The sequence below is a fragment of the Bacillus sp. LNXM65 genome (assembly GCF_002998575.1).
In the GTDB taxonomy this organism is placed as follows: domain Bacteria; phylum Bacillota; class Bacilli; order Bacillales; family Bacillaceae; genus Bacillus.
The window spans coordinates 1-52,146 of the sequence record NZ_PVRB01000013.1 but is presented as its reverse complement, the minus strand read 5'-3'; the positions used below and the strand labels follow the sequence as shown (position 1 = coordinate 52,146).

At 39.4% G+C, this 52,146-nt stretch carries 69 protein-coding genes; 8 read left to right on the top strand and 61 right to left on the bottom strand.

Going from position 1 to position 52,146, the window contains the following annotated elements; genetic code table 11:
- Positions 1-47 precede the first annotated feature (47 nt).
- Positions 48-1,550 carry a recombinase family protein gene (locus tag C6Y03_RS18820; protein ID WP_106039794.1) on the bottom strand — a complete coding sequence of 501 codons (1,503 nt, stop codon included), beginning with the start codon at positions 1,548-1,550 and terminating at the stop codon, positions 48-50.
- Between the two features lie 348 nt (positions 1,551-1,898).
- Here C6Y03_RS18820 and C6Y03_RS18815 point away from each other — a divergent pair, with 348 nt between their 5' ends.
- The gene (locus C6Y03_RS18815; RefSeq protein WP_106032740.1) at positions 1,899-2,630 is read left to right on the top strand and encodes an excisionase family DNA-binding protein; all 732 of its coding nucleotides are present in this window, start codon (positions 1,899-1,901) and stop codon (positions 2,628-2,630) included.
- 127 nt (positions 2,631-2,757) lie between these two features.
- Here C6Y03_RS18815 and C6Y03_RS18810 read toward each other — a convergent pair whose 3' ends face one another.
- From C6Y03_RS18810 to C6Y03_RS18720, 20 genes are all read right to left on the bottom strand, one after another.
- On the bottom strand, positions 2,758-3,516 hold the full coding sequence (locus C6Y03_RS18810; RefSeq protein ID WP_106039793.1) for an HNH endonuclease: 759 nt from the start codon (positions 3,514-3,516) through the stop codon (positions 2,758-2,760).
- Between the two features lie 82 nt (positions 3,517-3,598).
- A complete protein-coding gene (locus C6Y03_RS18805; protein ID WP_106039792.1) occupies positions 3,599-4,450 on the bottom strand; it encodes an SMI1/KNR4 family protein in 852 nt (283 codons plus the stop codon).
- A 534-nt stretch (positions 4,451-4,984) separates the two neighbouring features.
- Positions 4,985-5,536 (bottom strand): hypothetical protein, encoded by a 552-nt coding sequence (locus C6Y03_RS18800; protein ID WP_106039791.1) that lies wholly within the window; start codon positions 5,534-5,536, stop codon positions 4,985-4,987.
- Positions 5,537-5,672: 136 nt separating this feature from the next.
- Positions 5,673-5,852 carry a hypothetical protein gene (locus C6Y03_RS18795; RefSeq protein ID WP_106039790.1) on the bottom strand — a complete coding sequence of 60 codons (180 nt, stop codon included), beginning with the start codon at positions 5,850-5,852 and terminating at the stop codon, positions 5,673-5,675.
- Positions 5,853-5,961: 109 nt separating this feature from the next.
- A complete protein-coding gene (locus C6Y03_RS18790; RefSeq protein WP_106039789.1) occupies positions 5,962-6,774 on the bottom strand; it encodes a peptidoglycan recognition protein family protein in 813 nt (270 codons plus the stop codon).
- A 56-nt stretch (positions 6,775-6,830) separates the two neighbouring features.
- A complete protein-coding gene (locus C6Y03_RS18785) occupies positions 6,831-7,094 on the bottom strand; it encodes a phage holin (RefSeq protein ID WP_106039788.1) in 264 nt (87 codons plus the stop codon).
- Between the two features lie 12 nt (positions 7,095-7,106).
- On the bottom strand, positions 7,107-7,319 hold the full coding sequence (locus tag C6Y03_RS18780; protein WP_025092921.1) for a BhlA/UviB family holin-like peptide: 213 nt from the start codon (positions 7,317-7,319) through the stop codon (positions 7,107-7,109).
- A gap of 63 nt (positions 7,320-7,382) precedes the next feature.
- Positions 7,383-7,571 (bottom strand): XkdX family protein, encoded by a 189-nt coding sequence (locus C6Y03_RS18775; protein ID WP_106039787.1) that lies wholly within the window; start codon positions 7,569-7,571, stop codon positions 7,383-7,385.
- The gene (locus C6Y03_RS18770) at positions 7,561-7,908 is read right to left on the bottom strand and encodes an XkdW family protein (RefSeq protein ID WP_106039786.1); all 348 of its coding nucleotides are present in this window, start codon (positions 7,906-7,908) and stop codon (positions 7,561-7,563) included. Before C6Y03_RS18770 ends, C6Y03_RS18775 begins: the two co-directional genes overlap by 11 nt.
- 10 nt (positions 7,909-7,918) lie before the next feature.
- Entirely contained in the window at positions 7,919-9,106 is a 1,188-nt protein-coding gene (locus C6Y03_RS18765; protein ID WP_106039785.1) for a hypothetical protein, read from the bottom strand.
- 17 nt (positions 9,107-9,123) lie between these two features.
- The gene (locus tag C6Y03_RS18760) at positions 9,124-9,507 is read right to left on the bottom strand and encodes a phage tail-collar fiber domain-containing protein (protein ID WP_106039784.1); all 384 of its coding nucleotides are present in this window, start codon (positions 9,505-9,507) and stop codon (positions 9,124-9,126) included.
- A 12-nt stretch (positions 9,508-9,519) separates the two neighbouring features.
- A complete protein-coding gene (locus tag C6Y03_RS19685; RefSeq protein WP_106039783.1) occupies positions 9,520-10,443 on the bottom strand; it encodes a YmfQ family protein in 924 nt (307 codons plus the stop codon).
- Entirely contained in the window at positions 10,430-11,473 is a 1,044-nt protein-coding gene (locus C6Y03_RS18750) for a baseplate J/gp47 family protein (protein WP_106039782.1), read from the bottom strand. Before C6Y03_RS18750 ends, C6Y03_RS19685 begins: the two co-directional genes overlap by 14 nt.
- Positions 11,466-11,894 carry a DUF2634 domain-containing protein gene (locus C6Y03_RS18745; protein WP_106039781.1) on the bottom strand — a complete coding sequence of 143 codons (429 nt, stop codon included), beginning with the start codon at positions 11,892-11,894 and terminating at the stop codon, positions 11,466-11,468. Before C6Y03_RS18745 ends, C6Y03_RS18750 begins: the two co-directional genes overlap by 8 nt.
- Positions 11,894-12,175: a DUF2577 family protein gene (locus C6Y03_RS18740; RefSeq protein ID WP_106039780.1), complete on the bottom strand. Its 282-nt coding sequence runs from the start codon at positions 12,173-12,175 to the stop codon at positions 11,894-11,896. The genes C6Y03_RS18745 and C6Y03_RS18740 overlap by 1 nt, the downstream gene beginning before the upstream one ends.
- The gene (locus C6Y03_RS18735; protein ID WP_106039779.1) at positions 12,172-13,263 is read right to left on the bottom strand and encodes an XkdQ/YqbQ family protein; all 1,092 of its coding nucleotides are present in this window, start codon (positions 13,261-13,263) and stop codon (positions 12,172-12,174) included. Before C6Y03_RS18735 ends, C6Y03_RS18740 begins: the two co-directional genes overlap by 4 nt.
- An 11-nt stretch (positions 13,264-13,274) precedes the next feature.
- Positions 13,275-13,937 carry a LysM peptidoglycan-binding domain-containing protein gene (locus C6Y03_RS18730; RefSeq protein ID WP_106039778.1) on the bottom strand — a complete coding sequence of 221 codons (663 nt, stop codon included), beginning with the start codon at positions 13,935-13,937 and terminating at the stop codon, positions 13,275-13,277.
- The gene (locus C6Y03_RS18725; RefSeq protein ID WP_189318336.1) at positions 13,930-18,897 is read right to left on the bottom strand and encodes a transglycosylase SLT domain-containing protein; all 4,968 of its coding nucleotides are present in this window, start codon (positions 18,895-18,897) and stop codon (positions 13,930-13,932) included. Before C6Y03_RS18725 ends, C6Y03_RS18730 begins: the two co-directional genes overlap by 8 nt.
- Positions 18,898-18,900: 3 nt before the next feature.
- Complete coding sequence (locus C6Y03_RS19445) at positions 18,901-19,053, bottom strand: hypothetical protein (protein WP_223260782.1); 153 nt, start codon at positions 19,051-19,053, stop codon at positions 18,901-18,903.
- A gap of 23 nt (positions 19,054-19,076) precedes the next feature.
- On the bottom strand, positions 19,077-19,526 hold the full coding sequence (locus tag C6Y03_RS18720; RefSeq protein ID WP_106039777.1) for a phage tail assembly chaperone: 450 nt from the start codon (positions 19,524-19,526) through the stop codon (positions 19,077-19,079).
- Positions 19,527-19,677: 151 nt separating this feature from the next.
- Between C6Y03_RS18720 and C6Y03_RS19535 the strand changes: the two genes are divergently transcribed.
- Complete coding sequence (locus C6Y03_RS19535; protein ID WP_074041930.1) at positions 19,678-19,767, top strand: putative holin-like toxin; 90 nt, start codon at positions 19,678-19,680, stop codon at positions 19,765-19,767.
- 260 nt (positions 19,768-20,027) lie between these two features.
- Here the strand turns inward: C6Y03_RS19535 and C6Y03_RS18710 are convergent, their stop codons facing one another.
- From C6Y03_RS18710 to C6Y03_RS18595, 23 genes are all read right to left on the bottom strand, one after another.
- Positions 20,028-20,471 (bottom strand): phage tail tube protein, encoded by a 444-nt coding sequence (locus tag C6Y03_RS18710; RefSeq protein WP_106039776.1) that lies wholly within the window; start codon positions 20,469-20,471, stop codon positions 20,028-20,030.
- A 1-nt stretch (position 20,472) separates the two neighbouring features.
- Positions 20,473-21,819 carry a phage tail sheath family protein gene (locus C6Y03_RS18705; protein ID WP_106039775.1) on the bottom strand — a complete coding sequence of 449 codons (1,347 nt, stop codon included), beginning with the start codon at positions 21,817-21,819 and terminating at the stop codon, positions 20,473-20,475.
- 2 nt (positions 21,820-21,821) lie between these two features.
- Complete coding sequence (locus tag C6Y03_RS18700) at positions 21,822-22,046, bottom strand: YqzN/YkzM domain-containing protein (protein ID WP_061409322.1); 225 nt, start codon at positions 22,044-22,046, stop codon at positions 21,822-21,824.
- On the bottom strand, positions 22,033-22,488 hold the full coding sequence (locus tag C6Y03_RS18695) for a phage tail terminator family protein (RefSeq protein ID WP_106039774.1): 456 nt from the start codon (positions 22,486-22,488) through the stop codon (positions 22,033-22,035). Before C6Y03_RS18695 ends, C6Y03_RS18700 begins: the two co-directional genes overlap by 14 nt.
- A 4-nt stretch (positions 22,489-22,492) precedes the next feature.
- Positions 22,493-22,999 (bottom strand): HK97 gp10 family phage protein, encoded by a 507-nt coding sequence (locus C6Y03_RS18690; protein ID WP_106039773.1) that lies wholly within the window; start codon positions 22,997-22,999, stop codon positions 22,493-22,495.
- On the bottom strand, positions 22,996-23,352 hold the full coding sequence (locus tag C6Y03_RS18685) for a DUF3599 family protein (protein WP_106039772.1): 357 nt from the start codon (positions 23,350-23,352) through the stop codon (positions 22,996-22,998). Before C6Y03_RS18685 ends, C6Y03_RS18690 begins: the two co-directional genes overlap by 4 nt.
- Entirely contained in the window at positions 23,349-23,741 is a 393-nt protein-coding gene (gene yqbG, locus C6Y03_RS18680; protein ID WP_106039797.1) for a protein YqbG, read from the bottom strand. Before yqbG ends, C6Y03_RS18685 begins: the two co-directional genes overlap by 4 nt.
- Positions 23,742-23,746: 5 nt before the next feature.
- On the bottom strand, positions 23,747-23,998 hold the full coding sequence (locus C6Y03_RS18675) for a YqbF domain-containing protein (protein ID WP_106039771.1): 252 nt from the start codon (positions 23,996-23,998) through the stop codon (positions 23,747-23,749).
- A gap of 5 nt (positions 23,999-24,003) precedes the next feature.
- Complete coding sequence (locus C6Y03_RS18670; RefSeq protein WP_106039770.1) at positions 24,004-24,933, bottom strand: phage major capsid protein; 930 nt, start codon at positions 24,931-24,933, stop codon at positions 24,004-24,006.
- A 23-nt stretch (positions 24,934-24,956) separates the two neighbouring features.
- Positions 24,957-26,114: an XkdF-like putative serine protease domain-containing protein gene (locus C6Y03_RS18665; RefSeq protein ID WP_106039769.1), complete on the bottom strand. Its 1,158-nt coding sequence runs from the start codon at positions 26,112-26,114 to the stop codon at positions 24,957-24,959.
- A 51-nt stretch (positions 26,115-26,165) separates the two neighbouring features.
- Entirely contained in the window at positions 26,166-27,056 is an 891-nt protein-coding gene (locus C6Y03_RS18660) for a hypothetical protein (RefSeq protein ID WP_106039768.1), read from the bottom strand.
- 53 nt (positions 27,057-27,109) lie between these two features.
- On the bottom strand, positions 27,110-28,033 hold the full coding sequence (locus tag C6Y03_RS18655; RefSeq protein WP_106039767.1) for a phage minor head protein: 924 nt from the start codon (positions 28,031-28,033) through the stop codon (positions 27,110-27,112).
- Positions 28,030-29,550 carry a phage portal protein gene (locus tag C6Y03_RS18650; protein ID WP_106039766.1) on the bottom strand — a complete coding sequence of 507 codons (1,521 nt, stop codon included), beginning with the start codon at positions 29,548-29,550 and terminating at the stop codon, positions 28,030-28,032. Before C6Y03_RS18650 ends, C6Y03_RS18655 begins: the two co-directional genes overlap by 4 nt.
- A complete protein-coding gene (locus tag C6Y03_RS18645) occupies positions 29,550-30,845 on the bottom strand; it encodes a PBSX family phage terminase large subunit (RefSeq protein WP_106039796.1) in 1,296 nt (431 codons plus the stop codon). Before C6Y03_RS18645 ends, C6Y03_RS18650 begins: the two co-directional genes overlap by 1 nt.
- A gap of 8 nt (positions 30,846-30,853) precedes the next feature.
- Complete coding sequence (gene terS, locus C6Y03_RS18640) at positions 30,854-31,741, bottom strand: phage terminase small subunit (RefSeq protein WP_106039765.1); 888 nt, start codon at positions 31,739-31,741, stop codon at positions 30,854-30,856.
- A 446-nt stretch (positions 31,742-32,187) separates the two neighbouring features.
- Entirely contained in the window at positions 32,188-32,433 is a 246-nt protein-coding gene (locus C6Y03_RS18630) for a hypothetical protein (RefSeq protein ID WP_106039764.1), read from the bottom strand.
- Positions 32,434-32,568: 135 nt separating this feature from the next.
- Entirely contained in the window at positions 32,569-33,591 is a 1,023-nt protein-coding gene (locus C6Y03_RS18625; RefSeq protein WP_106039763.1) for a DNA cytosine methyltransferase, read from the bottom strand.
- A gap of 8 nt (positions 33,592-33,599) precedes the next feature.
- Positions 33,600-34,118, bottom strand: coding sequence for a ParB N-terminal domain-containing protein (locus C6Y03_RS18620; RefSeq protein ID WP_106039762.1), 519 nt, complete (start codon positions 34,116-34,118; stop codon positions 33,600-33,602).
- Between the two features lie 54 nt (positions 34,119-34,172).
- Complete coding sequence (locus C6Y03_RS18615) at positions 34,173-34,517, bottom strand: structural protein (protein ID WP_099726276.1); 345 nt, start codon at positions 34,515-34,517, stop codon at positions 34,173-34,175.
- Between the two features lie 91 nt (positions 34,518-34,608).
- On the bottom strand, positions 34,609-34,791 hold the full coding sequence (locus C6Y03_RS18610; RefSeq protein ID WP_106039761.1) for a hypothetical protein: 183 nt from the start codon (positions 34,789-34,791) through the stop codon (positions 34,609-34,611).
- 465 nt (positions 34,792-35,256) lie between these two features.
- Complete coding sequence (locus C6Y03_RS18605; RefSeq protein ID WP_106039760.1) at positions 35,257-35,661, bottom strand: hypothetical protein; 405 nt, start codon at positions 35,659-35,661, stop codon at positions 35,257-35,259.
- Positions 35,662-35,734: 73 nt separating this feature from the next.
- On the bottom strand, positions 35,735-36,118 hold the full coding sequence (locus C6Y03_RS18600) for an immunity 22 family protein (RefSeq protein ID WP_106039759.1): 384 nt from the start codon (positions 36,116-36,118) through the stop codon (positions 35,735-35,737).
- Between the two features lie 4 nt (positions 36,119-36,122).
- The gene (locus C6Y03_RS18595; protein ID WP_411266093.1) at positions 36,123-37,745 is read right to left on the bottom strand and encodes a ribonuclease YeeF family protein; all 1,623 of its coding nucleotides are present in this window, start codon (positions 37,743-37,745) and stop codon (positions 36,123-36,125) included.
- Between the two features lie 346 nt (positions 37,746-38,091).
- Here C6Y03_RS18595 and C6Y03_RS18590 point away from each other — a divergent pair, with 346 nt between their 5' ends.
- On the top strand, positions 38,092-39,072 hold the full coding sequence (locus C6Y03_RS18590; protein ID WP_223260781.1) for a hypothetical protein: 981 nt from the start codon (positions 38,092-38,094) through the stop codon (positions 39,070-39,072).
- 24 nt (positions 39,073-39,096) lie between these two features.
- On the opposite strand, the gene C6Y03_RS18585 is transcribed toward C6Y03_RS18590, so the two are convergent.
- From C6Y03_RS18585 to C6Y03_RS18510, 17 genes are all read right to left on the bottom strand, one after another.
- Complete coding sequence (locus tag C6Y03_RS18585; RefSeq protein ID WP_106039795.1) at positions 39,097-39,624, bottom strand: SMI1/KNR4 family protein; 528 nt, start codon at positions 39,622-39,624, stop codon at positions 39,097-39,099.
- Positions 39,625-39,726: 102 nt separating this feature from the next.
- Entirely contained in the window at positions 39,727-40,110 is a 384-nt protein-coding gene (locus C6Y03_RS18580; protein ID WP_106039758.1) for an ArpU family phage packaging/lysis transcriptional regulator, read from the bottom strand.
- A 44-nt stretch (positions 40,111-40,154) separates the two neighbouring features.
- Complete coding sequence (locus C6Y03_RS18575; RefSeq protein WP_106039757.1) at positions 40,155-41,009, bottom strand: hypothetical protein; 855 nt, start codon at positions 41,007-41,009, stop codon at positions 40,155-40,157.
- An 80-nt stretch (positions 41,010-41,089) separates the two neighbouring features.
- The gene (locus C6Y03_RS18570) at positions 41,090-41,296 is read right to left on the bottom strand and encodes an XtrA/YqaO family protein (RefSeq protein WP_106039756.1); all 207 of its coding nucleotides are present in this window, start codon (positions 41,294-41,296) and stop codon (positions 41,090-41,092) included.
- A gap of 71 nt (positions 41,297-41,367) precedes the next feature.
- Positions 41,368-41,652: a hypothetical protein gene (locus C6Y03_RS18565; protein ID WP_106039755.1), complete on the bottom strand. Its 285-nt coding sequence runs from the start codon at positions 41,650-41,652 to the stop codon at positions 41,368-41,370.
- A 132-nt stretch (positions 41,653-41,784) separates the two neighbouring features.
- Positions 41,785-42,225 (bottom strand): RusA family crossover junction endodeoxyribonuclease, encoded by a 441-nt coding sequence (locus C6Y03_RS18560; protein ID WP_106039754.1) that lies wholly within the window; start codon positions 42,223-42,225, stop codon positions 41,785-41,787.
- A 378-nt stretch (positions 42,226-42,603) separates the two neighbouring features.
- Positions 42,604-43,407: an ATP-binding protein gene (locus C6Y03_RS18550; protein ID WP_189293841.1), complete on the bottom strand. Its 804-nt coding sequence runs from the start codon at positions 43,405-43,407 to the stop codon at positions 42,604-42,606.
- Positions 43,397-44,344 (bottom strand): hypothetical protein, encoded by a 948-nt coding sequence (locus C6Y03_RS19240; protein ID WP_189293842.1) that lies wholly within the window; start codon positions 44,342-44,344, stop codon positions 43,397-43,399. The genes C6Y03_RS18550 and C6Y03_RS19240 overlap by 11 nt, the downstream gene beginning before the upstream one ends.
- A 213-nt stretch (positions 44,345-44,557) precedes the next feature.
- Positions 44,558-45,358, bottom strand: coding sequence for a PD-(D/E)XK nuclease-like domain-containing protein (locus tag C6Y03_RS18540; RefSeq protein ID WP_106039752.1), 801 nt, complete (start codon positions 45,356-45,358; stop codon positions 44,558-44,560).
- Entirely contained in the window at positions 45,318-46,238 is a 921-nt protein-coding gene (locus C6Y03_RS18535; RefSeq protein WP_106039751.1) for a hypothetical protein, read from the bottom strand. Before C6Y03_RS18535 ends, C6Y03_RS18540 begins: the two co-directional genes overlap by 41 nt.
- Before the next feature lie 110 nt (positions 46,239-46,348).
- On the bottom strand, positions 46,349-46,570 hold the full coding sequence (locus C6Y03_RS18530; protein WP_061419716.1) for a YqaI family protein: 222 nt from the start codon (positions 46,568-46,570) through the stop codon (positions 46,349-46,351).
- 32 nt (positions 46,571-46,602) lie between these two features.
- The gene (locus C6Y03_RS18525; protein WP_106039750.1) at positions 46,603-46,794 is read right to left on the bottom strand and encodes a hypothetical protein; all 192 of its coding nucleotides are present in this window, start codon (positions 46,792-46,794) and stop codon (positions 46,603-46,605) included.
- Between the two features lie 189 nt (positions 46,795-46,983).
- Positions 46,984-47,154 carry a hypothetical protein gene (locus C6Y03_RS19235; protein WP_161565241.1) on the bottom strand — a complete coding sequence of 57 codons (171 nt, stop codon included), beginning with the start codon at positions 47,152-47,154 and terminating at the stop codon, positions 46,984-46,986.
- Positions 47,155-47,424 carry a hypothetical protein gene (locus tag C6Y03_RS18520; RefSeq protein WP_106039749.1) on the bottom strand — a complete coding sequence of 90 codons (270 nt, stop codon included), beginning with the start codon at positions 47,422-47,424 and terminating at the stop codon, positions 47,155-47,157.
- Between the two features lie 2 nt (positions 47,425-47,426).
- Positions 47,427-47,693 (bottom strand): helix-turn-helix domain-containing protein, encoded by a 267-nt coding sequence (locus C6Y03_RS18515; RefSeq protein WP_223254150.1) that lies wholly within the window; start codon positions 47,691-47,693, stop codon positions 47,427-47,429.
- 63 nt (positions 47,694-47,756) lie between these two features.
- Positions 47,757-47,906 (bottom strand): hypothetical protein, encoded by a 150-nt coding sequence (locus tag C6Y03_RS19230; protein WP_162835671.1) that lies wholly within the window; start codon positions 47,904-47,906, stop codon positions 47,757-47,759.
- A 5-nt stretch (positions 47,907-47,911) separates the two neighbouring features.
- On the bottom strand, positions 47,912-48,148 hold the full coding sequence (locus C6Y03_RS18510; protein ID WP_106039748.1) for a helix-turn-helix transcriptional regulator: 237 nt from the start codon (positions 48,146-48,148) through the stop codon (positions 47,912-47,914).
- 141 nt (positions 48,149-48,289) lie between these two features.
- Here C6Y03_RS18510 and C6Y03_RS18505 point away from each other — a divergent pair, with 141 nt between their 5' ends.
- The 5 genes from C6Y03_RS18505 to C6Y03_RS18485 all read left to right on the top strand — a co-directional run bounded on the left by C6Y03_RS18505 (position 48,290) and on the right by C6Y03_RS18485 (position 52,134).
- Entirely contained in the window at positions 48,290-48,655 is a 366-nt protein-coding gene (locus C6Y03_RS18505) for a helix-turn-helix domain-containing protein (protein WP_223260780.1), read from the top strand.
- A 97-nt stretch (positions 48,656-48,752) separates the two neighbouring features.
- Positions 48,753-49,223, top strand: a complete 471-nt coding sequence (locus tag C6Y03_RS18500; protein WP_061419722.1) for an ImmA/IrrE family metallo-endopeptidase — start codon at positions 48,753-48,755, stop codon at positions 49,221-49,223.
- Between the two features lie 104 nt (positions 49,224-49,327).
- Positions 49,328-50,005 carry a hypothetical protein gene (locus C6Y03_RS18495; RefSeq protein WP_142393306.1) on the top strand — a complete coding sequence of 226 codons (678 nt, stop codon included), beginning with the start codon at positions 49,328-49,330 and terminating at the stop codon, positions 50,003-50,005.
- Between the two features lies 1 nt (position 50,006).
- On the top strand, positions 50,007-50,981 hold the full coding sequence (locus C6Y03_RS18490; RefSeq protein ID WP_061419729.1) for a PD-(D/E)XK nuclease domain-containing protein: 975 nt from the start codon (positions 50,007-50,009) through the stop codon (positions 50,979-50,981).
- A gap of 4 nt (positions 50,982-50,985) precedes the next feature.
- On the top strand, positions 50,986-52,134 hold the full coding sequence (locus C6Y03_RS18485; RefSeq protein WP_061419731.1) for a hypothetical protein: 1,149 nt from the start codon (positions 50,986-50,988) through the stop codon (positions 52,132-52,134).
- Positions 52,135-52,146: the final 12 nt, after the last annotated feature.

The window sequence follows — 52,146 nt, the reverse complement described above, 5'->3', positions numbered from 1 at the left end:
GAGATATTAATGACAAAAGGGGGGTGCGTATAAACGCACCTCCCCTTTTAATGAGTTCTTATATGGATGGTCTCTGAATCAACAATCAATACTTCTTCAACAATAAAGTTAATAATTGCTTTTTTATCTTCCAGCTTCAAATTATCCGCATTGACTGAACTTAAATAATCAAGTGCCCTTTTCATAGCATTTTCTCCTGCTGCCGATCCTTCTGATTCCTTAATCTCTTTTTCAATTTTATCATGTTGGATCATAAGGTGATTTTGTTTCTTCTGTAGCTCAACAATCTGTGTTTTCACTTCTTCAATATCCAAGTCGTCCTCTTCACTAAGACTAATTAAAGTTATTAAACGCTGCCGGCCTTTTTTCGCCTTCTCAATCTCTTTTTGAATCAGCTCAAGCTCATCTGCTTTATGCGTGGCCTTTTCCTCTTCTTTATAGACTTTATACTTCTCTGGATTTGTGATGAATTTGTATATCTCATCCCATACGATTCTGTTCAATTTATTTTCTGACATAGATTTACCGCAACCTCTATTTTTGGCCCCAGCATAATTCTTCCTACATTCATACACATAGAAATCATTCCCATGTGATTTTTTCTTTTTACCAGTCATCGTATTTCCACAGTTTCCGCAGCGCACTAGACCAGAAAGTAAATATTGATGAGTGCCATATTGCAATTGCTTCCTTCTGCTTTTATCAAGTAGCTCTTGAGCATATTCCCATTGTTCGTCAGAAACAACTGAAGGAACTTCAATAACATAGCGTTCCTCTTCAGGTCTAAGTTTTACTATTGCAGTGCCACCTGCTTGTTTAGATACATAGCTACCTTCCGTATCATACTTATATTGCTCATGTTTTCCTTTATAAGTTGGATTCATGAGGATCTGCCTCACCACTTGTCTATGCCAAACTTTTGCTCCTTTTTTTGTTGGAATGCCCAGCTTGGTTAAATGTAGCGCAATTCCGTTCACTCGGTTGAAGAAGTGACTTGAATGATTCGTAAATAAATCAAAGATCATTCTAACAACTTTTGCTTCTTTTTCAATTATCTCAAGGGTTCTTTTCTCTTTATTCATCCTGTATCCTAATAAGTTAGAGTCTTTAATTACCATCCCTTTTTTGATTTTTTGAAGTCTACCTGCAGAAGTTCTCTCTTTAATTTTGGCCTTTTCAAATTCAGAGATGGCTCCTCTCATTGAAAAGAACAGCTGCCCTTCAGGTGAATCTGCATACTCCCCATTTACGAAGGTTAAGACTATCCCTTTTTTCCGTAATTCATCATCTATAATTAATTGATTCATTAGCTTCCGCGACAGACGATCAGGGTCATAACAAATCAATTCAGTAATTAATCCCTTACGTGCATCCTCTCTCAGACGGTTTAAAGCTGGCCTTTCTAATAATTCACCTGAGAAGCCTTCATCTGCATATTTCAGGACATTTGTGGTCCCTGCTTTCTTCACACATGCTTCAATCTGGCTGTCTATGCTCGACCCTTTTATCGCTTGCTCCTCGGTCGATACCCTCACGTAAATTGCTTTCACAATTAATCTCCTTCCTCCACCACTTAATCAAATAGTGATAACAATCATTAATACGTGCGTCAACATTCTGTCCTTCAATGATTTTGACCTTCATCTTAGATCACCTCATGACAGGTTATGCCGACATGGATTGTCCCTATTTCATAAAGAAAACGAGTTTACCAGTATATAAAAAAGACCTGACTGAGTGTCAGCCAGGTTCATGAAGGGGTCAATCTTATTATTATTATAACGAAAACAAAACAGTTAATCAAACATTTGTTCTCATTTACTCTTTCGAAATTTTCCAAAATAAAGTAAAGTATATTTATAGATATTTGATTTAATTAAATCAAAAGGAGGCATCAGATGAACACAGGGTTATTTGAAAGTTTTATTAGGAACATGCTTAAAGAAGAACTTGATAAGATACTTCACATATCACTCATCAAGGGAGAATCTGTAGCAAAAAAAACCTATCTTACTATGAATGAAATAACTGAACGGACAAAACTTACAACATATACAATAGGTGATTTAATTCGAAGAAGAGCCATGCCCCATCTAAGAGTTAAAAGCAGAATTATCTTTATTGAAGAAGAAATTCTCCCCACTATTAATCATTATAAAAAGCATGGCTGGACTGATCCAGATGATTTTTGGAGTGTTAGCAACGTTATAAAAGAAGTAGAAGATCTTCGAAATGATGAGGAGGAACCTGAATTGATTGAAGAAGCAATTAGAAAAATTATCTCTGATGAATTAGAGGTTTTTTCAGATGAAATTAAAAATTTGATTAATAAGAACAACAACAAAGGACATACTCTTTTGACAGTTAAGGAAGCTGCAAATTATTTCAGAGTTAGCACTTCAACGATTTTCAGCTTAATTCATGAAGATGAGATGCCACACATGAAAATGGGGAGTAAATTCATAATAGTGCTCGAAGAAGCTGAAGCATTTCTTTGGAGAGAAACTGCAAAAAAATATGCAGACACAGGTAATATTTATTGGACCAGAATTTTAGAACGAATTGACTATGAAGAGAAAAAAAGAAAAGCAGCTTTTGATAAAGCAATGGAGCGTATAGGGAACTTCTAATCTAATGAAAACGATAGTAATGATTAGGCCCTATCTATCTTGTCTATACGTTTTAAGGTGTTGTATTTCCAGTTAACTGATGCTATTGAAAAAAGCCGTCCCTTTGGACGGCAAACTGATATTCATTTTATTTCATGCTACCCCAGATAGATCTTCCACCAGTATGGCCTGTTTTTGCATGCTCCCATGTGTTAACTAATTGCATCTTACCTACATGTTGATGGTGATGCCAAGTATAGCCGGTCGGTGTAACACCTTTTTCAATCTGATCAAGTTGCTTTTTATTAAATTGTTTCATCTTTGTGATATCTTTAAATACATCTTTCTTCAATTGAACATTTGCTGTTTTAAACTGTGTAGCATTCGATGATTTCAATTGACTTAATGGAAGGGTCATCTCAGATTTAAATTTAAACTTTGGAAAACCCTGCCTATCAAACTTAACACCTGTCACAGGATGACTCTTACCAGCTAAATGTCCATTTCTAACATAAACTGAACGAATTTTTTTAGGTGTATGCTTTTGAACAAATCTTTTTGTTTTTGTCTTACCTCCTACCTTAACTGTTTTTTGTGTTACAGTAGGCTTCGACAATAGTTTTAATGCCATGGTAAGGCCTCTGACTACCATTGCTTGAGCCTTATCTTTACTAGAAAGTGTCCCATCTTCGTAAACTGTAGGTAGGGATTGAAACTCTTCCAAAGGTATTTCTTCTAAATCTTCATCCGCAATTAAATCATCTTCCGTTTGACCAGGAATATATTGTTTCATACCTGGTTCAACCGCAGCTTTAGCCTTAGGATTTTCCGCTGCATTCAAAAAATCCATCGGAATGTTTGATACAAGTAACGTGATTGCAAATAATAAAAATAAAAACTTCTTCAAAATAACATTTCTCCTTATAAATAGTATTTTTGTCACATACTAATTATAAGTCCAATTTCTTAATTTTTTTCTTAAAATTACCTTAATTTATATTCCTTATCTTAAAAGCAATATGTTCACCTAAATTCACTATGAGCGAATCTTCATTTCTTTCTAAGAATTTAGCAATTTGTTGAACAAGGTCTTTAATGTTACTGTTAGTTGGCATCTTTTGATTTATTAAAAGAAGTGAGTTAACAGTTGAAGCTATCTCATAAAGAACATCTTCATCTTTCACATTCTCAATGTAATTTTTTATCGTATCGAAAAACCATTCAATTTCTTCTATTTCCTTCATTGGATAGTATTGAATTTTATATATATCATCTGTATCTGGGTTCTCCATCTTTAATATAGACTGAAGTTCTTCTTTACTTAAATACTCATTTGGAATCTCATACTCAATTTCTGCTTCTTCGTCTGCTTCTTCATCGACAATATACTCAACTGTATAAAGTCCCTTGATAAGTTCATCAAAAGAATCTGCTAATTTGAAATCTTCTTCCATCTCTAAATCAAAGTAATGTATTGGAGGATTCTCTTTTGTCTTTCGATAATCCATTGCAACCCATGTGTGGCCATCACCATTGATTAAAATTAATCCTTTTGGCAACTCCCACTCTTCTATTAAATATTCACTCTCCATAATACCATCATCTTCTGCAATTCCTCTTAGATGTGTAAATTGGATATGATCCTCAGACCACGAATTTGGTTGGGTTGTAGGAAATGCATTGTGAACAATATACCCACCATTCTGTTCTAGAATGAGCTTTTTGTATGTATCGGGTAAAGTCACTCCAAGTTTCTTTTCTGCCTCAGCAATTTCCTTTTCATTTATCTTTTCTAGTGTGTAGTAGTTTTCTTCTTCGTCAATTTCCCAAAATTGTTTCAAGGTTTGTACCCCCTAGTATAATATGCACATAAGTATACCATTTTTAATGGTTTTGTTTAACAAGTTTTCATTTTGATAACTGCTTTGAAAAATTGATTTATTTATTGACGGAAAGTATAAAAAATTCAAGTGGCTTGTAAGGAATTGATGTGGGATAAAGAGAAAAGAGAATGGCGGTTTTAATATCAGCTTACCAACCTTTCTTTATTCGAATGTCTAATGCACTAAAAAGAGCAACTTCCAAGTGAGAAGATTGCCCCTTTATCGTGATCTTTAGGATCCTCAAAGATGCCTAGAATTTCCTTGACGTCTATTTGATAAAGCTCTTACAGACGGTCTTCCGTCACCTCATCATCATCTAATATTCTTGATAAGGTAATTTTAAGATTTTATTGTAATGTAATAGAATTATTGGATTTTGAACTTTTTAATAGCAGTATTTAATCCATTGAGGAGACATCATGAAATAACAACTGAGGGATACTAATACTAAACGTAAAAAACACCCTATCCGGTTAGGGACGGGGCGTTTCGTTACTGATTAAACGTATATTCGCGCGCAAATGAAGTCGAGTTAGATATATCTTTTCCGGTCATTTCGTAAATAGCCCACGATAAGCTAACGCTAGTTACTTCGTTTGGTGACGTATTCGACATAGGCCATACGTAAAAGAAGTCGAGTCTAGCGCCTTTGTTTTTCAGCTCATTCGTACCTTCTTCCGACACTTTAATTAATTCTTCCGGGCCGAGTTCCTCTCCGGTGTTTAGCTTAATGGTTTCGGACGCCGGATAAGTTTCGAAAGATGAATGCCCGATATTTTCTATCGAACCTTTTATCGCAATGTGGGCGCTTGATGGCGAAATAAGAATTCGATCAACTTTTATATTCAGTCCGTCGATACTATCCTCGTCATTTATTTCCGAGCTATAAGCCCATAAATCGCTGTCCTCACGTAAGTTTTCGTTTGCATTGGTTTCTTTCGCTTGGACCTCTTCGCCTTTACTGATCGGCTGGGCATTCGATGAACACCCCGCAATTATCAGCAAGGATATTACTATAGAAATAAGTAGTCTAGCGCGCTTCATTTAATCACGACCTTTTTCTTTTAATTATACGTTAACGGTATGTATAACAGCTACCTACGTTTTTAAACGTAAGTAACCGAAAAGGTTTCGCTTATTTTTTCCGATCTATTCTAACAAAAAATGCCCTAGCCTATATTTAATTAGGCGTTTTTTGCTCTTTTAATTTTTTGAAAATCACAAATTGATATACTCCAAATAATACGGTTAGGATGATGATTGCAGTAAATATTTGATCGACTGGAAGCAAGAAATATACGACAATAAAAGATAAAAGCAAAACAAAATAACCTATATTGAACGCTTTTTTAAATGTCATCATATTACCTCCTTTTTACAATCATATCACGTTTCACCTAACCTTATAACCAAATTTCCCCTAATTAAAACACAAAAAATCCCCCTCCAACAAAGGACAGTGGATTTACTTAATTCAATGCTTTTTGAAGAGCTGCTTTTGTCTTAGGACCATAAATGCCATCAGCAGCAAGACCATGCATAAGCTGGAATCGTTTGACCGCATTCGCTGTCTTAGGACCATAGTAGCCGTCAATTCCGTTATTTTTAGCTCCCTTTTCAGGATAGAAATACACTGCAGCCAGAGCTTCCTGCAATGCTTTTACTGCAGCGCCCTTTGTAAGAGGCTTGGTCACTTTAATGATGCCTGATGGTAAGTTAAATGATTTTTTAGACGTGCTTTTCTTTGGCTTAGATGACGGATTTTTGACAGGTGTCGCTTTCACAGGCTTTGCTGTTGCCTTTTTACCTGTATGAGCGGTGGCAATACCTGCCTTGAAGCTGTCCCAGCGATTAAGCAGCTTTCGTGGACATTCTTTGCCGCTCCAGCGCTTATGCGGTACAACGTTGGCCAATGGAATGCCTTGCTCTGTCATCAGCTGACGGATTAGCCATTGAGCGTTTTCAACTGCCTTTTCAAAATTGCCATCACTGTTCTCACAAATTTCAATGCCGATCGACTTCATGTTTCCGGTTCCTCTGCCATCTCCCGCATGCCACCCGTTTTCGTTTAACGGCAGATGTTGATAAATGACTTTATCATCCACTGTAAAGTGCCAGCTTACACCCGTGCTAGATCGCTTAACAAAACTAGCGTGATTAGCTGCGTCTGCTCCTTTTTTAGTATTAGCAGTATTGTGGACCGTAATATATAAAGGCTTCATCCTATTTCCTGGTCTGTTGCGGTTACTCTTTGGAATAAAATCTTTAATGATTTTTACCACGTTCATCGTCTCCTTTGATCAATTTAATATAAAAAGAGCCACCTCGTGGCAGCTCCTTACTTCGTTAATCCCTTTTGTTTCAGAATTTCTTTCTGTTGTTTTCCTTTTTCGGTAACATAGTTATTTTTGAACCACGCTAAAAGGGTTGTTACGATTGTAAAGATCATTGAGCCAGCAAGGTACAATGTCTCAGCCAACGAAGTGACTTGATCCTCGCTGATCGGCAAGATTGGCTTGCCAAATAGAATTAACACTTGGTTGATCAATGCCATAAATAGAAGCACCGTGCGGATCACAGTGCCTTTGTCGAAGTTTTTCATAAATGTTCCCCCCTATTTCAAATTCCGTTCAATTTTATCGAGCTTGTCGATCACGACATCATACTTTTCACTAAACTTTGCTAACACTTCATTTTGCGCTTCGATTTGTTCATTGAGCTTGTTTTCTCTTTCCTTTGTTGTGTTTAATACGTAAAACAGTACCCAACAAAAAAGAACCGCAAAGGGTCCTTGTGTCATCAAATATTGCGCCAAATCCATTTCCACCATACTCACCTACTCCTTCACACTTTGTCCACCTCCTTAAAGAAGGCAAAATAAAAAGCCTTTCTACTCGGCTTCTGGCGTTTTATATACTTCACCGGTTATTTCTTTGTATTGATCATGTGTAACATATTCCACTTGAACGCCCTCTTCTAGATCTTCAATTGAACAATCCTTAAACGACATTGCTTGTTTAACCATTTCAGTAGTGGCCCATTTATAAAATAACGCTAACACCCAGAAATTAAGATTCATCTGTAAACCCTCCCTTTAATTTAAGGATTTCTATTCGCATTTCTGCCAGTTCTTGCCCCAACGTTGCATTTACTCTTTCTGACTGTTGACGCGCTATTTTTTCTAGTGCCAGTTGTTCTCCAAGTAGCAGCAGTTGCCTTTCAACGTTTGATAAGGGCTTCTCATCATTCTTGGCTAGATAGTCATTCCATGCGACTTCTAACACTTCATCTGAAGGTATAGGATCGTCTAGTGACCACTTGTCTATGAACTGACCTTCTCCGTCATCCCGAACTGAGTAATCCTGACCTAGTTCAGCATTTGGATATAGATATTTAATGGCTAGTGCCTTATTCATTTTTTCCCTCCTATCTCAATTGAGACATGGTAACGTAAGCTGTGTTTATTGCTATTGTTTTGTTGGTGCCTTTTGGTGTTATATAGAAAGTTACCCTATCTCCAGCTTTAAATTTCTGTACTAAATAAAGCACGCACGTACTTGATGATGTTGCTGGATTCCAGTTTCCAAACCTTTGATACTCTGACCCATTTACATAACAGGCTAAAATATTATCTGATCCGACTGTGATGTTAGTGCTAGTGATATAAAGCCTGATCAAATAAAGACCACTATTTTTCAGTGTGATTTCTGCGCGAGAGCGGTTATACTCTGATAAATCATCCGCTCTTGTCACCCCAAAAACAAGTTTTGTTGCAACATTTTCAGCGGCGGAAATAGATGAATTATCTTGATCATAGGTATCAACAAAAGTACTGTTTGCCACATCTTCTGCCGTTAGTATTCGTTTCCATCCTTTGAAATCCCCGTTAGTATGAACAGTTCCATACCACATCGTATTCTTGTAGCTCGCTACAGCTATAATCATTTTCCGTCCCGATCCACTTTCAGAAACATCATAATTAAACCACCCAGTATCAGATGGATCAGGATTATTTAAAAGTCTGTTGTTAATTCCATAATAAAACCCAGGTGATAAAGTGAGTAAATCTGTTCCATCAGCTATAAATTTACGAGTACCTGAATCTTGCGTCAGTTGATACAGTTGGCCACTGTTCCATTTATCTTTTTCATCTGCTGTCGGCAGCTGCGTCCAAGTGATAGATATATGGCTAGAATTATAGTAGAAGTAATAGGCATTACCTGACGTGTCTACCGCAAATCCGGTTCCGATGTTGTTTTGTCCCACCGTTTGTATGCCTCTTAAATAGGCGTTACTAGGCGCAGGGGAATCTTCTACACCTGGAGAAGCGATAAAAGTACAGGTTCCCTTGTCCTTGATCGCATCAAAAATATTTTTGTCAGCAGGAACAGAAATCAAGTATTTGCCGTCATCAGCTGTGATCTTATAAAGCTGCGATTCATTCCATTTCTTCTTCTCTGCTGCAGATGCATGTGGCTTGGTATCATCAATATGGCCACCGAGTTGATCTAACAGTCCAGTATCATTTTCAAGTAATGCCTTCACCATGTCATTGAACAAATCTGCATGAGCCTTGTCACTTGTTTCAAACACTTTAGGAGATTTAATGTCCATCGATGAGCACTCCTTTCTTAATAGATGTCATCAATCTCAAAGACGAATTCAATGTCACCATCTTTTTGCTTGTCTGTCATGGTGCGGATCGCCGTAAACTTTCCATCTTCATCAACAAGAGCTAGTTCATTGATGACTTCTCCAGCAAGCTCCCCTTCAGCGATGGTGCACGTGTACCGGATCTTCGCCGGCTCCATGAATTCATATGAATCAATTTCTTTTTGAACAAGCTCACTCTCTAATTCTTGTTCTGTTCCATCCAGGGAGATTGGCTTGCCATCTTTCGTCCCACCATTCCCAAAAGCCATCTTAACCACTTTCGTGAGCTTCGTTCCTTCTGCTCTAGCCTTTGCCATTTGTTGCCGAGCATAAAGCGTTGTTACGGTTAATTGATCAGCCATTATGATCCTCCTTTATAAATCTATTTGTTTGGACGTGGCAGCTAGATATTTTGAACCGTCTAGTGGTACCGATCCATCAAGCGTCCAATATTTCTGTTTGATAATGACACTTCCACTCTGGTTATTTGATACATGAGCAGCCATCCGGAATGTCATTTTCTTTTTTTCTTTCCTAACATGATTGAAGCGAGATCGAAGTGTGAGAGCTGCTTGTTGATTCGTTTCGTGTCTTGCTCCTACCATGACATATCTTGTACGGCCAGAAACTTTCATTTCTCTTTTGAGTTTCATGGCCATTTTTAAAGACTGCCTAAACCGAACAGGGATGTCAGTTGAATTGCGCGATCCGCTAAGATAAAATGTACCATTTAATAAAAATTCACCATTGAGTAAAATGGGGATGTGATCAAAAAAGCCCACTCTGCTGCGCAGTGTGAGCCGGTTATGATAGTCTTTAATTTCATGAACATCTGTATGATGAACGCTTGTGAATTTGTAAGCCAAGTGAGCCGGTTTGAGGTTTTCCAGTGTTTCAACGATGTATCTTGTGTTTTGCAGATCATCTAGATTCACCCGTAACGAGAAATGATAGCGGCCTGTCGTTAGACGAACTACTGCGCTAGGGTTCTTCAGAAAGCGATTCACAGCCCTTTCTAAAGAAGCATAAGTGATCGGTGGAATGTTTGACATGAGATTCAAAATACGTGCCCTTCTCAATTCAATCGAGTCACCTGATTCACGCTGCACCTTCAACATTCTTTCCCATCGATTCAGACCCCATGTGGCAGTGATCGGAAAAAGCTGATCAGTCATATCAAAAATAGAATCGTCTATCCTTTCCATCTCAGGAGCTTCGGATTTCATGAGCTCATCAAAATCTGTGATCTCTGTGAGATAAGCAGGAAGGTAAGCTTTCATTTCATCAAGCTTGCTCAATAACGTTCACCTGCCCTAGACGTGGAATCTCAATGTCCTGAAGCGGCAAGTTTTTGGCTTCACCGTTGATCAAGACATCCGCATAATCAGAGACACTATCCGCATGATACAAAATATCATTGATCGCTGACATTCTGATCACATTTTCTTCAAAGGCAAGTGATTTTAGGAGAGCCTTGATCTTCTCCTCTATTTCTTGTTGAGCATCTTCAAGTGAATAGTCCATTTTAAGCTCCACAGATACAGACACCTCAACATCTTTCCACTTGGCACTTTCAACAGTGGCGGTGGCTCCAATCGGTGCTTGGCCTTCCCCTTCGCCCGGAACCGGATCAATGTACTCCTGCACCTTATTGACAAGCAGATCCGTCGCAACATCAAAATTCCCATCTGTGATGACAATTTTGACCGTCCCTTCTCCGTTCCAAAGAGGAAAAACCTTTGCCCTGCCAACTCCTTCTACTTCTTCAGCCCACTTTTTATAGTGAGCTTTGTTGGCACTTACAGCCTCCCGCCTTGCCCTCATCAAGTACCGTTCATACAGTGCTTCATCGTCTTCTTCCTCTTGCCCTGGTATCTTCAATTCTTCAAAGATGACAGACTCTAGCCCTGGTATGTTATCGAGCGATAGGAGCGGCAACTCTACAAAATTCCCATTGCCTACAGCACCAGTCGTTTCACACTTCAGCGTGCCGTCTTGATATTGAAAGTACAGATTGTCGATATAGAATCTTGATCCCGTTGGTATTCTGATACCTTCAGGCGAGACTTCAACGGACCATACAGCACTTGTGGCCGCTTTACGAGTGATTCCAACTTCAGCAGCTCGTCTATCTAAAAATTCCCCTTGAGCTGTATCTGCAAAGACAAGATCGAATACCTGGTCTAGCCATATATAAGATTGAGCAAGTTCCGCAGCTGCAGGGGCCAACGCATTCCATATAACGCTGTTTTCACGTTTATCAATATCATCCGGTATACGTTCCAACATGCGTTCCATGATGGCTTCATAAGACTGTTCTTCAAACATCTTCGCCAATCACCTCCTCGATCTCCAAGGTTCCTTCATCTGTCACCACGTCAAATACCACCTTAAAGACTGCACCCTCTTTAGTGATCTCAAAATCTTGCACACTTTCAATTCTTTCATCCACTAAAAGAGCCTCTTCAATGAGCCGCGGAATCTCCATCTCCTTGTATTCGTCCGTTGATTCTTCATCAGACACAGCTTCTTGAACCTCACATCCTACGTCATGGCTATAAACAGCATGCGAATATCGTTCAGTTCTTAGGGCCATATAGACAAATTGACGAATAGCATCAAGACCATTAATCTTTTCATTGGTTAGACGGCCAGTTTCAAAGTCGATTCGGTAGGTGGTCGAAGGTTCAACAATATCCTCTTCATCCTCCTCAAAATCTTCAATTTCTTCTTCTGGAGAGAGTGCCATCATGAACCACCTCCTACTACTTTATCTAAGATGTAAAACGTTTGGCCGCCTGACATCGCAAGAACCATGACACTATCGCCTTCTTCTAGCTCATCATCTTCTCCCTCATCTAGGCGGGCTGGCCAGATAAGAAGTTCTTCAGGAATGATGAGTTTGTCATTTTCGTTGAGCCTAACACTAAGAGGAGAAACAGACACCACGTCACCAAGTATCAAGTCAGTTGGCGATTGTGCATCAACCGCATTGACGGCCAATCGCTTAATTGCCTCACTTAGTTTCATGACTGGTTCCCCGTTGGGATTGTATTCTTTTCAACGACATCAATCGTCATGGTGTGTTTGGTTCCTTTGAATTCATGGCTGTCCTGGTCGATCCAGTACGTTTTTTTAATGCCAATATCCGGAATGATGATCCGCACAGGCATGCCGCTTTGTAATCTAGGAATACCTAGAGCTTGAATACTTTTGAGTTCTTTTTTCACGCCCTTTTTCTGTGAGAGACGAACATCAGCCCTCTTTTGCAGCTGTGCTTGGTTGATCTCCCCTGACACTCTTTCGACGTGCTGCAGGATGCCGTATTTGCTTCTAGCAGCACTATCATTCGCCACAGCCAGCATCTCAATCTCTTTCTTTTGCGTGACCATCTTTGGCTTTGTTGGTTTGGCCGTTTTCTTATCTTTCTCTTTGTCTGTAGACTTTGATTTCTTTTTTTCCTTCTTTAAGACTTTGATTTTTTCAACACGCGTGGCCCTCATCTTCACACGAGTTGCCGTTTCTTCTATGGAAGTACTGTACTGATAATCAATGAGATTGACACCCGCCTCAATGACCCAAACTTCGGACGGATCAGGCCAGGCTCTCAGTCCCATTTTCCCTTTAGAAGAATAAATCTGATAGTTACGTCCTGTTTGTTTCTTTGTTTCCCTTAGAGCCTGCAAGATGATGTCATAAAGGCTTGTATCGTTTTTGAATACAAGCGATTTAATGACATGGCCAGTATTCGCAATCGAAGTCATTGGGATCTGAAAATCTTGACCAAGCCGCTTCATTATCTGATCAGCCCGCTTGTTTGCAAAGACATAGACATCCTGGTTCTTCACCAAATACTGAAGCATGTCATAAGCAGTAAAAGTGAGCTTTTCATCTTTGGGCGTTCTTGCAAACACTGTTCCACGAAAGAGTTCTTTTCCTTTCCACTTGAAAAGAACCGTGTCACCCTCTTTGATGCTGTAATACTTTTGACTTCCTTGTTTTGTAACGATTGTTGCTTGTATTGAGCGGGGAGCCTGATACCTTTGCCCCCGAAGTGTCACACTCTCTGTCACAAGCTCATACATGGTGCCGCTTCTGATGGCAAAAAGCTCAATCAATGTCAGCCCCCCTATTGTGGTATTTTCAATTTTTGACCCGGGAAAATCCAATGCCCTGGTTGTCTAATATTGCGTCTACTTCGTTTGATCATCGCAGCTTTATTTGCATTCCAAATGCGCCGCCATTTTGTGCTGTCACCATAGAAGCGACCAGAAATATCCCACAATGTATCACCCTTTTTAACGGTGTACACTTTTGGTGCGCCTTTTGAGCTGCGTTTTTTGCTGCTCTTTTTGGCTTTCCGTTTAATTTTTCTAGGTGATGCGGTTTTGTATTCTTTCAGCTGCAGCGTGAATTCTCGATCACCAACATCATAAGTACCTTCATTGTGATTGAAGCTTTCTATGCTGCATTGCATATTTATTTTGGTCCCTGTGACAATAAAGCGTACAGGCTTTTTTGACTTCATGAATCGCTCTATTTTGGCGATCGCATTCTCTGGTGAGGGAATGCTTTTATATTCAGCGATTGGCGTATACTTTCTAGGAAAGAAAGTTGTAAATGAAATTTGACGAGCCCCTGGTACATCTAAGAATGTGAGTTCGCCAAATTTTGATACTTTGATAGATTCATTTTGTACGTTGTTATTGAGTTCTAATTTCTCAGGAAGAACAGGGAATCGCAGTTTGTCCTTCCCTTGCGAAATCCACAATTGATATTTTGATTTAGCCATCGATCACGACTCCCTTCGTTCCTGTGTTGATCTCGACTTCTAGTTCTTCAGCTATTGATCGTTTGATCTTTTCAACAAGTGAATCTTCATCTTGGCCGTTATGGAAGTGCTGATCACCATTAAAGTTAATGATGACCTGTTTTGATCCACTAGAAGCAGACGGTCCATTCGTTGTGCCAGCTGTTACTGTTTGCACCTGCCCTTGTGAAAGCTCAGATGATGTAGCGGTGGCCGGATCGTATACGTCCATTCCTAAAGCCTGTGCAGCTTGCGCCAACAAGTAGCGTCCACGTATGCCGCGTTCTTCCGGTATGATCCATTCACGCTTGTTTCCTTCACCAACTCTGGCAATTTGTTCTTGCGTGATTAGACCACCGTTTGCATAACCCTTATATGGTCCACCGTTTCTGATACTTCTCAACCCAGGCGTATTATAGACACTTCCATATCTGCCTTTGATGTAATTGATAGCAGCTGCAGCATTATGGATCGGGTTCCAGATGTCGTTCATACCACTTGCCTTGTTTGAATTAAAGGTCGGATCAATGGTCTGCATCAATCCTTTAGACGGCGTTCCTCTTTTGGCGTTTGAATCCCATAGGTTGATCGCTTTCGGGTTTCCACGTGACTCATTCTGCGCGATCGTCATCAAACCAGGTAACCAGCTCATAGATGTACCGGTTGCCATCAGAGCTGCCATAAGCCATTGCTGAACACTCAGGTTAGATGCACCCATGCCACTAAATGCAGCAATTAAGGAACCAGCTTGATTCTCTGCGAATTTCTTCACGTCAACTGAATCAAGACCTTTGACGACTCCGATCGATGCAAATTTTCCAAGACTCATCATGACACGTGAAGGAGAATGAATGTCCAATTCTTCGCGGAAGGCTTGCTCCACTTTCTTCGCCATGTCCTTGGCTGCTTGTGTCACTTCGCTTCCTTTTGACCTCATACCGCTGTTAAATGCGTCAATAAGTCCAACGCCCCAGCTAGGTGATTCTTGTCGAGCAGATAAGAAAGGTTGTCTTACATTTTGATCTAAGAATTGACTTGTGCCAGTTGGTGTCATGTTTTGACCTGCAGCAAAGCCAGTGACAGTTTGCACACCATAAAGCGGTGTTGATGCTTGAATTTGAGTAAATGGTTGCTTGATATTAGCTTGTTTCCACTGTTCAAGTGAAACGACTTTGCTGTTTAACCCTTTTTCAAAGTCAGTGCTAAACTGTTCCCCGTATTTTGATGCATTGCCGGTCTCCCCAATTGATACTGATCCACTTGCAGATGTGGAAACTGATGAAGCGGCTGCCGGTCTCATTGGAGACGATGAGCTTGCTGGAGAGGTTGGTGAAGCACCGCTTGGCATAACAGACATTCCAAGATGTGAAGCAGCTTGTGCTAGAAGCATCTTCCCTCGTCCTTTATTGTTTTCAGTCGGGATGACAAACTCTTTCCCCGCTTCTCCGATCCATGAAAGAGTTGGCTTTGTGATATAACCACCGGTGGCGTTTCTTTCTTCTTTCTTCCCTTTAGGTTTCCAACCTGTCTTTTCTTCACCTTTACTTTCAAAGAATTTAAATGCCTTCCCACTAACTTCTTTAATTTTACCGACTACATTACCCACAACACCAAAGATGCCATCCCATGTCTCTTTTAAAGTTGCTGCAAAATTTTGCAACGGGGAAAACACAAGTTTTTCAAACCATCCACTAACTCCATCCCAAATTCCCTTGATCGTTTGCCATGCTTCATCAAATTTTGTTGACACGAATACAATCGCTGGCTCTGCGTACTTTTTATATGGCTGCCACACATACTCATCAAACCAAGTTGCGAGCACCACCCATGATGTTTTAATCCAGTTCCATGTGCTTTTAAATAGGTTCCAGATAAACATGATGGCTGGCAGACCAACGTTAATAAAAGGTTGCCAAACGAAAGTATCAAACCATACCGCAAACGTGCCCCATACGAATTGAACCCAATTCCAGAACTCGGTTAATTTATTCCACACCCCTACAATGGCTTCAATCGCCACTGATCCAAATGGTTCCCATACATAAGTCATGAACCATGCTGAGAAAACGGACCAGGTGATTTGTATCCAGTTCCACAATTCAACGATCTTGTTCCAGACAAGGGTGATCGCAGCGACCGCCACTTGTCCGTACGGAGTCCATACATTGTCATTGAACCAAGTTGATGCAGCTCCCCAGACGGTACTAATCAATTCCCATCCCACGACAAAAACACCAACCACAAAGTTGATGATTGGAACTGCAAAGTTATAAATCGGTAGCCAGACATTATTCATAAACCATGAAGAAAGCTGACCCCATTTCTCTGTGATCCAGGTCCATGTGTCACTGAAGAATGTCGTAATAGGGTTTAGAACATTATCATTAAACCAACCGGAAAAAGTGCTCCATGTGACTTTAATCCATTGGACTGCATTTTCAGCGCCTTTTACAAGCTCATCCCATTTCTTCTTGATGGTTCCGTCATCAAACATCTTACCGATCCAGTTACCGAGATCACCGCCAAAGATGCTTCCTAAGATACCTCCAATTGCTGTTCCGATACCAGGGGCGATCAATGTACCTAATGCAGCTCCACCGATACCACCACCTAGATTGCCAGCAAACCCACCGATCTTTTCGCCTTTGTTGTCATTATTCATGCCGATCAGTTCTGTAGCCGCAATCAGTGTACCGAGAATAGGAATACGTTTTCCGATACTCTTTGCACCTTTTCCGATACTCCCCAACAATCCACCACCGCCACGCCCTTGGTTTGGTGTGGTTGGTCTTACTGGCTCTCCTCTATTGATCCAAGGCTGACGATATTCAGGTGGTCTTGGGTTCCTTGGTGGTCTTGCTCCACCAATTCCGCCAATTATACCGCCGCTTGTTCCTGGTCCTAATCCTCCGTTTAAACCTTTGCCCCATTTGAAGAGTGCAAAGGCTCCTGAAAGGATGGATTTAAGCGGCTTTAACAACGTGGCCACTTTTCCAAGGAATGCGAGTGCAAATGCATTGGCAATCAAAGCACCAGCAATTGAGCCTTCTCCTGTGAGAGCATTCAAGTTGATCTCACCAATCTTCTTGGTGATACGAATTCCTAATTGCGCTGGATCAAGAGCTTCTAAAAATGATTCGATGAATATCTTTCCTGCCTTTGCCCCGGCGTCTACGAAAGAATCATCCGTCGATTTGTCATCAATACCAAGTAGACCGTTGATCACACCGTTTATGATGCCACCATAAGTCTTACCTACATTCTCGGCCATTTTGAAAAGGCCTGGTTTCCCAGTCTTCTCCCACCATTCGCCAAAGACGTCTTTTGTATTATCTAAGACGAGCTTCCATCTTGTCTCAAAGCTCATATCTCGATATTTCTCAAGCTGTTCAAAGTGTTTCTGTAATTTAGGATTATCCTTAAATTTGACCTTCAGTTCTTTCATTTGCTTCTTGGATAGTTTTTCTCCAGGGAACAAAATTTTGAACTGATCACCAATAAATCCGAAAACACTCTTAGTCGGATCAAGGAAGCTGTTAGCGAATTTCTTGCCCGCTTTTTCAGCTTTATTGGAAAGATCGGTCAGTACAAAGGAATATTCTCCTCGCCACGTTCTGAACGCTTCAAGAGCAGGCTGAAATGCAGCTGCAAGTCCTTTACCCCAAGGCATAAGGATGCTGTTATTGATGAATGATTTAACACCCAGGAATAAGTTGGCCAGGTTGTCGGACATTTTGATCATCATGTCGTTGTATTTGCCAAATTCCTTCGTTACTTCCGGCCAAGTTTTATTTATGTCCTTGCCGCTCTTTGCAAGTTTTTCGAGCTTACCTCTGGCATCACCAGAGATCGCCCCCATTTCTTGCAGCGCTGCCGTTGCGTCACCGATAGGACGCCCCGATTTAATGCCGTCATATAAACGCCCCATCCATAGCGCAACTTCGGAAAATGGTCGCTGAACACCTGCGGCAACGTCACCAACCAGCTTCAAGCCTTCTGTAGTTGATAAAGCGTTGCCCGTAAATACTTGAAGGACACGACTTGACTCGAAAATTTCATCACGAGTAAATGGCGTTTGACCAGCAAAGACTGTCAGTTCGTCCAGACGTGCATTAGCTTTCCCTTTGCTGCCGAGCAGTGTTTCGAAAGCCGTGGTCATGTTTTGTCTATCCGCTACCATTTTGAGCGGCACGACAATACCACCTGTTGCACCGGCACCGACTCCAAGCAACCCAAGTGTACTGGTGACAGCTGACACGATCCCTCTCAATGGCTTTGTGATAAGATCAAGGACCTTAATTGTGGTTGTGTAAGTCCGTCCCAAATGAGTATTTGCAAATGAGACAGCCCCACGTACTGGGGCGGTGAAACGATCAATCGCATTAATCGCCACTCTGTATTCAGTACCGAGGGTATTCCGAGTATACGACGCTATTCGGCTGACTGTACGCCGGACCATATCGACGGCTCTAATGGTATAGCTGTATCCACGACCTAGTTGACGAGCTGCATATGATGCAATGCGCCTAATGCTTGCGGATGCCCGATCATATACAGCTATGGTAAATTGCTGAACTTTGCCCAAATTGCGATTGATATAACGACGTAATCTGACAAGCCCTGGTGTTGCCTGATCTTTAATACGCATCAACACGCTATGAGTACGCGGCATCTTACGTTGTAAGAAGCCATTAAACTTTCGTAGTGCTTTTGTGGCCAGATCATTTACATCCAGTGTAAGTTGATAAGTTCGAGCAAGGTCACGCAATATGAAACGCTGAACACGTCTTAATGCGATTGTCGCATTGTCTCGTACTCTCAATGTGATTGGACGCTCTGATCTGCGGCGCAATCTATCAAGGCGTTCCATATCTCCTCTGATCAAACGCAATTTACGCGTGATCCGGTCTTGTAATTCAAACCGAGCGGTTAAACGAGCCATGTCTTATCCCCCTTTCTTTGATTCTTTTTCTAACACTTCAAGTTTGTGGGCTATTAACCCAAACAAAAAGGCCTTGAATGGCATTTGCGCTTTATAAACCTCTAAAAGCTGGGACGGGGAATAATGAAGCTCATGCATGCAGTAATACAGATACACAGCCTCTTTATTCCCGTCCTTTATTAGTTTTTTGCTTCTGTTTCTAAGTCTTCAATTTCATCTTCAAACCCGTTGACTTCAATGGCTTTGTTTAACCAGTTCGCATATTCACCGCCGACAGAAAGGACACGCTTTGCCACTTCGACTGGATCTTGTGTGTTGTATGCCTCACGCAATTCTTTTGATTTGAAGTCTGGGTAAATGGTTGATTCAACTGCGATACGTGCATAGAAACGTTGGGAATCCAAGTCTTTCACACGTCCACGACCTTTAACATTTTTGAAAGTCGTGTTTTCTTTCTCCAGTTCATCGATGCGCTCTGTTGTGATCGCTTTGAATACGAATGGAATCACTTTACCTTCTTTATCAACGAAACGCTTTGAGATATTGGATTTGACTTCTTCCGCATCTGCTGTTTGTCCTGGCATAAAGAATGAAAGATCATATACGTTGTTTGTTTGTTTTTCGCTCATGTTTAAAAACTCCCTTTGATTTGTTTTTTGAATGCAAAAAAGCACATCCATTTTTTGAATGTGCTTTCCAATCTTTTCATGTATAATATAATTCGTACAATTGAACGGCTTGCTCAAGGGTGTCTGGCTCATCCCCGATAGGAAGGGGGTGATGCTCATGTCAACGTTCCAAGCGATTTCCCTAATGCTTTTATTCGGGATGTTTATCCTTGCTTTGTTGACGTATATAAATAAAAAATAGACTCCCCTTGAGCTGTGGTAGGTAAAAGGGAAAGTCTATCCTTAATACTATCAGATTGATAAGCCAGCCCCTTGAGGGCCTCATTGTACATTGCCGGGATGTTAGCGCATCCTGGCTTCTTTTTATTTTATGCAAATTGCTTTGCATGTAAACATAATTTTGTATCGGAATGCTTTGGGAATGCTCTGAGCATTCTCTTTGCATTATAGCATATTCGGTTTTTATTTAGCTAATTAATTAGCTAATTTCCTCCAAATTTCTTAGAAAGAATCCTTCAACTTCTCAGGAAGATCAAAGTCCTCAAACGTGAAAGGAACCTCTTCTTCAAGTGCTTCCGAATCCACATCAAGCCCCGCGATCTTAGCTGAATCAAAGTTCACATCAAACAATGTGACACGCTCTGTGCCGCGTGTGGATGATTTATCATCCAAAACTGCTTGCATTGTAAAGTAAGGATCTTCCCCTTTCTTCACATAATTGAGCATTAATTGAACGAAACGGGACGTCACTTTATAAAATGTTGCCGTTCCTGTTCCTTTTGCTCCTGTTGTCTTGTGCCCTGTCATACGACGGCCCATGACATTGACCTCTGATTTGTTTTTCTCCACGTTTGCTTCAAACGTTTTAATGAACGCCATTTCCTCACCATCGAGGAATAAGCGTCCTTCCTTACCTGAAATGGTATTCTGCGCTTTAAAAGCCATCTTATTTCACCTCTACATTGAAATAGAATTTTTCAGCTGCATCAACAGGTTGAACAGCTAGATCAATCAAGAAACCGTCACGATCTTCATTTAAAGCGATCATGATGTCGGTCTCAGAGTCAAAGCCAGTGATTCCAGATCCATCTTGCAGTTGCGTAAGATATTGCGTGATGAGAGTTTTCACCAGCTGCAAACCATCATCAGATGCCGGAATGTCATTGCCATTTGCTTTACGTAACTTAATCAGATTCTTCAATTCACGTGTGAGATCGTTGTTGATTGCATCAAGCACTCGAATAATTTTGTTTTTCCCGAATGTCTTGTTTTTCTCCGTTGTATAGCTTGTTAGAGAGTTGATGTCCTTCTCAACGCTCACTGTGCGATCACGCGCATCAAACGTGAACAAGAATTCACCTTGTGATAAGCGGTATTCCACTTGATCATTATCAAGACGCTCTAACGTGTCCACAGCCCCTTCATATACCACAAAGGTCAGTGACTGATTGAAGTTTGCTCCTGCTGATGCACCGGCCACCCACGCAGTAGCTCTGGCTGGTGTGATTTTTGTACCGTCTTCTAACAGAACCCCACTTGTGACATTGATGATACCTTCATGATCAGCTACGTAGTTCGGTAAAACACCTTGGACCTTACGCCCTTGGTCATCACGCAGCCGCTTGACGAAGGCCACAAATGTCGCTTTTAACTGCTCGCTAGTGTTATTAGGCAGCGCGATTACGTCAAAGTATTCTGTTTCAGCAGCTTCAAGGAATGCGGTGTAATCTGCCACACTTGGCACACCGTTTTTCCCACCGCTTAGTGTTACCCCAGCTGTGATTGTCACTTCACCTTCACCAGAGAACGAAACATATTTGTTTTGCTTCAGCTCTTTGACATCAGTGACAACCTGTTTATCAACAATGTCTGTACCCACGTAAGTCACCACATCACGCTTGGAGCTGTCCAATACGTTTTCAGTGACTTGGATCGTGACCTCATTACCTTTTTGCCCGCCATAATTGGCAAGAACGTTAAAATTCTCGCTGATCTGAGCCTTTGCAGGTTCGCCCTCATTCAATCGATATAAAAGAACTGTTTGTGCTTTTTTCTTCGCTTCTCGGAAAAGAAGCAGTGACTTGTCATCGATGTTTAATCCGACTTTTTTATTTAAGTCCTCGATTCCTGAAATGGAGATGAACGTCTTAGGCTCTCCCCAACTCATCGTAATCGGAAGTGCAACGGTGCCGCGATTACCTAGCGTGATACGTTGCTGTGCTGTGGTTTTAAAATTGAAGTAGATACCAGGACGCTTTTTCTCTGTACCTGGTGTAAAAGTACCTCCATTCATGCTTAAACCTCCTTAGACAAAAAAGCATCAATCTGCTTCTTTGCTTCTGTTTTTGTAATTGGTTGATCTTTGATATAAAAAAGAGCACCTTCAAGGATTTCAGGCTTTACGCCAAACAATTCCTTGCTGTGCTCTTTCAAGGCTTCAAATGAAAATGCCGCTTCTTTAGTAAGAACAGGTGCGGCTTTTTCTTCTTTCACCTGTGATTCATTTTTAGTCTTGCTCACGTTTGATCACCCCGTCTGAAAAATTTATGTCGTCAAGGCTTGGCTGCTCGTCTCGGTTGTACCAATAGGCACTATCCCATGTGAGGACAATCGTTGCTACGCCTTTATCACCATTCCTAGTTTCAGCTCTCTTAATGCGGACATATTGATCGAGCGGTTCACCGTCTTCACTGACCATCTGAATGATATTCCGATCCGCTGATAAGGCATCAACGATTGTTTCTGCTGCATCATGAGCCTGTCCAGAATCTTTGTGAAACACTTTAATATGCAGCGTGTATGTTTTGAGGAACGTTGAAACAGTATCGTTTTTTGTGTTTGTCCATGCTGCAGGAAAGTACATCGATGGGACCTGAAATTGTTCGGGAATTTCCTTTTCGTAGACCTTCACAGGAAACCGCTTGTAACAATAATTCATGATGGCGCCGACTTCTTGATTCATCTAATCACCGCCCAAATTGTTCATCGATCCATTGCTGCAGTTTGCGGTCTAATGATTGTTCAAACATCTGTTCAAAAATTGAAAGTGCATTATCCCAATAACCGCTGCCCTCAACCCACTGGAACTTTAGAAGCATTCCTGTTTCAGCGTTTGGATCGTATTCAAAGCGGTCTCCAACCCACCTACCAGGAACCCAACGTCTGTCCTGATTCTTGGAGGGATCAATGGTAAAGTGACCATCGTTTGTGTACGATGCGTATTCTAGGTTTGTCCCTACATCCAAGGTCAGACCGCCACTGCTCATTGAAAAGACGTTTTCTTGGTCTCCCTTTTGGAATGAGTTGAGCAAACGGCGAGCATCTACCGTTTTTGTACGAATGACCTCATCCTGAACAATATCTAGGAACTCATAACCCATCGCTTCCAACCATTCTTCATATTCAGCTTGCAAGCCGCCATTAACAGCTGCATTCAAGTCCTCAATGAATTGATCAAGACCATCAATCCTCATAGGCTTTCACTCCTCATCGCTACCACCTCAATGTGGTGATTTTTGATCCGTCTGGGCTTTTGCAATTTCAAAGTGATGCCTTCCCATACCACTTTGTCATTTATACGAATATCGGTGGTAATGGGAAAATGAACAAGATACGATTGATGAATGGTTGCGTTTGGCTCCTGCTGTGTGATGTTTTGATTTCTCTCTGTGAAGTAACATGCTTGATCAACTTGATCAGGCTCATCAGGATATGAAAAGACCGGCTGCGCATCTTGAACTGGCACGCCAAAACGATCTTTTGACAGCTGCTTATTCTGTAGATGGAAAATATCGCATCGATCCGTTAGCAATGATTGATAGCTCATAGCGATCTCAACCTTAATTTGACGCTGCCTGGATCTTCTGGCGGTTCTCCCGGCTCAATGAAATCTATCAACAGGTTATACACATCTGGCTTTGAAACGGCATTCCCGTCTGCCAAGGTGTATGAATAGTCACCGATCTTTTCCGACTTGTACCCTTTTATGATTGATTCATCGCCGTTAATAAGTGCGAAGAACTGCGCCATTTTAATCAATGCGATCTTTGCCTTTTCAGGAAGCGGCTGATATTTACCGCTTGAGAAATCATGACCTACGACCTTAAATACCTCAGCTTCAGCCTCAATGATGTCACTGATTAAGAGTTCGTCAGAGCGGTTTTTCACACTCTCGAATACGGTATATGCCCTAACATCTTCAGGAGAGATCAGCATCAGCATCACTCTCCTGTTTTTTCTTGTTGGTCTTGTTGGTCTTGTTCAGTATCCTCTTTCGCCGGCTTTTTCTTTTCTTTCGTTTGATCATCTGGCTTTGGCTCCTCGGTAGGGGCTTTCACCTGTTTACATTCGAAGAACTCATTGCCATTGAGATATTGATAAACCTTTTTCTCGATCTTCTTTTCTTGGTTAAGAAGAAAGACATGCCCCATCACAGCGTATGTCTTTCCCTTGATCAATTCAGCTTTATACATATTGATCACTCCTTGACCTTGATGATCTTAGCTACAGCATCCTCTTCCTCAAATTTGCTGTCGAGCTTCGCAGTCAACACAATGATGAATTTACGTCTACGGATGTCCTTATCAACCTCGATGCGAATATTGCGAGAGAAGCCAAGGATGATGTTTTTTGGATGAGTCAATAAAATGTCCGAAACATCTGTGCCGTCCTCTCCCACTCCATATGGCTGCATGTTTGCAATACCTTTGACTGGGACACCGAATGCGGAAGAAAGTCCACCTTGTACAGCAGCATCCCCTAGATTCGTTTGACGATCTGCCACTTTGTCTTTCCATTCGACTTCTTGTCCTGGAGACGTATAGAAACGGAATTCTTGCGGAATACGCAGATATTTAGACGGAACCGCTTTGTATCCTTGTTTGAATACTTGGCGTGTAAGTGGTTCACCAGCTACATCTACGATATGAGATTCCGCTTGTTTGCGGATACCATCTAGTTGAGCAAGATAAGTATCCTTAGATTTTGTATCACCATTTAGGATCAATTCTTCAATGTCTACTGCAGCACGTTCAGCGAGCATTTGCATGATGGTGTTCTGTAAATTGTCACCCTCGATGTTGTTTTCAAGGGTGTCATACGTAATATTCACTTCTGCGATGACTTCTTTCGCAGTTAGCTGAACAGTGCTTGTTGTTGGCGCAACCTTTTGGTCAGTTGTTAAAGCCTTTCCCTCTTCTCCCGCACGTAAGATACGCTGACCAAAACCGATTTTTTCAATCTTTTGCGAATCGCTTTCCATTGGAATGACACGTGCATCATTTAAAATTGTTGGTGTGTTTTGCACCATACGAATAAATGTACTAGATTGGGTCGGATTCATGAGACCGCCTGTCTTTAAAGTACCAAGCGTCACTTCCGCTTTGTTAATTACCTCTTGATTTCTCACTCTAGTTCCTCCTTTGTCTCGGCTTAAAGCAAGCCATCAAATACAGATTTTTGTAAGTCTTGTTGTTGTGCATCCTCTACTCCATTACCTTGCGGACGTGCTTTTTCAAGCGCTTCGACTCTATCGACCACTGGAGCCAATGCCTTTTCTACAGCTGCGGCCATTTCTTTTGCAACAGCTTCATCTGGTTGATTTTCTTGCGGATCAGTTTGCTGCTCGCCTTCTCCTTTTTCAAGGTCTTCCAGTCGTTTTACAACCGGTGCAATTGTGTCATCTAGCATCTTTTGCAGATCTTCTTTTTTCACTTCTTCGTTCTCCTCCTTCTCTTCCGCTTGACTCAACAGATTGTCGATAGCGGCTCTTGCATTTTTTAGTTCATTCAAATTAGCTGCTGAAAACTTTCGGCCAGCTTTTGCGACTTCTTCAGGTGGGTCAGTTTGGATCCCTGCTAAGTCATCAGTAAGCAAAATCTCTTGTGTAATTTCAACAAAATCTTGCAGTGCTGTCCTCACCTTTTCAGGATCAGTCTCTAAGTCTTCTTCGTCGTAAGAATCCCATTTATACAAAACGGAATTCAGCGCATCTTGTGCCGCCCAAAACTCACGACGCATGCGGCCTTTGTCGTATCTGTTCTTTACTTCTCCTTTTGATAAAAAGAAGTTTTTGAGCAAAGAAAAAAGCCCCTTCTCTTCAGAAGCTGGCTCACGCTCTTGTTTTCCTATGTCTGCTGTTCCGGCCATTGAATATCCGGTGATCTCGCCTTTTTGAATCTGTTCCCAAATCTCTTGGGAAGCCTTTGTCACAAGGACCCACGATCCTTTCTTGATCATCTCATCACCCATTTCAAAGTCAGACGGAGCAATGTACGATTCAACGACTTCCCCGACACCGCCTTGGAAATCATGTTGCTTGTCGATCTCACGTGCATCCTTCAGGAACCCATGAGCGGCTTTTTCAATTTCTTCTGGTGTCATGAAATCTCCATGTGCATCTTCCACATGAGGCTCATATACAATACCGTACACAAGACGCTGGGCATCATCAGCCTTCGCAATGACCTTGATCTCTTTTTGAAAGTCTGGCTGTTTTTCTGACTTCATAAAAAAGAACTGCTTTTGATTAGCAGCCTTGTCCACGTATGAAACGTGTGTGATCTTTGCATTTATCAATTCGCGTGGCAATTCATTCACCTCCTTTCAAAATAAAAAAGGCCGAATTTAAATTCGGCCACGTCATAATTTGAGTAAATCCATAAATGATTTTATTACACCTAGAGGTGGACAATAACATTCTGCAATTTTCCGAGTCACTTCGAACGCTAGTGCTTCTCCTTTATTATTAATATCTTCCTTTATCTTTTCCTGAAGATCGATATTACTATCGCCTAAAGCAAGAGGGTTGGGACTTATTGTATAATCCAAAGGGTTAGTTATATCACATTCAACTGTAAAAACGAAGTTACTTAAATATTGATCAAAGTTAGTAGCATCCTTAAAAACCAAATAAACACCGCTATTCACACTAACTTTCGTTCCATCTAAAGTAATGTTAATGTCAGAAAGCCCTTTTAAATTGACCATTTCAAAATTCAAATTAGAATCAAGGTAAGCTTCTATTATTTTCTCTGCATCATCGAGAGCCTTATTAATTAACGTCACCGGGTTCAATTGTTCCAATAATGTTTCTAACTGATTACTATAAGATTCTATTTCAGCAATCATTTTTCCAGCTATTTCTACTGGATTTGGCACACTATTTTTGAGGTTATTAATGGCAGCCTGCGCTCCCTCAGTTAATTTATTCTTGGTAGCTCTTTTCAATGCTTCTTCCAAACGCCTTGCTATTTCTTCTGGCGAAGGAACATTTAGTCTATCCGGTATAGTCGGCAGAATATCTGGCACTGGTATGTTCGGAATTGAAATTGGTCCTCTAAACGGATTTCTAACTCTGATCCGAAGGTGTTCGTGATATGTAGTTTTTTCGTTGATATTATTTATTTTTTCAATCGCTCTTTTTACCACATTTTCTGCTGTTTCAGTAGTATATTTATTTTGCACTTTAAGTAAATCTATTTCATGAATAGTATCGTTTATTATATTTTGTATCAGGGTACTTACGGACATTCTTTTTTTACCTCCTTTACTGTATATTAAATATTTTTCTCGTAAGCCCCATTTCAATACCTTCCTATATTTTCTATTGTTTTTTGACGTATTGTCTCTTTTTCCTCAGCTGACAATCCTAGAATGACTGGATCAACCACAGGACCAACCGCACAATGACAGTTCACTCGCTCTTTTGGCGTCAGCTGTGTATCTCTCGGAAACATGCACCGCTCTCCGCTGCCTGGTATCTCGAATTCTTCATCGAGAGGAATGGTTGTGCCGTCCAACTGCACATGACTTTCTCTCGACTGATTCTTTTTCCCTCCACTGTGCTTCCACTTCTTCCCCGTCACAGCTGGAGATTGAACATAAGATTCATGTTGAGCGACGGAAGAAGCGGTCAACACTTCAGTTACAGCTGTCACACGTGCGCGCTTCCGGCTGAATTCAGGAAGGTCCTTCAGCTCCAGTTCAATCTCCTGGATAGAGCGGCCTTCTTTTATTCCTTCCTTCAACGTTTGCTCAATGGCCGTATGAGTATTCAGCTTCATCAGCTGCGCCAACTCCTGCGACCACGATTCAATCCACTGTTCAGTTTTCTCAGAAAGCACCTTGAATGGAATATCAGCATCGATGGAATGCATAATCTTCTCGGCCAGCTGCGTGACGGTCAATGTCAGAAATATGGCCGTTTCTTTTCCAAACAGCTCCGCAAATTCGTCAGCTGCAAACAAGTCATTTTGAAAGAACGCTAGAATTGATTCTAACGTCTCCGAATCATCCTTGGATGTAAAACCTTTCAGTGCTTTCAAAAACGTCCTGCGTTGCAATCTGAACAATCTAGCGATGGTTTTCTCGTATTCTTCTACCAAAGAGGGAATGTCTTTCAGTTCAGGGAAATCTGCTACAGCTGCTTCAAGTTCTTTGACCTCATCTTCCTCCGCTTTTTGCACAAAGGTATTGATGTTTTTTATCAGCTGATCGATCTTGCTCATTTGCGGATCTCCTCTAGTTCATCCCTAAGGTCTTTGAGGATCGATACCAATTCATTATTAGTACCCGCAGACTTTTGAAGAACCGTATCAAGTAAGCTAGTCGATGCCTTTGGCTTCGTCTCAATTGGTCGGTGATATTCTTCCTCTGGCCATTCTTCAAGTGTCTTACCAAGAATACGGCCAGCCAGATCACGCAGATCGTTAGGAGACACTGCCCCTGCTTGAATAAAAGGTGTTAGAACCTTTGCAATTTCGAGCGGATCACGAAAGTCTGGACCATTCAATATGAACCGCACATGCCAAATATCAAGATCAGGAAGAAAGAGTGTATTGAGCTTGCCAGTGATGATCATTCTTTCTGGCTGAAATACCTGTTCCTCTGTCGTCTTTCGAGCGGTATCGGCTGTCGCTTTGTTATAGTCCTGAGATTCTCCTGTGTATATCGGCGGCAGACGGAAAGAAGAGCGTATTTTATTTCTCGTCTTCTCGTCATATTCAAGGAACAACGCATCCTTCTGGAGAATCTCGGCCAGTGATTTTATATCCACCTTTACATTAGCCGGCTCTTCATCGTTGGATATTTCATCCTTCTTAGGAATCCCCTCCACTTCGAGTAACAGGAATTTATGTGCATTGTCTGAGCCCTCGATGCCGTTCATATATTCCTGCAACTGTTCATATGACGCTTCTGAAAGCATCCCATTTTCTACAGTAATTGCAGCCGGCATATGGCGACCTTGTTTAAAATACAGATAGTTCAGTTCTTCAGCTTTGCGCGCTCCATACATATTGACGATGTTACCAATCCAACGAGGAACACCATATGTACCGCTTCCGATCTTGAAGTGAATGACTTCGCTTGCTACAAGATCAGAAGGAGTTTCTTCACTGTATTCTCCCGTAGCAGCATTCATTGTCCTTGGATCACCGTATTCCTTGAAGAATACTTTTTTAGTATTGACCTGCTGCACATACTTTCTGAACCTCTTCATTCTTTTGAGAGATTTGACTTGACCATGATCGGTATATTTAAAGTCGATCTCGACAGGATCGCCTATCTTACATATTCGCATGTGTTGAGCATCTAAATATTCGATCCCTGCTGGTTGCCCTGTGCCATTACGTAACACTTCAAGAAAACCATTCCCTGTCCGCTCACGATCTTCTATCACATACCCTAGAACCACTTCGGATGATTCATCATAGTTCATGTATCGTACAAGTTCCTCAAGCCTCGTCCATTCTTTTTCAGCAGCGTCTTTCTTTTGTTCTGGCGCATTCTCGGCATTGAAGTCAAATACGTATTCAATTCCCAAGCCGAAACCTAGAATATTCGTTTTATACGCATCTATACATTGCTGAAGAATGGTAGAATACTCCGCTATTTGTTTGAGCTCTTTGATATTGTATGGCGGCTTGATCAGTCCATCAGCCTCATAGTTAAAACTATCATCATGAATTTGTTTGGTCGTTTCAGAAACAGTTGATTTAATCACAGTCGCTTTCACTTTATTCATCAGCGTGACCTCCTTTCTCTGTTTGGGCGTATCCGCCCTTTTGGTTTCTCTTTCAAATCGGTAACCTCATAGTCATCTAGCGCATACCAGATGGCTGAAAAGGTATGAGGATCAATCTTAAACTCGTCCTCTATGATATTGCCATTCTTGTCTGTCTTATACGTGAGCGGCTGAAGCTCATAGATCGTGTTTTTGCACGAGTCGGAACATATGATTTTCTTGAACCGCTTGATCTTCTTTGTGTATTGCAAGCGTGATCCTTGAAACTTATGAGCGGCCACCATGTTGTATCCCATCTTGCGGAAATATGCGATTGTCTTCTGTTCATTATCAGCCTTGATCAGCTCTTTAGTTTCGACGAACTCTTTCAAGTCCTCGACAGTTACGTCATCAGTTTTGCCGCGATCGTAATACTCCCAATAGATATATAGATATTTCTTCTCGTGATCCACAGCCAACCTAACTACAGCGTTATATGAATCAACGAAACCAAAGTCCATGCCTGCTCTAAGCAAAGGACGATTGATATTTGAGATGGCCAGCATCACATCTTCATGTGGCTGTACCTCAAATTGAGGAAGAACACGAATACCGTTAACGCCAAAATGACCTTTTCGGGCTATGCGATAAAGGTCGGGATCATATTCTTTTAGTTCATCCAGCTGCTTAATATAGCTGACTGGAAGGAACAAGTTGTCTTCAGCTGTAGAATGATGATAGTACGCATCATTGATAACGATCGTTCGTTCTTTGTATAACCTTTCATCATCTAGGATGAAGCGGTTGTTTTGATCGTCCTTAAAGAAGTGACGGTATGTCCAATTATCCTGCCCGACAGGGTTCGTTGATAAGATCATGTGCAGCTGTAATGTCGGATGACGCAAACGACCAAGCAGCTCCTTGAATCCCTCATACTTCACTTCTGAACATTCTTCAATCCATATGATCGAGATGTTGTTGATCGACTTCAGCTTGGCTGGCTTGTCCAACCCTTTGAAGATGATCCGGCTGCCGTTATGGAATTTCAGCATGAGCGGTGATGTTCTACACTGGATCACATGATCGAGTCCAAGATCATTCACGATCTCTTCAAACAGCGAAAAGGTTGAATCCCTGTGTGTGTCATAGACTTCACGAATCACAAGGGCTGTTCTCTTTTCATCAAGCAATTTTAAAATGAGTTTCAAGGCAATGTGATAGCTCTTAGATGAACCGTAACCACCCACTAGGAACTGAAACTTCTGATCCCAGTCAAAAAGAAAGTCCTCAAAGTGTGGATTGACTTCCTTCTCCATCAGTTGCATCAGCCATCACCTTTTTTCTTTGCTCTCTTTATAGTTATTTGAACCGAATCATCGACAGGTCGAGCGGTGATCCTCTCAAGCTCTGCTTCTCTCGTTCGGTTTGCAAGATCGAGACCACGAAGCCTCAATTCATATTCAGACATAGTTTTCATTATGTCGACTTTCTGCCTATTGGCTTTATCACGTTGTGCGGTCACACGTGTCAGAGCGTCTTCTATGCTCAATATCTTCTCTAGCAGCGGTGAGTCTGTCTCCTCGATCTGGACCACTGCTAGACGTTCATTAGTTATCGGAACAGGTTTAATCAGACCATTTTTATCTGGAGCCTGAACAACATCTTTCATTTTCCGCATTTGCTGCAAGACTGTCCGCTGCTTATCAGTCAATCCATTCTCATATTTAGTAATCAAGCGCATCATTCTTGTTTCACGCACGCTCAATAATCGTATTGATAGATCAATTTGGTACAGAGGATCAGTATCAACTTGAGTAAAAAGCTTCTGTTCCTTTTCATCCATGTACTCAAACATGATCGTTTCATATTCACCGGTCTTGAATGAATTCTTGTTCCCTTTAGGAGCTGCACCACCCCTATTACCTTTAGCATTTTGGTTACCAGGCGGCGCTTTTCCTCCTTTATTACCTCTGGCGTTTTTACTCCCTTTCGGAGCACCAGGACGTTTAGTAACGTTACCATTGGATTTCCCTTTTGGTTTAGTAACGTTACCATTCAATTTCTCATCCCAAGAGTCTTGGTTCTTCCATTTGCGGATAAGCGTTTGAGAACACTCTAACTCTTCAGCAATGTCTTTCAGTAAGCGGGTTCCACTGCTTTCCTTCCACAATTGGAATGCCTGATCTCTTTTAGGATTTCTCGGTCTAGCCATTACATATCACCCACCTCCGAGCTGTTGAATTAAGTTTGAGTTTGATTTTGAAAATGAGTATTTATTCCCGTTCCAACTAGGAGACTGTCCTTCATATAAATAACAGCAACACATCTAAAAGGAGATTGATTTAAGTGTATTATTATCAACCGTATCAGTATGTTCCAGCTCAATATGATTATAGTTACTATGTTCCTTCACCATCACAACAAAGCGATTTTAGGGACTTATCAATGTACGTAGGTCAATGGGTAACAGCAACCGTAAGTGGCATTATACAGAACCCTACAAGAATATTTATTCACAACTCATTCCTCGATAGTCAAAACCGTGAGAATGTAACCTTTATATACGCACGAACTGAGAATGGCAGATGTGTTGCCAGATCAATCACAGTTCTAGGTGATAGAATAACCGTCGAGTTTGGTTTTTCTCCACAAAGATAACTAAAATTCATGTTTCTGAAGCTCAATATCCAGTTCTATGAGCTTCTTCAGATCTTCCACAGTAGATAATTTGATGTTTCCTGCTTTGAAATCCCTCACCCATTGAGAGATGCCAGCTTGAGCGATTTTACGATAATTCTCTTTTGATTTATCTATACCTTCAGCCTGTTCAGCTTGAAGGATCATGAGCATTTCTTTCTTTTCTTCGTCAGAAAGGGAACGTGTGTTTGTATTTTCTATTGTCATTCTCCCTGACCTCCATTACAATAGTGGATGAGAGCGTGATATTTTCCCACAAACGCGGCCGCGTCTTGATCACGCTCTTAGGCAGGGAGTTTCTTTCTGTCTTTGAAGGGAGGGTGTTGTCAGCACCCTCTTTTTTTATTTAAACCATTGCAAATGTATCTGCTCCGCTATTCTCTTCATCATCACTGGAGGCACACTCATGCCGCAGACATACTGCACTGAAGCATCCATAAAGTCATAATCCAGTGGGAAAGATTGCATCAGAATAATATCCCTTTCAGAGATATAATAAGGTTCATCGTATCTAATGAAGACAGAACCGCTTGCCAGTGTTGGTGGAACTAAACTGTTTTTAACTAATACTGTATTGAAATTCCGCTCTTTACCTTCTGTTCGTTTAGTGATGTCTCCAATGTTGCCATCGGACGGACGCCGCTTAATCCATCTTTTATATGTTTTACTTGATTCATTTAGCCTTGATCCATGTCCACTTCTAAACTCTCCATATGTGACCGGTGGTTCATTGAAAGCCAATTTCAACGGTGGCAGATTCAGGACCTTTCTACGGCCAATAAAAAAGACCCGCTCTCTTCTTTGCGGGACTCCCATTGTGGCAGCGTTCAGTAGGAACAACTGAACGTCATACCCTATTTCTTTTGCACGCTCTATGACAAGTTTCACATACCCTTTTGCTTTTCCTTTGATCATGCCACTTACGTTCTCAGCCACAAAGGTTTTCGGCTTCAAACGTTCCACAGCATCTAGGTAATGAAAGAACAGATCGTCTAGTTTTTGGACAGCTTGTCCCTCTCTGAACGCCTTTTCTCTTCCCCAATCCTCTTCCCTTTTACCGGCAGTTGAAAATACGCTGCATGGTGGCGATCCATCGAATACATCAAGATTCATGAGTTCTTCAGGAAGATCGGTGAGTGGGATCTTGTTAAACTCTCGAATATCCATGAGATAAGGATATTTCGGCTTGTGATTCTTTTTATAGATTTTCATCATTTGCGGATCGATCTCACAGTTTCCCAGCAATTCAAACCCTGCTAATTTGTAGCCCATTGATGAGCCGCCACCACAAGAGAATGTGCTGAACACTTTCAAGTCGTTGGAAGGGATGTTTTTAAGATCACTCAATTTCCATCTGTAGTTCATGCTGTCACCTACTCATTAAATGAGAATCCGCACTTAGGACATGTATGTTCAAATTGATCGTCTCCATATTCATCAAGATCGATCTCATGACTCTCAGATACTGCTCCACCTTGACCCGTGTGTTCCAAATCATTCAGAACATCCTCTAATTCTGCGTCACTGAATCCCGTTAAGCTTAGATCATATCCTGATCCCTGTAAATCCTTCAGCAGTTCAGTAAGTTTATACTCATCCCATTCACCGTCTATCTTATTCAATGCAATATTCAGTGCTTTTTCATCTTGTTCATTAAGCGATACAACTGATACAGGAATATCACTTGGATTTTCCTCCATCAATACTTTGAAACGTTGATGACCTCCTACGAGATGGCCAGTCCGTTCATTCCAGATGAGCGGATCAACGTATCCAAACTTTTCTATAGATTGTTTTAGTGAATCATACTCGGGATCTCCTGGCTGCAGATCAATTCGGGGGTTATATGGTGATGGGTTGATTTTATGTACGGGAATTGTTTTGATATTCATCGCTGTTTCCTCCTATCAAACAAATGATGCCGCCCAGGAGGCGGCATCATCTGCTTACTTGATGTAAAATTCGTTTGTGTAGAACGTACCAACGGTTTCAACATGGTTGCCATGTTTATCATATCGTTCAGCGTCCACTTTAAATCGGTAAGTACCTTTCTTGTTACCAAGCGACTCCTTGATACTGAATTCATCAAACAACTTTTCGCCTGGGTTGAGTGGATTCGGAGAATTGGTTTTAATCGTCTCCCACTTCCCATTAACCTTGCGCTGCGGAATAAGGTTCGGACCTGCGATATAGTCATTGTCATTTTTGACAGCAACACGAACGACCTTATCCTTTCCTAAAATATGATTCGCTTTTGTCGGATTCGCTGACACACCTTTTAATGATGCCATGCTCATCATCTCCCTTTTTATATTTTTGCGCTCCTATCCCTCACCAAAGCACCTGCAGCCATACACCCAAAAGACGACTGTTCCCATTAGGTTATCTTTTTCTCCGAATACGGCCGCCTTGTCGTTGATACGTTTCGCGCCTCGTTCCCATGATTTCTTCCCAATCTCGCTTTGTTATCGGATCAGCATTGCTCTTCTTCTTTCGATTAGAACCAGGAGCAATGCGCTTTAATTGCTTCGTTGTTTCTACAGATAAAGAATCTCTGATCTTCATGTTCACTCGCTCCTTGCCGAATAAGCACCACCTTACGCTATTCGCTTAAATAGATTTTGAAATGATGACTACACTCCGAGAGGATGCCAAGTACAGTCAATCATCAAATAAAATGAAAAACTGTCCTCGATACGGCCGCCGCAGACCAGCTGCTATCCAGGCTCAGAATGTCCCTCTCGTATGGCCACATTCCTCAACACCTTTGTTCCGTATCCAGATACGCCATTGATAAGGGAAAGACGCGTCTCCCAATAAAAAAACGGACACCAATCAAGGCACTTAAAGTGCTCAATGATCAGCGTCCGCAGGTTCTTCCTTCTGGACAAAATATTTACGTTCGTTTTGCTTGTCTCTATCATACGATGATCCACATAGGAAAAAAGGTCCCCATTTTATCTCCCTTTTTGTCGGCTCTTTCTCTGCAATGCAAACAAAAAAGTGCCCATAAAGATGGACACTCTAGTTTTAAAAATCATGTTCAAAATCGATGTCATATAAATCAACCCATTCAACAAAATCTAGCATGGTTTTTGTACTTAAAAAGTATTGAACAATTCTATATGCTTCTTCTCGACTTACATAACTGCATGATGGTACTTTCATTGGTTCTCCACCAACCAAATGCTCTATTGTTTCTACTTCAACATCCTTATTCAAAGGAACTAAATAATCTGGATGTCTCATGATAAAGAATCCATATGGCTCATCATAAAAGAAAATAAGCCATTCATCTTCTCCTTCTACCTCAAAACAAGAATCTCCACTTCCTTGTTTCCAATAATCCGCTTCTTTTTCAAAGAAAATATTTTTAATAAATTCTTCTCCTGGGTTTTCAATTGGTTCTTCAACTGGTCCATTGTATACAATCATGAGCTTTTCCCCCTAGAGAAAGAACGTCAAAAAGCACCCATTGCCATTTGAGCAAGTAAGTGCTTTATATTGATTAATCTACGTATTCTGCTGTACCAATAAACTGTAGTGTGTACTCACCTTTATCTACTGAATTAACAGCCAAACCGTCTTTCTCATAATTATAATTATAAATTAAAATAATAGTATTATACTTAGAGTTTAATTGGATATCATTAAATTGTTTTATCAATTGATCATCATATGAGAAATCAACCAGAAGTTCTTTTATATCATCTATAGCTTCTGGAATCCAATCCTTTTCAATTAAACTCCTATCATAGTAACCCAGTTTAAATTCTTTCTCAAAAACAGATGGAATGCTATCACCATCATCGTTATACATAACTTTTGTGTAATTTTCGACCTCATCAAAATTATTAAAGTTCCCCAACCACAAAGAAACATCATTTTTCATTGTATTACCTCCTTAGCCCTTCCGGTAAATCCTGAACTCCATTTTTCATGCGTTTACCCGCCCATTCATTTAACTCTCTAACAAAACTTTCATAATCAGGAGCATTATCAATAATTTTTAATATTTCATTATGTGCTTTAGTAGAGCCCCGTCCTCCATGCCGTCCAGGAGGATTAACAAATTCAACATCTTTAGTTAGCGTCCTCAATTCTTTTATGCGATCCATACTCACATTCCACTTTTTAAATTGAGGTGTTCTTGCTACAAGATGCCACTCGTGGTAACCTCCTGGTTGTCTGATCCTATCTTCAATTTTACTTCTCAAAGCAGGAACATTCCACGCTTTCTCAAATTCATCGACTGATAATTTATCAAACCACTTATTAAATTCTTTATTTCTAACAGAAGGAATATCAGTGCTCTTGCCAGCTCCCTTTACCCCCATTTTCCCCTGAAAACCTTTCGACCCAAACGGTAAAAGCATTGCAAGCGCAGCATTCATACTTGCCTCTTGTTGTTCTTTCGAGATCTTATTCCCAAACATATCTCTACCAGTAATCGCTTCGCTGAAGCCGTTGGTCGCGGTGAGGCCGTATAAACCTTTTTGGGATGTCTTTAAGGCATCAAAAGATTTTTGCGATGTCTTGTAAATATCTACTGCTCTGACTGCTGCTGATGTGGCTTGAGTAGTTTTATAGACGGCTTTTCCGCCTTTAAAAATACGACCTGCCCAGCCGACAATAGGGATATAACCTGCTGCTGCCATGCCACCTGCCGTGACTCGTTGGCCTGCCGTGAGCTCTTCACCTGTAATTGGATCGACGCCCGTTGCGGCGCGTTTTGCATCGTTTACACCGGTCAGCTCATTGACAATATTCCCGCCATAATCGAGTGCTTTTTCATACCAAGGACGGTTGGCGAGCGCTTCTTGTTCCTTTGCGATCTCGCGGGCTTCTTCTTGTTCTTTTTTGATTTTGAGATATTCAGCAGTTTGCTTCTCAATATCGCTTTTCGCCTTGTAGATTTCACTATCTTGAAATGCTTTTTTGTCAAAATTCATAGGTGAAATGGATTTTCCGTCATTCGTGGCATTGATCATTTCTGCGTACAATGCCATTGTAGCTTGCTCCTCAGTCTCTGACAAAGCATATTCATCTTTTAAATTTTGATCAAGTTCTATTAAGTCTTTTACTGTCTTTTTTCGTTCATCTTCCGCATCTTCTATTTTTTCATCAAAGGTTTGGCTATCGAATACCTCCAGAGAAATGAGGTCATCAATATCTTCAAAAATCGTTTTAAGCGCATTTTTTTGATCCTTCACAATACTTTTGGCGTTTTTCATGCCCATATGTACTGCATTGTCTAAAAAGTGTTCTTCTACAAAGGTGTCCCCGCCAAAGCTCGTATCATCAAGCGTACCAGATACACCATCATGAAAGGCTTTCTGCTTATCGATGAAGCTAATAAACATATCTACATTTCCAGCTAGTTCTTTATAAAAACTTTTAATGTTATCGGCACCTTTCCCAGTGAAATCGTCACCGAGATTTGCCACGCCTTGTAGTGCCTTTTTTAAATCAACCATTTGTTCACGGAGTTCCTGATAGTGTTTCGCCCTTGTATCCATGGCACTTGTTAGTGCTTTTGCATCAAGTATCTTCCCCAGCAGAGTTCACTCCCTCCTATTCATTGACAAGGTCAATTTTACCAACACAAAGTTTGTCATTAAATAGGAATAAAGATACAAAACATCACTCAGAAGATTCAGAGTGATGTTGAAAGAGTTATATACTACTGAATCAGTCGCTCTGGAGAAAAGAGGTATTTTATGAAGAAAAATGATAGATAGTAGACTGATTACCTTCTTTATATGAGTGCAAGAACCCTTACTTTAGAAAAATTGGAAAAAATCTTGATTTAGATTTAACAATCTATTACTATTGTGAATATAAGGAAAATATAGGAGTGATTACATGATTAGAAAATTAAGTTTAACTATTTTTGTTTCATCAGTCGTTTTATTTTCTTTACTGTTCGCCCCTTCTTTGTCTTTGGCCACTACCAATGAAGATTCTAATTGGATTGATTTAACCACCAAGAATTCTATTGTTAATGGTAAAAAAGTAGAGAATCAAAAAGCAAAAGATTCTAGTACGGACGGGTCAACTAAATTGCAGAAAATCGCAAAGGAAAACGGATTAGAGGTTGAAGCTTCTTACGAGAGTTACATAACCTATGATGAAGATGGTAAACAAACTTCTTCCGGTGTAATTACTTCTAAAAGTCAGAAAAATTCATTAGAGAAAAAAGCAGCAAACATTGTGTATCTCGCCTATACTTTTCTTGGAGGAAAAGTGAATAAGGTCTTGCATGGTGTTGAAGTAACAAAAGTGGTAGGTACTCCTCCAGCTACACTAGAAGTACAACAAACATTGTGTCAAAGTGGATACTACAACAAACAATTCACCTGTCCGCATGTAATTAAAAAAACTTTTTTGGGGCTGCAAATTAAAAAAGGCGCAGAAGTCCATCAGTTTATTAAAGTAGATAAAACTAAGTTTTGGAAATATTCAGGGTGGGGAATTGCAACATGGGCTGGTAAGCCACCTTCAATAAAAACATTAAAGTGGGATGAAGGCCTATATCTAACAAACAAGAAGGGTATGTTTTTTCCAAACTATACTGACAAACAGTCTGGTTTGAATTTGCAAGCTCCTCCGAACGCTTTTATAAAAAAAGTTCCAAAAGAGAAAAGAGTTAAATGGGGAAATAAAGAGCGCACAACTTATAGAAATTGGTATGAAAAGAAGTATGGCGGAAAAACATGGGTAAAATTTGAAATTCACCATCAACTTCCTAGAGAATATGGTGGAGGAAATATGACAAAGAATTTAATTCCGGTGGAAAAATCATTCCATAGGCAAGAAATTAATCCTTGGTGGGCATCATATTAAAAAAGACTCCGTTTGGAGTCTTTTTTAAATATTTTCGTAATAACCTTTGACATCTCGATTTATTTCCCAATACTTAACACCATTTGAGCTTAGCAGACGGTCAAACCATATTTCAAAATTCGATCCTAAATTTTCAGCTTCTTCAAATGAATCTATTGAATCTAAAAAGAACATATAATCTAATCCATTACTATATCTGTTTGTATCAATTACATATCGTCCATCAAAATGATACCCAATTAATATACACTTTTCAGGAAGATCTTGAGCCTCATTATATTTAATGACATCATTTGTACTAAGTATTTCAATACCGTCAATTATGTCGATTCCATTATGTAATCTAAGAAATTCCTTGTAATCATTAGGGAATTTAACCTTAAAGAAATTTTCTAAATCTGCAATTTCCTTCTCAGTTGCGGGATCATTAAAATGAAAATAGGGGTCTTCTAAAACAAAACCACCAGGCTGTATCAATGGAAATGCCCCATGACTGTCAAGAATTTTTTTTAATCCTTCAAGAGTCTGCTTAATCAAGTCACCCTCTCTAATTTTCGCCAACTCCCCTCATAATTGTTAAATCTATTATATATGCTTTCTTGAAAAATGGATATTAATTTAAAATAAGGGAAGAATTTTTTTACTTACCAGCACTCAGATAATTCCAAGTGCTGTCGAAAGTTTAAACGTTGCTTGCTTTTTCAATTTGTAATATCGATCTTTCTTTAACCCTAGCTCTTCGCATACCTCAAGATCTTTAACCATTCGTGTAGTAAGGTACTTCATACGAATAATGTCTTGTTCAATTTCATCCAAGCTGTACTCTAGTGCTCTTTCTATTTGCCGCACCTTAAGCTCCGAACAAACATTTTGATCTTTTAATCTTGGAAACAAAGTTAAGATGCCATTTGCTTTTTGCTCATCCAAGTTCTCTTGTTTAACTTTTAATGCTTTATAAAGCTTCAATTCATTTATTAATGTCTGACGGACCTGCTTTTCATTGACCTCAGGAATAAGGCATAATTGGTTGGTTAACAAATTTATACCCTCTCTCTAAAAAATCTTATAAGCAGACTGTTTAATTATATAATTGAATTATTGTTTGTAGTACTATCGTTCGTAGATTCCTCGTTCGCAGATTCATCGTTTGTAGAATCTTGATCGATCTCTTCAATCGACATTTTTATATTGCACAAGTCTTCTAACTTGATAATTTTTGTTTCTGTACATAACTTTGGCTTAGGGTTATTTCCTAATAAAATTAACTCTTTGTTTATAGCGTGTAGTACATACCAAGATTTTTTATTTAAATCACTTTCAAGATTAATTTGTTCATTAGCTAAATCAATGTCAGAAACGAGTATATATTTTTCTTTTGTCCAATATAAAAATTTTGAAATTTGCTTCATTAAAGCTGGTATAGGGAGACATAAAACGGTCGTACACCCTATTATAATTGCTAATTTTCCAATTGGATTTTCTACAAATACATTTGTTACAACTGTTCCATTCAACGGAAAATAATAGCAGAATAAACAAATCATGAAAAGTATTACTAATAATATTCTTACTCTTAACTGATTAAGTTTTGAAGGGAATTCACTGTTAATAGCATAAATTAAAAAAAAAGTTGGAGCACCAATTGCAAAAAAAATTGATCCTATCATGGGAGATAAATCTGGATCCCCTGTCCAGGACGGTACGTCAAAAATATAAAGTATAGACAAATTAATCAATACCCACCATAAAGTCTGTCCAAGATATTTAATACTTAATAATAGTATAACCATATCTTTAGTTAACAACTTTTGTTCAAAGATACTTGATGATAATAAATTAATAGGTCTTATTAATTTGAAAATGATAATAAAAAGTATAGTTGCAGCAGCCAAATTACCTGGTATCCCCATCGTTTTAAGAAATCCAAAATAGTCCATAAATACACACCTTTTCAATATTCTTCTTTATTGAATCGGCATTTTTTAGATTTTTTCAAGTAATTAGGAAGCTCTATCTGCTAAATATCTATTCTGTGAGAACTTGTATAATTTAAATTTGTGAACTGGCCATCACGTGTAGTGATCTCGGTTTTACCGTACATTGGTGTTTCAGCCAACACCACATTGTTGGAATGACCATCTAGGATAATAACTTTAACTTCTCCTTTTTCAAAAAGCTGATCAATTGAGATGTTAGAGTCTATATGTTTGTAAGGATTATTCATGCACAAGGCCTCCCATGTTATAATGAATTGTGCAGATTCAATAGAACTGGGGCCATGTGCTTCGGTTCTTTTTATTTGCCCTGAAGAGCTTGCAAATCACGTACACACATTTTAAAGAGGTGTTCGTCCCTTAAATCTAAAGACAAATCAATCAAAGCCTTCAGATCGACTTCAGTCAGAACCTCATCCAAATTTTCAGCCCAAGACTTTGGAACAACCAAGGTATTACCACTAAGGAACCTTACTAAAATGTCATCTTCAGATACTTTAAGTACATAACCTGCTTTATTAAGGGATTCTCTTCTTCCTTTCCTAGATGCTTTGATCCAGTCTCCTTCTAAGAATTTGTTTTTCATCTGACAACCCTCCATCCTTTTTTCTTCCGGCTTATTAACTCATATTTTTTAAGTGGTTCATAGAGGTGAACACGCTGTCCATCCTCTATACGATAAAGCAGGAACCACCGTTTTGATCGTTTGCGTGTCACTTTAGACTACTCCGGTTTGCTGAGGTGGTATGAGAGTTGAGACTTCGACTTCGATTCTCGGTGAGCTGCTATAGAATTTGCTTACATGCAGATCAACAATTTGACTATCATCTTGCCAAATGACTTTATTCAAGCCATCTTTAATTCCTTTGATGTAGTTATCAACATCTGGCTTTTTGGCTGGTCTCAACTCGCCTCTTTCAGCTTCTGCGGCCTTTTTCTTGCTGAAACTTTTTAATGTGGATTTGTAAACTTTAACCCTCAACTCGAGAGGGCCTGTAAGTAGATGATCAGGACGGTGATCGCTCGCAGCCAACTTCACGTATTGCTTGAAGTCTCGTGACTTCTTGGGATCGTATAATCTTGTCATACCATTCATGTGAGTAGCTCTTGGACGCCCCTGTGCGACTGGCTCTCCGTAGACGGTGAATGCTATCTTCATTCAGATGCCTCCATCCTAGCGTTATATGTTAACACCCTGCTGCCACGTTGACTCTTGAGAAAGATGACGAGCATTTCAAGTTCATAGAGTGATAAATTTTCGGGATTCTTGTCCAAACTAGCTAAATATCCAATACGAGTTAATTCGCTTAAAAGGTACTCACGGCGCTGTTTGCTATTAATATTTGACATATTCATTCCTCATTTCATAGTTCTGGCTTCGACTAACATTTGATTTAATTGCTCGATGATTGGTTTTAGGCTCTGTTTGCGCCCTGTATGGTTACATTCAGGGCAAGGGTAGTAGCCAGCCATAAATGACGTTTTACCTATGATGATTTTCTTGTCATTGCAGGTATTACACATCTTCCCTTCCCCTTTACTCGTATAGTTCCAAAAGCAGTTCTTCATTTTCTTTTTGCGCTATCTTTTTACGAATCTTTTCATTTGGCATAATCACAGGGAAAGCCAATTTTTCAATCCTGCTACTGATCCGACCACTTTTATAGACTGTGTCAAGTTCGTCTATACTTAAATTGCTTGTAAGAATTGTAGGCTTCTTGTTTTGAAGTCGGTAATCAAGAATACGAGTGAATGTTTCTTCAACAAAACCAGTTACGTTTTCTACTCCAATATCATCTAGGACAACAAGATCAGCTGTCTTGACAGCATCCATAATGTCAGTACTCTTCACTTTCGATTCGCTATCAAACGTGCTTTTTATTTCTCCGATTAAATCAGCTGTAGACGAATAGATGATTTTAAGTGGTTTGTACTTTTTGGTTTCTTTGTCATAAACCGTGTCATGAGTTTTGGTTATCGCATGAAGAATACTAGCAGCAAGCCTTGTCTTTCCGCTGCCTTTCTCTTTACTAAAGAAATACAAACCTTTTCCAAGCTCCCGCATCTTTTCAAATTTCAAAATATAATTTTTAGCAACCCGTTTCGCATTGGCTGCTCGCTCTTTGGATTCGGGTTTGTCGTAAACATTGATATCAAAAGAGTTTAGAGAAGCGTCTTTGAACTCTTCTGGTAGTCTTGCGCTCATAAGCCTATTTGAGAGCTTTTTCACTTCTTTGCATGGACACTCTTCCATAAATTCTTTGTTTTCCTCATGATCAATAATCCATATCAACCCCGCCCCATCGCATTTCCCATACATGCAATGTTGTTTAGAAATCACAGTGAGTGTCTCGTATCTTTCCTGAGAGGCCCTTTTCACGGGCAAGCGCTTCGAGTCTTTCAACTTCTGCGCTAGATGTGGATTGGCTTTCTCCAACGCCTTTAAGGTATCCCCCATACTCTGCATCCTTCTTCACTCCTTTGGGTGTCCAATTGCTATGCTTTTGTGGTTTACGCTTAAATTCTGAAACATTATTAGGTGGCTTTTGTTTGGCATGCCAACGATCAAGAATCGCTGATTCCAGGTATGCAAATGATTTAATACTATCTGCTCTATGCTTGGGTTGATATTGATCAAATACCTCGTCGATCCACACCAATATTTCTTCAAGTGGGATTCGCTCCTTGAGAATCCTTTCAATGGCAACTGAATCTTTTGGTGTTAACATCAACCCACCTTTTCGTGATAAGTACTTTTCTTCGATTTGCTGGAAAGGAGTTAGATCATTTTCTACTGAGGCTCTCTTTTCCTCTTCTTCTTTAATTCTTAAATTCTTTAATTCTTGATATAGTTCCGACTTCGTACCGCTTTCGTTCCGTCTTCGTTCTGCGATAGGTTCTTCTTCCGTTCTGGGTTCTGTTTCGTGATCATTCGAAAACTCTTGATATGACTCGTATTTCACAATGGTGAATAGTGTTCCTAGTTCCGTTTCGCTAACAGTGATGATGTTGTTCATAACAAGTTTCTTAATTGAACGCATAATTGTACTTTTAGACAGCTTTTTTAGCCCTCTTCCTTCTTTATAAGCGAGGTCCTCACATAGTTTTGAGTACGATCTTATGTACTGGCCCTTATTTAATACAACTCCATTCATTTTGAAGCCATCTTGATGACTTGCTTTCATAACTAATAAAGTGAACAGTCTAAAAGTAGTCACGTCATTCCATAATTCGTGTTCTAAAATTTTTCGATGCAGTTTTACCCATCCAGTAGACAAATAACTTCCTCCTCTCCAACACCGTCAGTTACGGCCTTTTAATCTCACATAGAGCGTACATTCCACTGATCCTAATAAAAGTAAGACCTGGCTCATTTCTTTGGATATAACCCTTTACATACGCTCTAAATAACGCAGCTTGATTACGACTTGATTTAGATAAAGACAGGTACACAAACGGAATAGGAACTTTAATGATTAGCTTCTCCCTCACTAGCTGTTCACCAGTTCGGAAAAATGGATGATGCGATTAAGACGATTTGTAGATCGACAATACTTACACTTTTCACACCTTCTCGGTCTTTCTCCGCCATACTTAACCTGAACGATCCGCTCCATATTTTTTTCTATATCCTCTAACTCGATTTCCATCCTTGACTCATCAATATTGATAACTGCTTTATCTGGTGGATCTTCTTTTGATATGGCCACAATCAAAGGCTCTAACCATTCACTACGTCCTGCTTCCTGTCTTTCTAATTCCGCATAGAGAGCCATTTGAGCAATATATCCATAGGCTTCTACAAATGAACAATAGCCGAGCTCTTGATCCCATATTCTTTCCCTGAGAGAACGAGTTGTTTTAAGATCAGCAAAGCGGCCACCTGCTGGGTTGTACACATCGAGTTTTCCTTTCCAGAGCACTCCGAACAGTTCACCTGTGATAATCACTTCTTTATCTCCTTGAAGAACAAACATGCACAAGTCGTCATTCTGTATAGCTTCAATCATGAGATCAGCCAATTGATATTGTTTATAAAGCTGGCCCTTTTGTGTAAATAGAGCAGGTGTGTTCATCTTAAATTCATCAAAGGCCTGCTCTCCTTCAAGCCAGGCATGAACATATTGACCAAAGAGTAGAGCCTCAGAGGACGGCGGCTGCCACTCACCATTGAGTTTTGCCATTGTAGCCGCCTCACATTCTAAGAAACTCTTATATTGAGAATTTGACATATAAACTTGATCGATCTCGTTAGAGTAATAGTTCTCCTTGTTGATTGTCGGAATGATCATTTGCTGGCTCACCAGCCTTTTCAGCACTTTCTTTTTGTTCCTGCTGCTTTAGAAACTCTTCTTCGATTTTGGATTTTGTGGCATTAGTAGCACCTGAAGTTTTGACGTTGAAATAGTCCTCTTTCTTTGCCATTCCATCACGAAGTGAAGTATAGATGCGTCCTATTTTGAGGTAATCCTGTTCAGTAAATGCATCCAATTTGCTACCGACATATTCCTCGATCATTTCCTTCGTAACACCAAAATCAGATTTAAATGTTGTTAATGCTTTTCTTAAACGGTCTTCTAAAGGCTCTTTATGACCACTAATCAGCGTTCTTTGACACATATCAACCGCGGCATCAACAATGTCTCCTGGTATCACTCCAAGAATGCATGCACGAACCCGACGTGCGCCTAGATTAGCCACAAGTTCATAAATATCTCTTGGATCATTGAGTTTAGTTATCGTTCCCTTTGCTTTCCGTTCGTGTTTTACTGTGAAGATTTTTGTTTGACGGGTATTAGTTTCAAGATCCCACGCATAAGCCATTACAGAAGATTCTCCAGCTTTTTGTTCGAGTTCCATGATTCCGTAATCAATGTTTCCCCAGTTCTGGGCCAAAGCCTCAGCAAGTCGGATGGAAGGACCTGAAATTTTTGATCCGCCTTTTGGATATTCGTAAACTGCACTTTCGGCCAATAGCTTTCTTTCACATGCTTTCTTGATTCGTTCAAAAGCAGCATAAACGTCTCTTGGAAACTTCTTTGCTATGACCATAGCTGCTTGTACTTCCTGTGCCTGTCGACTAACCATAGCTTCAGTTGTTACTGACGTTCCTGTTGATTGCTGCGAAGCTGCCATATAGTTTGAGTAATCAACATTTGATAATCCATTCATATAAGAAACCCCCATTGAATTTAGGTGCCAACCTGCTTATAATAGTGGTTGACACCTTATTCTGTGTCTGGTTATTTAGATGAGAGTTCACTTGTTGGGAGTGAACTCTTTTATTTTGCTGTTTTAAATTCAAAATCAAGCTCCTCTGCAAGATATCGTTCTAGATTTTCTCGCAAGATCAATTCACCCGAATTTTTATCCTCAACATAGTCATCTTCTAGCAAAATTTCTGAACCATAAAAATCAATTCCAAAGTGCTCTTCTTGCCTCACCACATCTTTTGGATAGCCGTATCTATTAATCTCTGTGATGATCGGATGCTCGATATTCATCTTCTTCCCTCCTTTTCTATTTGGTGTGAGCATCAAGAAATCTCTAATTTTGAGCGGATCGCATCTGCCTTTAGTTGTTGAAATTTCTCAAAGGCTTGTTTATCAGGAAATTGGAACATTGGCTTACCCTTGTTAGTCATCACAATTAATCCATTCACTTGTGATAAATAGAACTGATCAGACTGTCTCTCACTGAAAGGTTTAATAACTGGTTTAGTTCTCAAGACTTCTTTCCTCCTTAACACATTATTTGATGCTTATTCGCATCGTCCGACCGCGGATGGAGCATGATTTGAGGGGGTAGGTGTGCACTGTCCTATCCGCAAGTCGGACGACAAGAATAAGCCTTGTCGTGATCTCTAAATAACGCTATAATGAGATCGATCATTTTGTTATTCATGGTTTGAAATGATTTAAGCAGTAAGTGTCGGAGCTTGCTGCTTTTTTCTGTTTTCTATTTCCGTTCTGATCTGTAATTCCACAGCGGCTAATAAAATGAGCCCTTCCTCTGTATGACGCATCTGACATTGTTTCACGATATCTTTCGCCTTCATTAAGCGACTTGCTGTGAACAAATACTTCACCTAGATCAATCCTCTCAATCTATTTTTTAGTGATTTTGGATATTTGATTTTTGTAATACTCGCAGCCTGTTTTAATAAATGAACTTTAGCTTGGCTTTCGTAACGCTGAATTTGGTTTAATGATTTAGCAATATCTTTGTGAGCTGATAATGCCGTATCGATGTCAGCACTCTCTAATGCTTTCATTAATCTTTTTTGTAGTTGTTCAATACAGATCATTTCAGCAGTTATCCCTTCATGATCAATACTCTTGAAAATCGCTTTTCTCATCTTCATCCTCCAAACAAAGCCATAATGGCTGTAATTTGCTGCGTGACCGCAAGTGGATCGACCCCACATAAGGTTGCGATCATGGCTTCTTTTGCATTTGTCGCCTCCATCCACCGCACATATGTAGGAACATCAAGCATCTTTTGATCATTCTCAAATTTTGATATGCAGCTCCTTGAGCGACTTAACAATTCAGCCAACTTCTCTTGAGACATCCCAGCTCTTTTCCTTGCTTGTCGGAGCACTACCCCCAACCTCAACTTCCTCACCCCCTTTGTTCTGGTTAAGAACTTTTTCCAAGTTAGAACAGCTAGAAAATATTTAAATGGGTATCATGATGAAGAAGCGACTAATTCTTTCTTTTCTCTTTCAATTTTTTCTTGATGCTCTTTCATTCGTTTAATTAAGATGCCGCTAAGGTACTTATAAGCCCTGGCTTCTGCTTGATGAAATAGAGGGCCTTTTGTGACGGTTATTTTCATGACAATCACTCCTTACGCAACTTTTTGTTGCTTTCTATCTCAAAAAAAATAGTCCAATCCAGTTGAAGAACTCTTGCTAAATCCTTTGCCAGAGAAACCGAAGGTGTTCTCTCAGCATTTTCAATGTAACTATAGTATTGCCTAGTGATACCAGTTCTAGATTTTTCAACTACATCTTGTTGAGAAAATCCGAGTTTAAACCTAGACTGTTTAAGCAAATCTCTAAATTCTTCTTTATTCAATTCATCACCCCCAACGTAACTTTTTGTTGCGTTCGATTATATTATAAAAGCAACAAATTGTTTCTGTCAACTCATTTAGCAACATTTTGTTACCTAAGATGGTTAGGCAACTGTTAGTTGCGTATAATGAATATATAGTAAATGTATATTGAAGATTTGCAGGTGAATATAATGTTTGGTAATCGCTTAAAAGAATTAAGAAAGCTCAATAAGAAAACTCAAGACGACTTGGCCAATCTCTTAGGAATTTCTAGGCAAGGTTATTCAAGATATGAGAAAAATGAAACTCAACCAGACTTTGATTCACTAAAGAAATTAAGCGACTTCTTTAATGTCTCTATCGATTATTTATTAACAGGGAAAGAATTTGATGGTTCAAATGAGGAGATGTGGAAAGAGCTCTTAAATCCGAAAACACAACTTTTCTTTAAAGATCTTAAAGATGCACCCGATGATAAGATTGAGGAATTAATTCAGTTTTGGGAGTTCATTAAAAACAAAAAATAATACATTAAACACTTTTATAGAAGCCTACAAAAAAGGCTTTTTTTATTAACTCAAAACAGAACACTAGTTCTGAAATTTTTATAAGGAGTTGCTTAAGTTGGAACGTATTTTACCAAAAAACACAACACACTTAGATGACTGGATCGAAGCATTCTATCATCAAATCAACATTAAAAATCCATCAGAACTTGATCTATTAGACATCGCCTACCGCTCCAATTTAAAAGTCGAATTCTTAAACATCAGCAGCCGGTACTATGCTGGAACTATTATCATTGATAATCGCCTCAGCCCTCAGGAACAGTGGCAAGATTTTGGTCATGAACTTTGTCATGCGCTAAGACATGAAGGGAATCAACTGATTATGCCCCCACTGTTTAGAGAGCTGCAGGAAATGCAGGCGAAGCGTTTTGCATATAAGTTTTGTATTCCGACATTTATGCTTAGAAAAATAAAAGCTATTCAACCGTATAATAATTTCACAAATGAAATAGCATTTCTTTTCAATGTTACATATGAATTCGCTAGTGATCGATTCATGACTTTTACCGCATCTAATAAATCATAAATTTGTCTACTTTTGTCGAAAATAAACATAATATGGATTTTTGGGTTATTATATACTTGTGCATTTAGAGAATTTAACCCATTAACAGTTTTCTGAGGAAGGAAATGGGGATAATGCTTTATATATTTAAAAAAATAGATAATACCTCAATAAAAAAAATTCAAAGTTTTTTTGAGGATTTCAACTCTATGCCAAAAAATAAATTTGAAGTAAAGGATGTAGAACATTTTTCGGATTTTATCAGATACACCTTTGTTAAATATTTTGACTCATATGAACTATTCTATGACGAAAATACTCAAAATCTTGAAACAAAGAAATTCTCAAGAATGTATTCTGCACAAATATTAATTTTAATAAAGTTTAATTGCATTATTATTTTTGGCGAAAAAAAAGTTTGTTTAAGTGCTGAAAAGCATATCTCTGAAATTTCATCTAACACTTTAATTAATTGGGAGTTCACTTTTAATCAAATATACAACCACTTTTCAGAACTGGAGATGACTATTAGTGAAGTAACTTTTTCAAATATCAATTTACTTGATACTTCTCTAAATGCTATAACTCTAGAATTTCAGAATAACTTTGATGCTCTTAAAATTATTAATAAATTTAAAAAAAACCCTATAAGTATGAATTTCAAAGTTTTTTATCAGAAAGAAATATGCGAACTAAAAATTAATTTTAATTCAGGGCAGATAGAGTTGCATTACGAATGTTTTTCAAGAGTTGCATTAGAAAATTTAGAGGAAAAAATATTGAATTTAATTGAAGGTGAATAAAATGTCAGAAGAACAACAAGTTCAGGGAGATCGTTGGACTATACAAACTCTTAATATCTTAAAGCAATTTGGTTGGGAACAAAAAGGTGATGCCAATTTTGATATTCCTTGTTCTGGTGCTAATAAATCTAAACATGGAACAACAGAAAAAGGCAGAAAGAATCCACATGGCATAGACTTGCTACTATCTTATTTCGATCCCTATAAAAGTGGTACAAGTCATGTAATAGTAGAATCTAAAGAAAGAAAATGGAATGGAATCACTAGTTCTTCATTACAAGATTTCGTTACACAATTATCAAACACACTGGAGTGTGCAAGAACAAATCCAACCATAAATAATGATTTAGGTTGTACTAATTTAAATGAAGGATTATTGATGGTATGGTGTAATGAACCTGAGAAATATGACGAAGACAAATTCCAAAAATACTTAAGCGAATTAAAAATAAGTAGAAGAAAAAGACCATTAACTGTATACATTGCTTCTAATAAAGAAATATTGAGATGGTGTTCTATTGTACAAAAAATTAAAGAAATACAAGCCGAAGGAGAACGTTTAGAGTTCTTTTTTCCTGGAGATTACTTTAGTAAAGGTCTAACAACCGTTAAGAGACAACAGCAATTAAACATCACTCATATGTTTTCTGATTATATCTTTGCAAAAGGTGAAAAATCTTTAGAAGTTTTAAATATAACTGTATCAGAAAACATTCATCACGTATTTTTCTTTGCTGAACCTACTATTGAAGAATTGAGATTTATGAATAAATGTATTGCATCATATCAAATGGAGGATGCTGATAAACTTATTATTCATATTCACGGTGAGCAGAGAAACTACCGTACACATATTCATCAGTTTCTCAATGAAAAACAAGCAATACTAGATAAAAATAACTCAAAACTAAAAATTCAAATAGATTATATGAACGAATTAAAAAGACCGCCTGAAAATTTAATATATAAGGAGTAAATCTATGCAGTTAAAGAGATATCCTAGTAAACTTAGTGTAAAAAAAACGATGAAAAACTTTGTGAATTGGAAAGATAGTTTTGAATTTTTAAGAGAAAGAGGCATTTTGGTTAGCGGATTCAATAAGGAAGATTATGCTAATGTTGGGACTAATTTTTACTTTTCAAGAAAGACATACTTAGATTTGAAACAAAGATTAGATGGAGAAAATAATTTTGTTAAATCAAGCAGATATTATATCCCTAATGAAAATGTTAACGATTTAAAAGAAAGTCTATCAGCAATAGTTGGAAACAAGTTCGGACCTGATGATACAAAGGTAATCTTAATAGAAAATACAGATGACACTTGGGAATTCAATGTTACCTATACTGAGTCAAAACCAGGGATGATAAGTCTACTTGATGAAACTCAAAGACACATATCTGTCAAAGTTAACACACATGACTCTTTCACAAGCCTTGACTTTAACCTAGAAAGCGCAAATGACCATCGAAAAATCACTGAAATTTTAACTACCTTGCAAACTCAAAATCCTGATATTTCATTTGCACTTTCTGATATCGATTTAGAAAAATTAAACGCACAGAATAAGATTGCACTATTTAAAAATTTCTTTGAGGTGCTACATGATGATTGGGAGCTCAAAAAAATTAATAAATTAAAAGTGAATAGACATTCTAAAGATCTGAAAAGAAAATCAAATCTTGAAAATGATTTACTTCAAGGTATAAATTCAGCTCTTTTAGGTGGCGAAAATTTAATTGAAAACCAATTTATCAAAACAATCACTAAAGAGAATTTTCATTTCACAATGACCAGTATGCGTTTTGATAATAGAGAAACACCTGAATTTATTGATTTCTCTATAGAATTTAAATCAAGACCCGTCAGATTTGAAGCAAAAATAACAAGTTCTGGTGAATATGAACAAACAAATGATGGTTTTACTGAGAATAAGAAAGTACTTAAAAAAGAGTTACAAAACAGTATTACTTTCGATTTTCAAAATCAATTTTTTATTCTGTATAAACAATTACTAAACAAACAAAAAGAAGAATATGAAGAACTTAATTTAACCGACGACTTGACGCTGGATGAAACTGCAGCATCGAATGAAATATATGAGGATGACGACGCTCCCCCCTCTTGACATTAATAATGA

What these genes read in the sequence shown, in the direction of transcription:
- C6Y03_RS18570 (WP_106039756.1), bottom strand. Translation starts at nt 41,296, where the DNA reads ATGAATAATCCTTACAAACATATAGACTCTAACATCTCAATTGATCAG.
- C6Y03_RS18710 (WP_106039776.1), bottom strand. Translation starts at nt 20,471, where the DNA reads ATGGCTTTTAAAGCGCAGAATACCATTTCAGGTAAGGAAGGACGCTTA.
- C6Y03_RS18560 (WP_106039754.1), bottom strand. Translation starts at nt 42,225, where the DNA reads ATGAAGATAGCATTCACCGTCTACGGAGAGCCAGTCGCACAGGGGCGT.
- C6Y03_RS18620 (WP_106039762.1), bottom strand. Translation starts at nt 34,118, where the DNA reads ATGAATATCAAAACAATTCCCGTACATAAAATCAACCCATCACCATAT.
- yqbG (WP_106039797.1), bottom strand. Translation starts at nt 23,741, where the DNA reads ATGCTGATCTCTCCTGAAGATGTTAGGGCATATACCGTATTCGAGAGT.
- C6Y03_RS18630 (WP_106039764.1), bottom strand. Translation starts at nt 32,433, where the DNA reads ATGACAATAGAAAATACAAACACACGTTCCCTTTCTGACGAAGAAAAG.
- C6Y03_RS19230 (WP_162835671.1), bottom strand. Translation starts at nt 47,906, where the DNA reads ATGAAAATAACCGTCACAAAAGGCCCTCTATTTCATCAAGCAGAAGCC.
- C6Y03_RS18610 (WP_106039761.1), bottom strand. Translation starts at nt 34,791, where the DNA reads ATGAAGATCAGAGATTCTTTATCTGTAGAAACAACGAAGCAATTAAAG.
- C6Y03_RS18655 (WP_106039767.1), bottom strand. Translation starts at nt 28,033, where the DNA reads ATGAGCAAGATCGATCAGCTGATAAAAAACATCAATACCTTTGTGCAA.
- C6Y03_RS18730 (WP_106039778.1), bottom strand. Translation starts at nt 13,937, where the DNA reads ATGGCTAAATCAAAATATCAATTGTGGATTTCGCAAGGGAAGGACAAA.
- C6Y03_RS18485 (WP_061419731.1), top strand. Translation starts at nt 50,986, where the DNA reads ATGCAGTTAAAGAGATATCCTAGTAAACTTAGTGTAAAAAAAACGATG.
- C6Y03_RS18590 (WP_223260781.1), top strand. Translation starts at nt 38,092, where the DNA reads ATGATTAGAAAATTAAGTTTAACTATTTTTGTTTCATCAGTCGTTTTA.
- C6Y03_RS18750 (WP_106039782.1), bottom strand. Translation starts at nt 11,473, where the DNA reads ATGTTTGAAGAACAGTCTTATGAAGCCATCATGGAACGCATGTTGGAA.
- C6Y03_RS18505 (WP_223260780.1), top strand. Translation starts at nt 48,290, where the DNA reads ATGTATATTGAAGATTTGCAGGTGAATATAATGTTTGGTAATCGCTTA.
- C6Y03_RS18565 (WP_106039755.1), bottom strand. Translation starts at nt 41,652, where the DNA reads ATGAAAAACAAATTCTTAGAAGGAGACTGGATCAAAGCATCTAGGAAA.
- C6Y03_RS18765 (WP_106039785.1), bottom strand. Translation starts at nt 9,106, where the DNA reads ATGGACATTAAATCTCCTAAAGTGTTTGAAACAAGTGACAAGGCTCAT.
- C6Y03_RS18745 (WP_106039781.1), bottom strand. Translation starts at nt 11,894, where the DNA reads ATGGCACTCTCTCCAGAAGAAGAAATTGAAGATTTTGAGGAGGATGAA.
- C6Y03_RS18540 (WP_106039752.1), bottom strand. Translation starts at nt 45,358, where the DNA reads ATGATCATTCCGACAATCAACAAGGAGAACTATTACTCTAACGAGATC.
- C6Y03_RS18595 (WP_411266093.1), bottom strand. Translation starts at nt 37,745, where the DNA reads ATGGATACAAGGGCGAAACACTATCAGGAACTCCGTGAACAAATGGTT.
- C6Y03_RS18605 (WP_106039760.1), bottom strand. Translation starts at nt 35,661, where the DNA reads ATGATTGTATACAATGGACCAGTTGAAGAACCAATTGAAAACCCAGGA.
- C6Y03_RS18785 (WP_106039788.1), bottom strand. Translation starts at nt 7,094, where the DNA reads ATGAAAAACTTCGACAAAGGCACTGTGATCCGCACGGTGCTTCTATTT.
- C6Y03_RS18575 (WP_106039757.1), bottom strand. Translation starts at nt 41,009, where the DNA reads ATGGACTATTTTGGATTTCTTAAAACGATGGGGATACCAGGTAATTTG.
- C6Y03_RS18725 (WP_189318336.1), bottom strand. Translation starts at nt 18,897, where the DNA reads ATGGCTCGTTTAACCGCTCGGTTTGAATTACAAGACCGGATCACGCGT.
- C6Y03_RS18690 (WP_106039773.1), bottom strand. Translation starts at nt 22,999, where the DNA reads ATGAGGATTGATGGTCTTGATCAATTCATTGAGGACTTGAATGCAGCT.
- C6Y03_RS18760 (WP_106039784.1), bottom strand. Translation starts at nt 9,507, where the DNA reads ATGGCTGATCAATTAACCGTAACAACGCTTTATGCTCGGCAACAAATG.
- C6Y03_RS18520 (WP_106039749.1), bottom strand. Translation starts at nt 47,424, where the DNA reads ATGAGAAAAGCGATTTTCAAGAGTATTGATCATGAAGGGATAACTGCT.
- C6Y03_RS18685 (WP_106039772.1), bottom strand. Translation starts at nt 23,352, where the DNA reads ATGAGCTATCAATCATTGCTAACGGATCGATGCGATATTTTCCATCTA.
- C6Y03_RS18775 (WP_106039787.1), bottom strand. Translation starts at nt 7,571, where the DNA reads ATGAATCTTAATTTCTGGGTGTTAGCGTTATTTTATAAATGGGCCACT.
- C6Y03_RS18740 (WP_106039780.1), bottom strand. Translation starts at nt 12,175, where the DNA reads ATGAAACTAAGTGAGGCAATTAAGCGATTGGCCGTCAATGCGGTTGAT.
- C6Y03_RS18615 (WP_099726276.1), bottom strand. Translation starts at nt 34,517, where the DNA reads ATGGCATCATTAAAAGGTGTGTCAGCGAATCCGACAAAAGCGAATCAT.
- C6Y03_RS18650 (WP_106039766.1), bottom strand. Translation starts at nt 29,550, where the DNA reads ATGAATAAAGTGAAAGCGACTGTGATTAAATCAACTGTTTCTGAAACG.
- C6Y03_RS18535 (WP_106039751.1), bottom strand. Translation starts at nt 46,238, where the DNA reads ATGAATGGATTATCAAATGTTGATTACTCAAACTATATGGCAGCTTCG.
- C6Y03_RS18625 (WP_106039763.1), bottom strand. Translation starts at nt 33,591, where the DNA reads ATGAACTACAGATGGAAATTGAGTGATCTTAAAAACATCCCTTCCAAC.
- C6Y03_RS18660 (WP_106039768.1), bottom strand. Translation starts at nt 27,056, where the DNA reads ATGTCCGTAAGTACCCTGATACAAAATATAATAAACGATACTATTCAT.
- C6Y03_RS18530 (WP_061419716.1), bottom strand. Translation starts at nt 46,570, where the DNA reads ATGAATATCGAGCATCCGATCATCACAGAGATTAATAGATACGGCTAT.
- C6Y03_RS18495 (WP_142393306.1), top strand. Translation starts at nt 49,328, where the DNA reads ATGGGGATAATGCTTTATATATTTAAAAAAATAGATAATACCTCAATA.
- C6Y03_RS18695 (WP_106039774.1), bottom strand. Translation starts at nt 22,488, where the DNA reads ATGAATCAAGAAGTCGGCGCCATCATGAATTATTGTTACAAGCGGTTT.
- C6Y03_RS18600 (WP_106039759.1), bottom strand. Translation starts at nt 36,118, where the DNA reads ATGAAAAATGATGTTTCTTTGTGGTTGGGGAACTTTAATAATTTTGAT.
- C6Y03_RS19535 (WP_074041930.1), top strand. Translation starts at nt 19,678, where the DNA reads ATGCTCATGTCAACGTTCCAAGCGATTTCCCTAATGCTTTTATTCGGG.
- C6Y03_RS18795 (WP_106039790.1), bottom strand. Translation starts at nt 5,852, where the DNA reads ATGACATTTAAAAAAGCGTTCAATATAGGTTATTTTGTTTTGCTTTTA.
- C6Y03_RS18720 (WP_106039777.1), bottom strand. Translation starts at nt 19,526, where the DNA reads ATGAGCGAAAAACAAACAAACAACGTATATGATCTTTCATTCTTTATG.
- C6Y03_RS18770 (WP_106039786.1), bottom strand. Translation starts at nt 7,908, where the DNA reads ATGAATAAGGCACTAGCCATTAAATATCTATATCCAAATGCTGAACTA.
- C6Y03_RS18490 (WP_061419729.1), top strand. Translation starts at nt 50,007, where the DNA reads ATGTCAGAAGAACAACAAGTTCAGGGAGATCGTTGGACTATACAAACT.
- C6Y03_RS18800 (WP_106039791.1), bottom strand. Translation starts at nt 5,536, where the DNA reads ATGAAGCGCGCTAGACTACTTATTTCTATAGTAATATCCTTGCTGATA.
- C6Y03_RS18645 (WP_106039796.1), bottom strand. Translation starts at nt 30,845, where the DNA reads ATGGAGAAGGAAGTCAATCCACACTTTGAGGACTTTCTTTTTGACTGG.
- C6Y03_RS18705 (WP_106039775.1), bottom strand. Translation starts at nt 21,819, where the DNA reads ATGAATGGAGGTACTTTTACACCAGGTACAGAGAAAAAGCGTCCTGGT.
- C6Y03_RS18675 (WP_106039771.1), bottom strand. Translation starts at nt 23,998, where the DNA reads ATGTATAAAGCTGAATTGATCAAGGGAAAGACATACGCTGTGATGGGG.
- terS (WP_106039765.1), bottom strand. Translation starts at nt 31,741, where the DNA reads ATGGCTAGACCGAGAAATCCTAAAAGAGATCAGGCATTCCAATTGTGG.
- C6Y03_RS18815 (WP_106032740.1), top strand. Translation starts at nt 1,899, where the DNA reads ATGAACACAGGGTTATTTGAAAGTTTTATTAGGAACATGCTTAAAGAA.